We start from the raw sequence: 57671 nt of genomic DNA on the forward strand, positions 1-57671 counted from the left end.
TATTACACGGTAAATCTACCGTTTTTATGTTAAGTAATATTTCGCCAACAGTATCAGCATGGGAGGCGATCGCTCGAAATTTGGAGCGATACTTCACAGCATCAAAGTTAATGTCACGTTTTTGCTGGAGATAGTCACGAGCGATCGCTCTGCTACGACGATTATTGATACTTCTTTTCCGCAACTGTTGCAATACTTCCCAACCTCGTTGTGGTGGTAGGGCTGTTAATGCTGCGGCAATTAATGCACCTTCTTCTTGTCGATGTTCAGGGGGTGTATGTTTTCCTGTTGCTAGTAATTTGAGGATAATCTGCGCTTGGTTGAAGTGGTTAATCCCTGCTGCCAATGTCCGGGTATAGAGTAAGCGGTAATTACCTAAAATATAGTCGTGCAAAAAGTCAATAGATACGCGCTGCCCGTAACCATCACCATAGAACTCACGCTGTCCTGTGCAGGAAAGGCAGGCATTAATGAACATGACTAAATCTTCCCTTGCCACCTGCTGATGTTGGTTAGCCCGATTAATGTCCATTTTTGACCGAAAACAGGGTATGGGGTGTCGGGTGTGGGGGGTAGGGTGTAAGGTGTAAGGTGTAGGGTGTGGGGGATAGGGTGTAGGGTGTAGTGTTTAAGACAATTAAATGCGAGTACGTCAAGGAGTTCAACACATTCTTAATTTCCCACACCCGAACCTGCAACCCTACAACCAAAACCCAGAAATACCAGGAATTTACGCTTATCAAGCGTGCCATTCGTGAAGAATATTGCATCACTTCTTCCCCTACACCCTACCCCCTATCCCCTACACCCCTTTCTTTGGGGGTACTGTTCGGGGAATGACGACACGACAAGCTAGGATAGCGTTACAGGCTAGGTTCGGAAGTCGCACCAAAGTCCCGCAAACAGTATTAACGACTATTTTAAGTTCTAGATTAGAAAATAGCTATAGGAATCTAACTTAAATCTTACTAAGTATACTGAGGCTTTAAACTCTATAAAGTAAGTCTGCAAATTCATGAGACACGTCCTTAATTTCCCCATATACTGCATAGATAACTTTGACGGCGCTAATAGACAGCAAGTGCTATTTCTCAACATTATTTTGCCATACCTCTTTAAGAAACTTTTTGAACTTTTCTAGAATCAGAGGTAAATCATTATCAATTTCTTGGGTTTGTTGCCCATTTGTACTTGAACGAAAAAGACGACGGCCTCGACTATCAAAACCAATTTTATCCGCAACTGCCATAAAGATTGAGTAGTCTTTTGGTACTGGTAAATCTCCACCTTTGCGCTGAAGAATTAAAAAGCTGGTGATAATTCCTAATCCACATTCTACCTGAAAGTTTTCTGTAGGTAACTGAATGGAAGCAATTAGTAAAGCCATGTCTTTTAATAGCCATCGGCGAAAGTATGCTTGGTTAGATGAAGACAGAATTCCATTAGATACCAAGATACAGACTATTTCACCAGGTTGCAATTGATTTAAACACTGTTCTACAAATAAGCACTCTTGTTCTGCTTGGGTTTTCAACTTGGATGTAATCACGTAGCTTCCATCTCCGTGTTTTATCCATTTATAAGCCATCTCAAATCTGGCTAGTTCTGAATCGGAAGTGAGATTAATTTTGCAATAGGGAGGATTGGCAATGGCTACAGTAGGCAAGGAAATTGGCAGAGGAGGATTACTGACACAATTTTGAAATAGTTGTTGCCACTCAGCAATTTTAATTGTCATCAAAATAAACTTCCTTGCAACATATTTTCTGCTTTAGTATTTTCATATTTGATACCATTAATCAGCAAACTATTATTTAGTTTCGGTTTAGGTGTTGATGCAGGAGTTTCATACTTTAAATTTGGTCGAATAAAAGAAATTCCCTTGCCAGTCAAGGTGTCTCCGATAACTAAATCTCCACCCAAACTAGGAATAGGCAATGCCAAGTAGGGAGCGTAAAGCATGAAGTTTAAACTTGCTATTTTTATTAGTAGTGAATCCCACTCCCAGCCTGTCAAACTGATGGCATAATTGGACATTTCCAATGCTAATCTTCCTGTACCAAGTGCTGGTTCATATATATGAAATGGTGCTATTGCAGCAGAACTTTCAACTGCTGCAATAGCCATTGTCCTGGCTGTCCAAGTAGGAGTAGGATAGAATTTAGCTCTCGATTGTCCGTAACGATTAGCAGCCAACAAATGACCGAAGTAATCGAAGGGACAAGAAATCAAAAGCTTCAGTTCCAGTTCTTGAATAAGACGATTGCTCGCACCGTTACATCCCTCTGGCTCATGAGGCAATTTAGCAATGCTGGGATGCCCTAGAGCATAAAGTAACCAATCAGTGAAATAGGGAATAAATCTGGAATGACTGCCACATCCACCTGTAGAAATAGATTGCAGACAGCTTGAGAGCATCTGTAAAACTTGAGGATGTCCTAAGTCTAAAAACTCAGTTTGTGGTATTTCTTTAGGCAGTTCTCCAGTTTCCATTGTCCATCGCCATTGCTCCCACCTACCTTGATATTCATCATCTAATTTCAGTAGCTTTGATAATAGCCATCCATATTCAACAGTTGATTTGAGTACCATTGGTGTTATCTTTAATAAACATTTGCCAATGGCAGAGGCATTAGCCTCTTAAATCTTGACTTCTGGAATAGCTTCTACATTGACCATTGACAATAACTCAGGAATAACTATATTTGATTGTGATTTGTTATCTGGAGATTGAGTCAGTAGTTTAATTAACCATTTTTCAGTCTGCATCTGATCCTTTTTATTCCAGCTTACATTTAATCTTTGGGCTGGTTTAACAGGATGTAATGCTAAAACTACGAGTTGTATTTGGTTAGGAGTAACTGAGTATTGTCTAGCTGTAGTCCACAACTTTACCCGGTCTTGCCAGCTTAAATATGGATGGCGTATAGCCCATTCATAAAGCCTGGGAATACCTTGTTTAAATGCTATATTTGTTAATACTTGAATAAAGTGCTTATCGTCATTAATTACAAGAGGTGCGATAACTGGATTATCGACTAATAACTTTTTCCGAGATTGAAAAATTTCCGGTGCAAGTTCCTGTATTTGATCAACCCACTGAGCAATTTGAGGATAGGCATTTAATAAAGGTTCTATAGTCAGTCCTAAAAATAGTTGTTTCATCACCAAAGAGAAGTTATCTGCAACTATAGAGTCAAAGGCAGAGCGATTTGGATGATATTTTTGACTGGGGAATAGGACTTGTTGCTGTGTTTTAGTAATTTGTTGAATATCGGCAAGATTAATTACTGGCATGGTGGAGAGAATATAACATCTCTCCCATGCAGCGGTAAGCTGCAAATTAATTACTTCGATTAATCATGCTTCAATACAGATATACAGAGTATTGTGGGTTGCTGGAAGTAGAAAATTTAGTTACAAAGCTATGCAACAATCTGGTATTACTGTTGATAGCTGAAGACTGATGTAATTAGGCAAGATAGCCAGGGCAACCGTATGTTTAATAGGAGTAAGTTTTTTGATTGAGATTATTAGAGTTCGTGCTACACCGGAGCAAATTGAACAGATGCTACAAGAGTTAAAGTTTTATATTAAGGTAGCGGTGGATATTGAGCATCGGATTCTGGCTGGGGGAGGTGAAATGCATTTTTACTGTGAACAGGCGTTGCTAGAAGATGGTAGTAAGCAGAGTGATATTTGGGCTACTAGTTTTAGACCTGACACCCAACGGATAATCTATGAGTCTATGGTTAATCTGCGTCCCAGACAGAATCGTTCAATGGAAATTATCGACGTTAAGATTAGAGAACAGGTTGCCGCAATTATTATGGAGTTACTGGGATGAATAGTGGCTTAACTTATGAGCAAGAAACCTTTATGCAAGATAGTATTCCTGTTAGATTGGGAAAATTGGCAACTAATTTAGCACGGATAAGTCAACTTTTCAGTGACTCTACGCATGAGGATATGGTCAAAAGCCTGATTAGAGAGACTATGTATTTTCTTGAGTGGATAGCCCCAGATATAGATATTGACAATGCTTTTGAGTTAGCAAACTTAGGAAGGTTTCTCACACGCTGGCTGTTTAACTGGGAACAAGCTTGGAATAACACAGAAGCTAAAAACCAGATTATTCAAGAACTTGCTATTTGGTCAGACAGTGTTTTGCAAATGTCAAAATTACCTGCTGTACAACAATCCTAATTGATAATGACTCAATCCCAACCTCCATTACCACAACCCAAACTCGAAAGAGCTGGTATTACCTCTGACCAGTATTTTGAATTTACTCCAGAAAAGTTGGAACTTAGTAACGGATATTTGGGTTATGGTGGACAATACCAACTTGGGTTTCACTTGTCTGTTCTCACCAATATGGGATTGTTGACAGCAGCTCGACATACAAATTTGTCGTTGTGGCTAGAAGCACTCAAAAGTGTAGTTAGGGAAAAACTACCGACTGTCAACGCCCAACCAGAAGTAGCAGAAGCAATGCTCAATCGATTTAATCGGGCGATCGCAGACTTGGAGGCAGTGATTGAGTATCTGGAACAATAAAATCTGGAAGTTGAGCGATGTCTACGACGATGCTCGTGTCAAACATCAGGTGTAGCGATGGGCTACGTTTTGTCGGAGGCGATGGTCTCCGACCGACCGGAGGCGATCGCATCTAACAACAATAATCCCATTTGCTTCAATAAAGCAGTGTTACCATCAGGGCAACCATGTTGAATTAGGCACTTGGCACAGCCAGTATCGCAATTACAATCTCGTGCGATCGCTCTAGCAGCACTAGCAAGTTTTGGCAGATGTTTAAACACAGCCTCAGCCGCACCATTACCACCATCACTGGTATCATAGAAATAGCCTGTGTAGTTGTTATTTTCCCCTAACTCCTTCACTACTGTAAAATTCACCTGTTTTGGGTCAACTCTAGCCACCAGCTGCAACGCTCTCATAATTTGATGCCCAAAGCTATGGATAGCAATCAAGGGACTGGAATATTCCCATAACTGTTGATAGCCAGAGGGAATCGGTTCTCCACTGCGGGTTAAATTGGTTCTAGTTTCCAAGGCATTGTGCTGGAGGTATTCCCGCGCACTTGAGTTTATTGCTACTTTGACCATTGGTGCGGAAAATTGAGTACGGAAAGGCTGCTCAAACTTTTCTTCTGATAGGGTTTTCACAATTACAGCTTTGCGTGTGAGTTTGCTACAAAGCGGACAACGACGTTCTTTAGGTAGCGGTTCCTTGTAGTTAAGACACCGCTTGTTCAAACAAGTCTGCTCATAGATTTGGGTCATTAAACTGTAACCACTGGTAATGTGCTTAACCTCACCAAAACTAAGTTCCAGGGTTAAGTATTCCTTACAATCATCAACTTCACTGACTTGAGAAAACAGCAATGGTAACTTCACCGGATCTGTCAGCACTGTTAGGCTGCTGGTTTCTGATTCCGTAACTGCAACTGTAAACAGTGGGCTATCTGCTGTCTGTTTTAAAATTGCTTGCTTGCTGTTCAAGTCAAGGGAGATGCACTGATAAGTCAGCATTCGTCCATTGGCATCTTGTCGTTTGTAGATGGCTTGGGGATGGACTTCCCGGTGAGCAATATCTTCTGAGATTTCCTCTAGTTCTTCGCCAGATTCTGCATCTACTAGCTTGATGGTAGTTTGGGATAAGCCACCCCGAAAGTTAACATCTTTATGGGGATAGCCTTTTGCCCACAGTCCATTACGACCTTTATTTAGATGTCCTTGGGCTAACAGGAGTTTTGCTACCTCGTAAGCTGCCGTGCCAAAGTAGTGCTTGATTTTATTAGTAGGAATACCAGTTTCTGCGGCTGCACACATCAAATGTTTAGCAGCAAAGATGGGATATTCGTCATTAAAGAATACTTCCTCAGCTTCTGGCGATACCAGCATTTCTGGATGTTCTGCTACATAGCAGTCTATGGGATTGAGAGCATTGGGAAGCAGCACTGTCAGTCCTGGTTGTGAACGTCCGGCGCGGCCACTGCGTTGCTGGTATGCCATTTTGGAACCAGGCCAGCCACGCAAAATGCAACATTCTAACTCTGGTAGGTCAATTCCAGCTTCTAATGCTTCTGTGGCAATAATCCACTTGATTGTGCCAGACTGGAGTTGGTCAACTACTTCTGCCCGACGCTCAGAAGTTATGCCACTGTAGAAGGCGGCTACTTGGTTTGATTTGAGTAATTCTGTTAGTTCCCGCACGCTGCGACGGGAGTTACAAAAGGCGATACCTGACTTACCTTGATTGAGCAAAAATTGAATTATTCGAGCGGTATCACCAGTCAGATTGTAACTGGGCTGAGTGATAATTATTTGTCTAGATGGTGAAGCTGCTCCACTTTTGCGAATCCAAATCAGGGGTTTGGGGTTGAGTTTAGTGGGTTTCAAGCCAGAGATTTTCAGAGCCAGTTGTTTAGGATTTCCACAAGTGGCACTCAAGAAGATAAATTGCAGTTTCTTGGAGTCACCACCGTAATGATCTACTGCTAGTTTAATACGACGAATCAGCCAGGACATATTTGCGCCATAGCTGCCTGAGAGGGTGTGAGCTTCGTCAAGCAATATATAGCGCAATCGCTGATAAAAGTTTGCCCAATGCGCGGATTTCCAGGCTTGCTTGAGTTGAAAGTGGATTAATTCTGGTGTGACACCTAAAATATGCGGTTCACTCTTGAGGATTTGTTCTCGTTTTTCTGATTTGACATCTCCAGTGATCATTGCCAGTATAGGTCTGGATTGTGTTGGTATGGTAGAGAGTAGTTCAGAGATTTTGTGGAACTGGTCTAGCGCCAATGCTCGTAGTCCATAAAATGCTAATGCTCGATGTTCTTCATTGATACAACCTTCCAGAATGGCGGGGTATGTGCTGAGAGTTTTGCCACTGGCTGTGGGAGAGGTGAGGATTAAACTTTTACCTTGTCTAATTGCTTGTAAGGCTTGAAGTTGGTGAGAGTAAAGTTGGGTGATTCCTAATGAGTGAAGTGCTTTAATTAATTTATTTGGTAGGTCATTAGGGATATTTTTCAGATTGGGTTCTTTGGCGGGAATAGTTTGCTGCCAGAGTAAATCTTCACCTAGAAATTCAGCAATATCTGTTGGTTCAGTAGGATGGTTATTTGAGTTGGAATTTTCTGTAATGGGTGTACGAGGTGGTGTCCAAAAGCTTTGTAGCAGGGCATTATAGTTGGGCGTGTTCATGGCGGTGTTTTTCGCTCATTGCCCTAAAAAATCCCCCAGTGGGGGAGTGATATTAAATTAGAATAGGTAGTATTTTTTGTATAAAAATATTTAAATATAAATCTATCATTTTTGTAGAGCGAACTCAAACAGATACTTTAGTTATAATTTCGCTAAAATAACTGTTTTGTTAAACTAATTTTCATTCTAAAAGTTTAGCCCTTCTAGTTTTAGCTCTATCGGAGAAATAGATAATTTTTGCATATATCTATTACAAATTTCAACACCTTGAGTTGTTAGTTGATACAAATCACTAAATAGAGGTATATCCTTACCTAAAATTTTATTGTCATGGTCATCGAACACTTTAAAAATTTCCTCGCTTATCTGGTTTAAAATTGCATCTCTTTCCACAGTAGGTAGTTTTTCAATCTGTTCTGTAGTGAGACGACCTTGCTGCCAAACAAATTCATCTCCATGTTTTCTATATACTTTTGCTATGTCATCACCAATTGGTGAAGGAAATTGTCTGTGGTCAGTATGAGCAATAATTTTGTCTCTCAAATGTTTTAGTTTTTTTACTAAAGTATCCTCTGTTACAAATTTTTTATCTCGCTCTAGAATTTGATTATCAAGAGTTTCTGAGCATCCCCAATATCTATAATTAGATCCAATCATATTTAGAATTTTTAAAAGTCCCAGACTATCTTGATCATCATCATAAGCTCTCGTTAGTTTTAATACTCCGGTTTCATAGTGAGCCATGCGTGACAATAAAAAGAAGGGTGGATATTCTTCTAGGCGCTTGTTATTTTCATGGGTCATCCATTCATGAATTTTTAAGTGGAAATGTGATAAATATAAGCTTTCCCCAAGTGCTTGTATTTTTAATTCAAACTTTTCTCTAGTAATAGTCATGGGTTATCATCTGGTATTTTGTTTTTACGCGAGTCCCTTAGTTTGAGATGAATTCAAATTTCGAGAGAACAGACCAAACAACTCGTGCCGAAAAACCTCTAAATTGAGTTACGCATGGAAAAACAGCAGGAAGATGACCTCTAGGTGCATTTAAACTAAAAATTATTTCTTCCTTCGATATCCATTTAAAATTATCCCACTCATCATAATATCCCCATTCCACACAATCACCAAATTCATGCCAATCTTCTTGCACATTTTGCCAAATACTCTTTTGAAGACTAAAGCCAAAACGTCCTTTGCTGTAAGTAACCCAAAGTTTGTCAATAATGTAAAGGTCTCTACAGAGTAAAAAATCAATATCTTTTACTTGAAAATCCCCCTGTTGACTTCGATTAGCTAGCTTCAGCATGACCCTTCTTGTTTCATGATTGGCTTCTCTCCATTTTTCTGCTGCTAGTAAACGTCTCAGTCTTTGATATATTCCCAAATTTTCCAGTCTTGTTAGTGGTTCTACTTTTTCTGCCTCAAATTTCGAGAGAACAGATAAAACCAGCCGAGATGAAAAACCTCGTTCTTCAGTTACGTATGGAAAAACAGCAGGCAGATGACCTTTTGGTGTACTTAAACTGAAAGTTAGTTCATCCTTGGATATCCATTTAAACCTCTTCCTTAGATCATAGTTATACTCACCCCATCCCACAGAAGCACTAAATTTGTGCCAATCTTTCCCCATTTTGTGCCAAACGTCACTCTGTACACTAAAACCAAAATGTCCATCGGTATAATTACTCCAAAGCCTATCTATAGTGTCAAGGTCTTGGTTGGGAAATTGTTCAATATCTTCTTCTCGAAAAAAGCCTTCTTGACTTCGCCCAGCTACCTTGAGCATAACTATCCTAGTTTCTTCGTTAGCTTCTCTCCATTTACTATCTGCTAATAAATGTTGCAGGTTTTCATATTTTATTTGCGTTTCTTCTACTCCCTGTTTAAATTTAGAAAGAAGGGACAAAACCAGATTTGAAGAAAAATCCTCTGATTCCTTTCCACAAGGGAATACAACAGGAAGATGACCATATTCTGCATTCAAACTGAATTGTATTTCATGTTCTGCTCTCCACCCGCTATTATCAAACCTCCTCCACCCCACATCCCTACCAAATTCCTGCCAATCTTCATTCCGAGAAGGATGCAAAAAGCTACCATACCAGATGGTTTTCTGTGCGCTAAAGCCAAAACGTCCTTTGCTGTAAGTAACCCAAAATCTATCAATATTGTAAAGGTCTTGAAAGGTGAAATTTTCAATATCTTCTGTTGTCAAAAAACTCTGTTCACTTGTGCTAGCAATTTTTAGCATGAGAATCGTAGTTTCTTGATTTGCCTGTCTCCATTTTCCAGATGCTAATAAATATTTTATCTCTTCATGTTTTTCTAAAATTTCTTTCTCTGTCTTGTTTTCTTCAGTTTCATGGGTAATTGAGCATAAAAAAATTGCTGCACTCCAACCTTGACCAGCTACTTTTACTGGCAGATGTCCTACTGGTGCGTTTAGAGAGAAGTTAAGGTAAGAGGATAGTAAACAGCCATTAATGACACGCCAGCCTACAGTCTCACAAAAACGGGCATAAATTTTATTACTCTCAAATTCACCTAATTTACTATATTCTTCTTGCCAAATACGCTTTTGAACACTGAAACCAAAACGCCCATTACTATATTCGTTCCAAAGTTGGTCAATAAAATTAAATTCTGTAGCAGGAACAGTTTTTGCATATTCTGAACTCATTTCATATTTTTGTCCAGATAATTTAAAAATGAGATTTGCTGTTTCATCATCGGCTTCTTCCCATTTGCCTGCTGCAAGTAAATAACGTAGTTTTTTATAAATATCTGTATCATCTATGGTTTTTAAAATACGTGCATAGTAGTCATCAGGAACAATAATTAACTCCTCTTTTAATTGGTAGAGAACTTGGTTAGTTTGTTCCACTGCTGTTTGAAATCTATTTAAAGCATCTGCTGTTGATTCTCTATCAATCTCCCACATTAAGGAAATGAGATTTTGTTGCAATCGCACTGCCAAACGCAAACAGTCTTTTTCAACTTCATTTAATGCGTGTTGACGAGTTAAATCATTAATCTGCCTTTTGCTTTCATCAGCAAATTCATAATATTTCTTCTCTAAATTGGCGTATTTGTCCGTTAATTCATTTGCAACTTGTCTGTGATGCTTGGCTGCTTGTCTATCCTTTTCGCCAGCAGCATGAGCAGTAAAAGCACCTGCAACAGCACCAACCGCCGCCCCTAAAGCACCGAACAGAAGAGGAATTATAAAAATCATATAATTTTTGACTAATTATCTAGGAATGAGGAGGAAGGCAAGGAAGTTGAGAATCAGTCAACAACTTACTATCTGCTGATGTGAGTCCTAAAGATTGAGCAATAGCCACTGATTCACGTAATCGTTGCATAGCCCCTTCTACTCCAGATGCAATTGGACGATTTCTAATTTCTTGATTAATGGCTTCGGCTTCGGCCAAAAATTCTAGATTTTTCTGATGTTCATAAATTAGTTCATTTTCAATTGCTTGCAAATTCGCTAGTTCTAGCTGAGTTAAAGACTCGTAATATACTCTTACATCCTGTTTATGGTCATCAAGGATTTTGAAAAACTCGTAAACCATACCCGCAGCACCAACAACAGCTAATGCAGGTGCTACTGTGGTTAATGCGATCGCAATTGGTGGACAAGCTGCTACTACTGCTGTAGTTGCAAATGCCGTTGCACCCCCAACTGCACCACCCATGACGGTATCTTTTAATGTTGCTGTAGTCGCTTCCTGTGCAGAAATTTCGCCTCGGACTACACGCAGTGCATTAGCTAGAAGCGAAAAAGGTGCGGCTGTCACTGCACCAACAGCAGCCCCCAAAGGTGCAGCTTGAAAACCTGCTTTAACAGCACCTGCCAGGTTGTCAAACTGCAATTTGGCATTCAGTCTCATTTGTTCCTGCCAACTCATGGTTTTATCACCACGAGTGATGTTGTCTTTGGCATTCTCCCATTTGATATTGTTGGGGTTATTAGACCCTCCTTTGCTGTGGGGTTTGATATGACTAGCGTGTTTATCAGATAGATATTGTTCGGCATTACTAGCCGCAGATTTGCCGTCAACACCTGCGCGTTGAGATGGGGGAATTTTCTCTAACATTTCTTGGGCTTGCACCCTGCTTCTTGTCGGTTCACCAGGTCGAATCCCACCTTTATATAATCTACGCGCCGCACTTAAAGGTAAATCCTGTAAATTAGCGTGGTGAATGTTGGTTGTAGCAGCAGCGTTGACAGCAGAATTAGGGTGGGAATCGTCAGACATGAGTGATTACCTTTCGTATCTAGTTTATTCTTTGAAATTTGCTAATACGCTTCCATCCAATTTGACAGAAGCGTTTAGTAACATAAATTATACTCAAGACTGAAAGTTTCTACTAATACTGAGAATTGTTGGCAGTAAATTTTTACCTGACGCTCGATTACTTGAAGAGGTTGCGCTATCAACACCTTTCTTGATAGACATCTCTAAATCCAGCACCATAATCACTGCTTTAGCTAAAGCGTTAATGCTTGTATTTGCTACCTCCTGACGCAAGTAGTAAATGCGATTAGGATTGCTGATACTGCACAGTTGAGCTAATTCACTATCTTTCTTAACCCCAGAAACGATCGCAGACTTAACCCATAGCCAAGTTCTAAACTGCGTTAGGAGAGTAGCAATAATCACCATTAATGGTTCCGAGCGTGACAGTAAATCATCCAGCAGGTGCAAAACTTGATTGCTTTCTCCTTGGCGAATAGCAGATGCCAGTTGTAGGCTATTCTGAGTTTGACATGGCACTAACTCTTTTACTTCTGCAAACTCTAGTTTTCTGCCACTACCATAGATATACAGTTTGCGTAACTCTGTGGCTGCACGGGTCATGTCGTTACCAATTGCTTCTGCTAGATATTCCACTGTATCTTTTGACAGCACCAGCTTGATTTTTTTAGCTTGCGTACTGATCGCCTTCTCAATTAAATCAGCACGCCAAGGTGGTATCAATAGAAACTCAAACAACTTGGCATACTTGACAAGATGTTTGTAAATCTTCAGCCGCTTATCTACATTGGTGGCGACAAACACCAGAATTGTGAATTCAGGCACTTGAACAAGCTGCTGCAAAGTTTCTAACTCAGTATCACTCCACTGCTTGAGGTGGCAATTTTCCACAATCACCAGTTTTTTACCACCAGTCAGGGAACGAGTGCGAGCTACGCTAATAGCTCGGTCAAGGCGATCGGCTGGAAATCGGTGATAGCAAAGTGTGAGCCATTGAGCATCAATCTCTGCTTTGTATTGATTTAGCTGTTCCTGGATGGCGTGTTGGTCGTCACCTGTCAGCAAGACAATCATGCTTTTACCCTCCCATTACTGCTCTTGTTGGCAGTTTTAATTAACACAGTCATTGGTTGTTGACTTTGGGTAGCTCGTTGCAGCATTTTAGCGATCGCTTCTTTATTACTCTCAAACTTATTCAGGTAAGCTGGTGTAACCTCTAAAATTGCCTTGTCACCTTCCAATTTAACGAGATGAGCATGAGCCAACAGCTTTTGATTGCTAGGTTTAGCTATATCCATCACAGAAAGCCAAATTTGAGTTAGATTAGTAGTCTGGGCTGCAACTGTTGGTAACAATTTGTCATCTACAGGTTTAGCTGTCACCTTATTTGTGGTGTATACTCCAACTGTTGGTAGCAGCTTGCCGTCATGCACAGGTTTAGCAGTTAGCGTCTTGGTTGCACTGACAGGCAATAAACTGGGTATCAGGTTCAGTAAGCAAACTTCTAGCCACACAGCAGCATTTACTGTGTACCGCAGATAGTTTTCTGCTTTTTGTAACTCTGCTAGAGACAAGTTAAGCGTCTCGAAATTCCAGTGATTTGCTAAAACTTTGAGTTGAGCATAGCTAACACAACCAGTTAGCAGGGATTGCTCTTTGGGTGCAGACTTGATAACCAGTAAATCTCGGTATGTTTGCAGTAAGTTGGAGAGAATCAATTTGGGCGTTTTACCAGAATCTACTAAAACTCTTGCTACTTGCAGCAAGTTAAAGGTGTTGTTGGTGGATATTGCCTGTAAAATTGACATTAATTCTGTTTCTGTCACACCACCAGCGATTTCCATGACATGATTGGCAGTGATATCTTCATCTAAAAGACTCACCTGACCCAGTAATTGCAGTGCATCTCTGAGTCCACCATCGCTGAGTCGAGCGATCGCTGTTAGTGCCTGATCATCAATAGAGATAGATTCTGCATCTGCTACAATACCGAGGTGCTGCACAATTGCCTGAACAGATAAAGTGCGGAAATTAAACACCTGACAACGGCTGACAATGGTAGGTAATACCTTGTGCAATTCTGTTGTGCAGAGAATGAAAACAACATGAGTTGGCGGTTCTTCAATACACTTAAGTAAGGCATTGAAGGCGTTACCGGTTAGACAATGGCACTCATCGAGAATAAAAATTCGGTAACGTCCTGCAACAGGTGCTAAGGTACTGCGCTCAATTAAAGCACGGGCATCATCTACACCATTATTAGAAGCAGCATCAATTTCACTAACATCTAGGCTATTACTGGTTTCAATTGAACGGCAGGATTGACAAATACCACAAGGTTGGTCAGTTGGTTTTTTAGTGTTAAGGCAGTTGAGGGATTTAGCAAATATCCGAGCAGTTGAAGTTTTACCTGTGCCTCTAGAACCTGTGAATAAATAAGCTGGTGCAATTTGCAGGTGTTTGATAGCATTAGTCAGAGTAGTTTTGATGTAGGGCTGTCCAACTAATTCGGCTATTGTCTGGGGTCGATATTTTTGATGTAGGGCGACTGTAGACATAGGATACATTAACCTTAATTTGTCGCCCTTACCCCTGTTAAGGGGGTGTGGGTGTAATTTTGACTCAAAACTAGGCTGATTTGCTCAACCGTTCCCAGCAGGATTTACCGATACTAGAAGTTGAGTACGCCTAATTATTTAAACGTTGAAACAGGTGGAGAAGTTTATGAAATTTACAACCGAGCTATAGCCATTTTAGAATTCATATCCTTGGCGCATAAAACGCTAATTTTATCTTTTTCACCTGCCTCATTAAGCAGTAGCGAATTCTGTTAAACCTCGTTTACTGGGATGATGGAAACCCAAAACAATATCGGCTTGGGGTATTCCAGCTGATAGCAAATCATCAACAACGCATAAATTAGTTGCATCTTCTTCCACCCAAACTTTGCCGTTTTTAATGCAGAGATAGATGATAAGATACTGGATCTGCTTTTTGTCATCCCAGCCGAACCGAAACCAAAGATATTGATCTCTTGTTTCATCAAAAGCCAAGCGATCGCTTACTTCAACTCCCGTATCTTTTATAACTTGAGTATTAGTAGTTTCGTAATACTCACTCAATATTTTCTTGATAGCATTGCGGTATTGCTCTAGCTTATCCATTGCCGAATTTCCTCCTTTTGCGTATTTACAACTATTAACAGCAGGTTATTTTCATTGATGACTGCTTGTACAGATTTACGTTGAAAAAAGTTCTCATAGACAACATCATCAACAGCTAAATAAAGCTTATATTCTGGCTCCGTAAGTTGAATTAGTTTCCGATAGACTATGTATTGTCCCAGGGCATTATGAAAATCATACATCAGCGATTTGCCCACAAAGCTCTTGATTTCTACAACAATCTTCTGTCCTTGGCGTTCTGCGGCGATTGGTTTTTCTGCTGCTAGGTCGGCGTAGAGTTCAGCATCCTCATATTTGATAAAGTAAGGATCATCTGTGATAGTCCAACCGTCTTTTATCAATGCGTTCTTGACTTCATTATGGTATATGTCTTTTGCTGGCATGGCGGAACTATTGAATAATACTCTGATTGTAAAGTGTTTACCATATTGGGTAACGATTAGATTCTAAAACATACTTTTCTCTCTTTCTTGCACCCTGCTTTGCTTCCTTTTTTCTTGATAAAACTGGATAAATTTGGCATTTTGGCGGTAGATATCCGACTATTTGCCGCCAAAATGCACAGTTTCTATTTGTTAAAATCGAGAATTTTCGTTCATATTGTCAGTTTTGTCCAGAGTTCCTCAAATCCCGTCTAAAATAAACACCACTCGTATCCAAAACACTCTACAAAACTTCAAGATTTCTATTAACATTTATTAAACATTTAGAGTGTACAGTGGCAGTAAGAATTGACGCATTTCCATTTGGAGTTCTGGATTTGGTCTATCTCCATAAGGAACCAACATGGCAGGATGATCTGATTGTTGCAAGTGCATTTTGATAGCGGAACTAGGAATTGCTTTGGCTGCTTCTACTAAATACTTGAGGTTAAACTGGATATTCAATGACATTTCTGATGGTAGATGAGCAGCAATAACCTGATCGCCTTTGCCAAACTCCCGTTCAATTGATAATCGTAACTGCTGCAAAGCTCCATCAAACTGTAAGTAAATACCCTTCTCTTTTTTATCTGTTAACACAGCTAACCGTTCCAGTGCTTTGACTAAGAATGCTTTTTCTAGGATTACTTCTCGGTCAAAGCTAAATCTTGCCAATAGCTGTTCGCAGTCAGGGTAAGTTCCTTCCAGACATTGACATCTGAGGATAATATCTTGCCAAGCAAAACCCAAGCGATTACTTTGGGCATCATACAACAAATTAATGAATTCGACAGAATCATCCAAGTTACGCGCTAGTTCTTTGAGGACTCTACCAGGAATAGTAAATTGTATCTCTTCAGATTCTACTTGTTTACGGGGTTTTCTACCAATTCCTTGAGTTGAAAGTTCAGTGGTTGCGACTCGATGCCCATCAGTACCAATAAACTTTAACTTCTCCTGTGTAATTTGGATATGAACTCCGGTCAAGATATATTTATTTTCATCAGTGCTTACAGCATAAATTACACCTTTCAAACCATCTTTGAAAACTGTTGTTGGCAAAGGAATGGGAGTAGCATCAATTGTAGAATTAGGTGGAAATTCTTCAGCACTAATGCCTCTAATTTCATATTTTCCATCAGTATCAGATAAACTGAGAGAGCAGATTTTTGTTTGCTTATCCTCATCAATCAGCTGTAGAATCTGAGTCTGACTACTGAGGCTAATATTACCATTAGGGCAATGCTTAACTATTTCAAATAGCATTTCTACTGGCACAGTAATTTCACCTTTGAGCAACACCTGGGCTTCAAAACTTGCCTGAATTGTTAATGCTAAATCAGTAACAGTTAAATGTATCTGTTGTGTTTCGATATCTGCAATGATTAGAGCATTAGCAAGAATCGGATGGGTAGGTTTAGCTGGGGTAGCACAACTAACTAGAGAGAGCGCATCGTGAAATTTAGTTTGTGAGCAGATTACCTCCATTCCTGATTCTATAAGTGGTTGAGAGTTTAACTCTGATTTGACAGAACGTTTATTAGTACGCTTATTTGAGATAGGCTCAGTTGAAGTATCAGCATCTAGAGATGTACGTTTTTTCTTTTTACCTGTAGATATTTCTGGGATATTTGCTGATACTTCATTTTCGGCTTTAGGAGTAGCTACACTTGTTTGTTTTGTCTGATTGGCAGGCTTTACCCTTTGTTTCGATGCTGTTTGAGCCATGATAATTTATTTCTGGTTACGTCATTGTTAGAAAGGTGACTGCGATAGCAGAAAATAAAGGATGTGAAGTTTTGAATCAGATGCTTTTACTCTGTGAGACATACAGAAGTTTACTGATATATCCCATTTAACCGCTCTCAGGTAAGCCTTTATTCTAATCGTAGCTTTCGGAGTATCAGGCTCCGCTCCTGAATTATTTCTACAAATGCCTCCAAAAGTTCTTTCCAATGCTTTTTAAACTGATAACTTTGCTGTTATTAGCAGATTCTTCTGTAGTGTTATCACCCAGCATAGAATCAGTTTCCAGCAAAGAGTTCAGCAGTGATAGTTGATGTTCAACATCTGCCACATCGCGGTATATTCGAGACGGGTCTATTTTCATTCCTAAAGGTGTAGGAACAATTTTTAAATATTGGTTTAATATCTCTAGATAATTTCTATTGGCAAATTGTCTTTGTGCTACATAAGGGCGCAAAATCTCCAGTAATTGGATAGCTCTTTTGATTTCTAGAGAATCAGAAGTACTATCAATTTGAGGTTGGCTTTCTCGGTAGCCTTTCATTTTCTTTTCAGCCACGAGATTGTGGAATTTAGAAACTGCTTGTTGATAATTACCGAAAGAGTGAACTTTTTGCTGAGATTTGTAGCCGACCCTACCCCACTCAACAGTTAGATTACCTTGCTCAACTTTTGCACTCCAGAATTTGTTACTGTTCTGAGCCGCATTTACAAATATTAAGTAAACTTCCATATTTTTGACATATTTTAGAGTAAAGTATTGCCATGTCAAATGAATATCTCAACAACAGATGTTCATTTGACAAAAGCTTCAAATCATTACTAATTTGGGAATACTTAATTAGTACGGAACCTAGAAGTGCGAAGACCTTTCTTAGAAACCTGAACAGGACTGGAAGCTGGTCGCGCAATCTTTGACCAAGACTGCATCCGCTCAACAGCAGCAGCATCTTGAACAGCTAAAGGGGTGATGTTTTGTTGGCAATTTTCTAAATCAGCCAGTGTGACCTGCTGAGGTCTTCCCTCATCGAAAGCAAGTAGAGCTGCTTCTGATGCCAGGGTTTCCAACTCAGCACCACTAAACTTGTCGGTGCTAGCAGCGATCGCCTCTAAATATTCCTGCGGAACTTCTATACCAAAGCGTTCTAAGTGAATCTTGAGAATCTGGCAACGTTCCAACTCAGTAGGCAGGTCAACGAAGAAATTTTCATCAAACCGCCCTTTCCTTTTGAACTCAATAGGCAGCGCTGTTGGATCATTACAAGTTGCCACCACAAACACCCCCGCCGTACATTCAGACATGAAAGTGAGGATATTTCCCAGAATCCTTTGTGAGACTCCAGAGGTATCGCCATTAGCTGAAAGTGCTTTCTCGACCTCATCAATCCACAAGATACAGGGTGCGATCGCTTCAGCAGTCTTGAGTGCGCGGCGGACATTGCCCTCAGATTCTCCCACCAGGCTACCAAGCATTGATGCAATGTCTAATTGCAGCAGTGGAAGATTGAGTATGGTTGCAATGTTTTTCGCCACTATCGATTTACCTGTTCCTGGTGGCCCCGCCAATAGCACCCCTTTAGGTTGGGGTAGATTTAGCGATCGCGCTTCTTGGGAAAATAACCGGCTGCGGCGTTGCAACCAATCCCGCAATAAATCCAAACCACCAAAGGGTATGGTCGCCAATTTACCCAATTCAATACCCATCTGAGACAGTAGGCGGGTTTTGTATTCCACAACCAAAGGGATAGCCGTAGCATCAATTACTATACCTTTAGAAGTTAATCGCTCCTTGACAGTCAGCCGCAGAAAGTCGCTAATTTCCTCCAAGGTTAGCCCTAATGCTGCTCTTGCTAAGGTTTCTTTATTTTCAGTGGTTAGAGATACGGTAAAAGTTACCTCTTGCTCACTGGCAGATTCTTGCAAATATAGCAAATATGATTCTAAGTGGTCTTGAATTTGCTCAATGCTGGGTAAAGGAACTTCACAGCAAGGAATTAGTCTCAGCAGGGATTCGTGCAGTTGAATGCTTTGACCTAAAAACACAATTCGCTTTTCAGTCGGTTTGAGGCGATGGTACAAGTTTTTTACTCTGGTGAGGATTTCCCAACTCAATTGCAGAGAGTTTTTACCAACAAAAGGGTGAACATCTCCCAGGATAAAAACCCCATTACCGCCGAAATGGTTGATGTACTCGAACACATATATTAAAGGATCTATGTTATGAGGCTTTTTATAAGTTTCGACTGACTTGAACACCAGTCCACCGTCGTCAGCAATCAGACATTGCTCCAAGCCGGAAACTCCCAAATTCCAGAAGTACACAGGACTGTTAAGTTTGTCCATCACTTCAGTAGTTAACCACTGAATGATAGTGGCTTCTTCGGGGGACAGAACATCTATTGCCACGATGGGTATTTGAGAATCAATAGTGGTAATCAGGTTTGATAATTTCATTGTTGCGAATTTTGATCGGGTACGGGAGAAAGTTTTTCGTGAGTGGTAACAAGATGTACGATTACTTCGTAAACTTCGGCATCGCTGTTAAACACTTCAGCAACTCCAGAAGAGTTTGGATGAGCAATGGCGGAAATTAGGGCATTGACTAAAGCGCACAGTCCCTCCGCATTTCCTTTGATAATTACTGGTTCCCGCGCTCCTTTTGAGGGGTAAATATGGAGCATCGGATAATCTTCAGGTAGTTCACTCATAGAAAAATTGTGCAGGGGGATTTTCCTCGTTCCCCCATCGAATGTTTATTGGTGCAGTCGTTGTTGATGAGTAATGATGCTACGAAGCTGTTGTTGAGATTCTGGTTTGTAAGTGCGATCGCCTTGCACTATACCCAAAGCTTCCTCAAAGGGTTGGGTTGCTTCTAGGCACGACAATCCCTCAAATCCCTCGGCTTCTATTTTCACTTCGCCTGTAACAGTGTCAAAATGTATCAAGATTGCCCGTTCCATAAATTACCTCCGAACTTGTTGAGTTTGCTGGTGTGCTGAAAATGCAAGGCGCAGAGTATGTACCTGACCGTTGGTTTCTTCTGTGATGGTGCATTCTCCCAGATGTTCTTGTAACTGGGCTGCTTTAGCGCGAACCATCTCCTGTCCGTAGGCTTGTATTAGGGTGTGCGAAAAGAAGTCTTCTCCTAGTCGGGGTACAGTTTCATAGGCATCATGGATAAGTTGATACACCCCTGCCTCCTGATCCCACCTAAACCCGATATCTGCGCGGACACTTAAACTACGGCCAGGGACAACAATCTCAGCACTTTGTCCTTGGGAGTCGTTGTAATAACCTCTCAGCGATTGTGGTTTTTCATAAACTTGGACAGTAAGCTGCAAATCTTGTAGAGCTTGTACTAAACATTCACGGTTAGTTAGTTTTGTAGTGACAGTTGAAAAGTGCGACATTTCCTACCTCTAAATACTGTGGACTGGTAAATTAATGCGAACAGTGGTGATAGACAAGGAAGCAAAAAGTTCCTTCCCCTCTTAGTTCCGTAGCAAGCTTGGGAAGTGTGGGCGCATTGTCTTCCTCTACAACGCCACTTGACGGCAGTTGCTCCTCCACACCTCGTTTTCGATCAAGGACGATACAGATACATTCTTGATTGTTTTTTCTAGCGAAGTTTGAGGGACATCGCTGTAGCTCTGGTTAAGCCCATACCCTCATCACTTGCTAATCGTTGGAGATGGCGTTGTTCATCCAGAAGCTTGGAGCAAATTTCATCCATTTTTTCCTGCAACTGAGAACGCCCTTGTGAATCCAGCTTTTTGGAATCCACAGAAGCGTTTTCGAGAACATTTTCTAGATGAGCCATCATTTGTTCAAGACTGCTACCTGCTTCAAAACTGGCGTTAGCCAAAAGCATTTGGACTTTCTTGAAATGGCGTTCCATCTTCTTCTTAAAGTTGACTGGCTTGCGTCCTGGTTCCCAATTACTCAAATCTTCGAGCAACTGAGCTGCTAGTTGTTCTCCTCCTGCGATCGCTGATTCCCTCAGTGTTTGTTCTAAATTTCTGTCATACTGTTCGATAAACCGACTTATTTGCCCTAAGCATTCAGCTTGTTTCTCTGACAGTTGTTCACTGATGGCGGGAATAATGACAGGACGACCAATTACTACTTGTAAATAGTCCTCTAGTTCCTCTAAACAGGGAAAAGCTTTGGCTAAGTTCTGCTTAACTTCTTGTTGTTGTTCTACAGATAACTGCCAAGCATTGAGTGAGAGAAATTTGTCAATACGTTCTTGATAGTCTGTGTACCCCTTTTCATACTCTTCTTTCAGTTGAGTGCGTAAAACAGGTGCAAGATTATCTCGAATTCCGATTAGTTGATTCCAGACCAAGGGCGCTAAGTCTATAGAACAAATCCAATCACCATTGTCATAATTCATCCATTCTTGGACTGAAGCAATTTCTTGCCTTAATTGGTTTGCTGCTTCGTCTAAAGCTTTGAAAACTTTGATGCCCTTTAAACCAACTTCTGAGGTTGTAACCTTCACTAAGTCAGATTCTTGTTCATCTTGAGAATATTTGAGAACATCTGTCCATTTGGGAGCATTACTCTTGGTTGTCTTCTTTAACTGAATCTTGAAACGGATGCGAGTTTTATTCAAATTAGAGAGATTATATCTTTCAACAACAGCGTCTTTTAGAAAGGTTGCGCTTGAATTTGTAATCACTGATTGTACCACATTTACTAGGAATAATAATGTTTTTTACCTCAGTAAAATAAAGCGTCAGCTTTACCTTTTCGCCACTAAGTTTGGCTATAACTTTATTCACGCAAATCATTTAAATGGTTACTAAATATAGATAAAGTTGATTGTATGTTAAAAACAATGTGAAACTAAAAAGCTGCTAAGATCAGATTAGTAGCAGAAATATTGTAAAAAAAAAGACAGTCTTTATATAGTTAGTAAGCAGTTCTTAAAGTGAGCAAACGTTTCATAAGACATTATCTATTTCCTAATCTAGCAATCATAAGCTAATCGTCGTTTTTTCTCCAGATTTATTCGCTTTTAGTAAGGGCTGAAACCCTGCTTTCATGCAACTTAAATTTTCATTAGCTTATTTTATTTGTGAAAATTACAAGGCACAGAACCCCGACTTCTCTAATAAATCGGGGTTCTCATTGTTCACGAATGATCAATCGCAATTGTGTGTCAAGATTGCTATACACAATTATCACCGGATAACTAATATCCGTTGTCTAGCCCGTGAGCTAGAAACATAGTACAAACGATTAAACTCTCTAATCTTTGCCAGGACTGCCTTACTGTCATCTCCTCGTTCTGGATAAAGTCGCTTACTCAAATCTTTACCATCAATACCCGCTTCTAAGAAAGTGCTACCTTGGCTATTGTGAACAGTTAATGCAAAGCAGTTTCTGATGTTGGCAAACTGCTCTGAATGTTTGTAGTACTGCTTCCACAGAAAGGGATTACGCTTGGCACTTTTGAGTAAGCGTTTGGTTTCTTGGTCAAATTGTTTTTGCTCATCTTCATGCAAAACATAGATTTGACGCACAATCCCCTCATCTGTCTCTACCTTTAATCTCCAAGTATCATAGTTGTTATAACGATCGCCAAAAACATCTAAAACAGTAAACTCTGTAGATGTAGCAAGAATCGTAGTTTTACCATCAGGAGCCATCACAGGATCTCTGGTGATTAATCTTTCTCCAGGAATAAAGCGATTGATATTTTCACCATATAAATGTGTGCGAATCTGCTGATTGTAAAAGTCAACTTGAGTATTAGTCCAGGACAAAATTCGGAAACAATCTGGGTTTTGAGCAAATTCTCTCTTCATTTTTTTGCAGGCATAACGCAGCAAAGTTTGACGTTTAACCATCAGCGCCCCATTACTTTTATCAGGCAGATATTTGGCATAAGGCTCAAAAGGAAGCTTACTCTTGGTGACTGCATAGCGAGAAGCAGTGACAAACTCTAACAAAGGGCTACCAGTTCCCTGACGCACAACTTGAGTCAATACTGCTTTATCTGGCACTTGAAAACTAGGGGATTTTCCTTCATTAACTGGATTTAACTGTGCTGGGTCGCCCATGAGAATAATTTTGATTTTTGTCCAGGTGGATGATTGGTTAGCAACATCCTCAATCCAGCGCCAGAGTTGTTTGCCAATCATGGAACATTCATCAATAAAGACAACATCAAATAGATTGATGTAAGAAGGCCCAGTTTGGTCAAGTACTTTCTCTTTACCTCTAGTTACCATACCTAGTCCCAACAACTGGTGAATGGTGAAGAATTCTACGCCAGTTACGCCATTTTCTGCCGCCATGCGTTGCAGCACACCTACAGCTTTATTAGTGGGTGCAGTCAGTACAACTCGCTTACCCGTAGCGACAAGAACTTTAACTAGTTGGAAAACAATAGTTGACTTGCCGGTTCCAGCATAGCCAACCAGCAGAAATAAAGCTGCTATCACAGTTGGCTGTATAAATGTCCACATTGCATCTAAAGCTTTTTGCTGCTGCTGGGTTAGTTGAAATGGAAAAGAACCTGTTGCAGCGAAAGTAGGAAGTGTTTGGATCATCATCGCTTCGCTAATTCTATTAATTGATCCACTCAATGCAGCGATAGCTGTTGGTTTTGCTTCTCCGAAAAACAACACTCCTTCTGGTTTGAGGAATATATGTTTCTATATCCATTCGGCATCATCAGAAATCAATATATTAAAAGTTTTGGTGTTGCTGAATCATGGGATAATTCCGGACAATTTGGAACAAATTTTCAATGGTTTAAACCGCCAATTAATGCCGCATTTATGCAACGCCAAAGTTTTTTAAGATTCAGATGATTTAGTTAAATCTGAAATTGCACATATATATTTTTCCATGAAGGTAAACATCTTCAATCTTAAAATTATTGCTACTCGGAAATCCTACTTGAATTCTTGTCATTACAAATTTTCGCGCATGTCACCATACATTAGACCTAATTACGCATTACTACGTATTTAAATATACCAAAATTTTATTACACTGAAAATAGTTTTTAGTGTAGGCCTGGCCTGCCGTAGACATCGCTCGTTTTTTATCCGGCCTTACAAAATCCCATCCCGTTGCTCCCATCTCTATGTTATTTATCAAACAAAAATACCTGCCCTACAGGATTGCATTTTTCAGTGTGGGAGTAACCTTGCTAGTAAAGCTGGGACTAGAGCATCTAACCGGAATTACAAATTCTTTCAGCTTGTGGCTGATTGCGATCGCTATAAGTACTTGGTACGGTAGTATCATTTCAGGATTGACATCAGTGTTTTTGGCTGCTTTAGCTAGTCATTACTTTTTTACAAACCCATCTTCTACTCTCGATAGTCTGGAATTTGTATTATTTGTTATCGAGGGTCTATTAATCAGTGCGCTAACTGCTAACTTCCAGTCAAGTAAACAGCAGTCAGATACTGATAAAACAGAAGCCCAAATCAATCTAAAAGATTTATTACAGAGTCAGCGTTCACTTCGCCAAGGTGAAGAACTATACCGAACATTAACCCAAAATCTACCCAATGGAGTAGTTTTTCTCTTTGATCGAGATATGCGCTTTATGGGTGCTGAGGGTACAGAACTGCAAATCTTTGGTTTACCAAAAGAAGAGTTCCAAGGTAAAACGCTGCACGAAACTGTTCTCCCTGAGACTTACGATCTGATAGAACCAGCTTACCGTAGTACCTTACAGGGTACTCCAATGTGTATTGAAATCCCTTATAACAATCAAGTTTATCTAGTACAAACTTTTCCAGTTAAAGATGAAAATAGCAAAATTCTGACTGGCTTGGCAATCTTCCAAAACGTCACGAACCGCAAACAAGCAGAAGCAAAAATTATCAAGTTAAACCAAGCTTTAAATCGACGAGTTAAAGAACTACAAACTTTGTTAGAGGTGATTCCAACTGGCATTGGCATTGCAGAAGATCCAGAATGCCGAACTATTAAAGTTAATCCGGCTCTTGCTAAACTGCTTGGCATACCTGTTGACGCAAATGCCTCTCTCAGCGCTCCTAATGATGAACGTCCAACTAACTTTAAAGTTTACCAGGATGGTAGAGAACTAGCTCCAGAAGAACTGGCTATGCAATATGCTACCACTCATGGTGTGGAAATACTGGATTCTGAGATTGAGGTGGTTCGTAATGATGGTGTGAGAATTAATCTGTCGCAGTATGCTGCCCCTTTATTTGATGAAGATGGAAAAGTGCGGGGGTGTGTAAGTATATTTCTAGATATTACCCAGCGCAACCAAGCAGAAAGAAAATTGCAAGCTGCTAGAGATCAGTTGCAGACTGTACTGGAGGCTGTACCTGGAATTGTATCTTGGGTCAGTTCCGATTTGTGCTATCTAGGTGTCAACAAGCACTTAGCTAATAGTTTTAATTTGCCTCCTGAAGCTTTTGTTGGTCAGGATATTGGTTTTTTAGCTAGTGGTAATGGGTTTCGTGAGTTCGTACAAAATTTCTTTGCTGGAAATCAATCTGAAGCATTATATGAGTTGAAATCCATAAGCGCAGATCGTAGCTATTTAATTGTGGCTCAAAAATATGACCAGAACAAAGCCGCATTTTTAATCGGCATTGATATCACTGAACAAAAGCGTGTAGAGGAAGAACTGAGACAAAAGACTGAGGAACTGGCAGAAATAAATCGAGTAAAGGATGAATTCGTCGCTGTCTTGTCTCATGAGTTACGTACTCCCATGCATAATCTTCACGGCTGGGCGCAACTATTGCTAACTGAATCTGAGATGGATGAAGCACTGAAAATTGAGGGACTGGAAACGATTGAGCGGAATGCCCGTCTCCAAGTTCGCTTAATTGACGATTTGTTGGATCTGGCTAGGATGCAGAAGGGCGAGATGAATTTGGAAATCGAACCTGTTGACCTAGCAAGTGTAATTCGGTCAGCAGTAGATACTATTCGATTGTCAGCCGAAACAAAGGGCATTCAAATTCAGTTACATCTTGATGCTGTGTCCAACGTTTTAGGTGATGCCATTCGTTTACAACAAGTGGTTTGGAATTTACTTTCAAATGCAATCAAGTTTAGTTCCAAGAATGAAAGTGTAGAGGTTAGGTTGGAACAAGTTGAGTCTCAGGCTCAGATTACTGTTATTGATCGAGGGAGAGGCATAGAAACAGAATTTATACCATTCGTCTTTGAACGGTTTAGTCAGCGTGATGCTTCCACTACTCGCTCTGCTGGTGGATTAGGGTTAGGACTTGCGATCGCTCTCACAATTGTAGAACTCCACAATGGCAATATCACAGCAGCCAGTGCAGGATTCGGCAAGGGTTCGACATTCACGGTGAGACTACCTATCGTGACAATGACAAAGCAGTTGAGTAATGATGAACTAGTACTAGGAGAATTGCTGCATGGGAATAAGGAAATTGCCCAATTGCAGAACTTGTGCATTCTGGTTGTGGATGACGATGCAGATGCTCGGATGTTAATGCAGACTGTTCTTCAGAGCGCCGGGGCAGATGTATTAGTGGCAGCATCAGTAAAAGAAGCGTTGGCACTTTTAGAACAGCAATCGCCTGCTCTACTGATTAGTGATATCAGTATGCCAGATGAGGATGGCTTTACCTTGATTCGTCAGGTTCGCTCCCGCACCATAAAGCAAGGGGGACAAATTCCAGCGATCGCTCTCACCGCATTTGCTGAAGCCAAAAATGAGCAACGTATTTTAAAAGCAGGGTTTCAACTTTTTATTGCCAAGCCAATTAAGCCAATGGAACTTGTGGACAAGATCATTGAGGTGTTAAAAACTTGATTAAATGTCAATTCCTTTCTATTTTAACCAGTGCATCACCTCTAGCGTTGCTGTCCTAGTCTGAGTAGGCGGTCATTTAAAGCGATTCTTCCTAATTCAGAAATAACCTCAACTGGAACACCAACAGATGTAGCTGCTTCTGGGATTGTTACTCTGCTATTTCGCAACAGAGATAAAATTTGCTGCACTTTAGGAACAACTGGATCGCTTTTGTTGGTGTAACCCCGATTAATAGCAATTCTCAGCCCAGTTTCAATATCATCTACTCTCGCTCTGCGATTTTTATCTATTAATAGTGTCTGTTGTCCAGCGATTGCGCTACTTTCAGAAGCTGTTCGGCGTCTACGTGCAGTGCCGAAGCCTATCGGAGACGCTGCGCGTAGCTTGCTTCCCCGTAGGGGTACGGCAACGTCTTCTGGTGCGTCCGCTACGCGTAGCTTGCTTCCCTGTAGGGGTATGACGAACGCATTTGCAATCTGAATACCAACATACCCAGTGTTTCTACGCACTGGAACGATATCGAAGTTGTAGAGTCGTTTTTGTCCCGTTTTGTCTACAGTTTGGACAAGTAAGTTAGTAATAGCAGTAGTAGTAGCCCCTGGAAACTTTAGCGGTTGGATTGCCCTCAGAAAAATGGTTGTAGCGCGTCCGCTTTTTAAATCTGTATCTGTGGTGTAGACGAGTCGTGAAGGGTCTGCTACCAAAATGTAGGCGATCGCCTCGTCGGTTTGAGTGAAGCTAATAGGCGTGGCACGTCCTGGAGTAATTTGAACCTGAATTCTGTTGTTTGCAGCCATATCCCGTTCAATCAAGCGATATGCAGGAGTTTGTGCTTGTGCCTGTACAACAGGTGCTGTCACACTGAGCAGTAATGTGCTAGTGCCGATGATAAGAGTAGCAAATTGTTTCATCGTTCAACTTTCAAAAAACTATTGACGACAACCGAGACTTCTGTACCTTCAGGTAAAAACAGGATATTTGGACGTTGAAGTAATTCCTGCACTGCTTGGTCAGAGCGTCTAGACAGACGTTCACTGACTGGACTAAAAAAGCCTTCTAGCGCCGCAGCCCAAATCTGAGGATTAGAGTTACTAGTAATAGTACTTTGATTAAAAGTGCCACTAGAAACAACAGTGCTAGATTGAGTGCGGGGCTGATTCACTATGCTTCCCACCTTACCCAAACTACTGAGTAATCCAACTAATAAATCTTGTTGGGCAATATCTGTCCCCACATCATTCAGCTTTTTAGCAATTAACGGTTGCTGTCCTCGACCGCGAATTAACAGAGTCTCAGCCGGAATGCTTTCCTGTTTGACTGTGCCTTGGGAGTCAGGGTAAATAAGCGCGATCGCACTAGCAGATACCAAGTTATTCTTTTTACCTACTGCCACTGTTTTCGTTACTAAAACAGTACCAGCCGGGAGTGCCACCGTGCCGTCTGTGGCTGTGAGAGGTTTGGTTAACTCGATGGCAAAGCGATCGCTGGGATTATTCCCTCCCTGATCCCAAATCATCGGCATGATAATTCTACCTGGGGCAGATGTAGCCAGTGCTACTTCTTTAGTTTCATCTACATTGAGATTGGCTGGAGCTACAGGGGTGCGATTGAGGATACCTACCATTCCTGGAGTTAAGTTATCAGTTTTACTGTCAGTGCTTTTGGAGCCAATTAAAACTGTTTGAATACCAGGGTCTTCGGGAGTGGAAATGGATGGCCTAGCTGTTGGTTTCAAGCTTGTTGGAGTTTGAGTGTTAACAGCAACTTCTGACTGAGTTTCAGCTGCTTTAGAGTTACCGATTTGCGACTGTCCCAGGCTAGCTAGTTGGCTCCACTGCTGGAAAGGATCGACATTACTTTCAGGCTGTCGTATTGGTGTTGAAGCTTGATAACTTACAGGATTTGGAGAAATATACCGCACTACTGGGGGCGCAGGTTGAGAAATTCTTACAGGAGTTATTGGTGTTATGCGTGATGTAGGAGTTGTGCGCGGTGAAAAAGTCTCTTGAGGTTGAGATGGCCTTGGTTTGGGTTTATTTTGTAGGGTTGGACTTGGGGATTTAGCCGCAACAGGTTCCACTTTAAGTTGTTGCCGTTGGTCTTGAAACGCTAATCTGCTTTTGAGTTCGGCAGATTCATCTAAAACTGGTTCGCCTTTTGGAGATGTAGTAGGAGTCTGAACTACTTGTTTGACAGGAGGTTTTGGTTGGAGAAATCCAAACCAGATCAGTGCTACAGAGCCAATAACGATTCCCACTAAGCCAACTACCGAACCTAGTCGCACACTAGGTTTTTCTGCTAACGGTCGCTCTACTGCTCCTTCTGCATCTTGTTTCAAGCGATATTCTTCGGAAATGAGGTGATTTGCGGTAGGGTTATAACCTGCCAACAACTGCTCCTCTTCAGGGCTGATATCATCATCAGCAACCAAAGTGGCTTGGGTAGAGCGATGATTGCCGTTAGTACTGTTGAATTCCGACGAAAAATCAGCAGAGTTCTCGTTTAGGTAGTCAAATTCATGGTTTTGATTTGAATTGGTCATAATTCTACCTTTTTCCTTTAGCGTCGTTGCTGAGAATTGAACTCAACCATCTTGGTAATTTGCAGTCCAGACGATCGCACTTCATAAATTTTCTGTTCTACCAGGGGGGCATCTTTACCTAAAGGAGAGCGGGGAATCTCTACTGCTTGGACGGTAAAGGTGCGGTTAAAAGGAATACGCTCATCTCTACCAGTAGTGCGGTCAACTAAAATGCGGGTAGCAATCATGTCTATTTCCCATTCCCCAGGTCGTACTGCTCTCGGTTCTGACAGATAGGAAATAATAGTGGTGCTACGCAGCTGACCTGAAAAGAAGCTAGTAGGAACTAATTCGGCTATCTTCGGTAAAGAAGCTTTGGCAAATTCCGGTTCTAGCAGCAGGGAAGCAAACCAAGTATTTGTGGGAATGCGCCCATTTCTACCAACTTGAATGCCTTGGTCTGGTTGATTAGTGCCAGTGAGTTTGTCATCCCAGTTAAATGTTAGGGTTGTCCAATCACTAACTAGCTTTTGAATTACAGCTGGATAGCGCCAGTTGCGGTCTTGCTCGGAAATGTAGATTGTCTCGCCATTTACTAACTGGGCAAAAGTCGTCTTGCGATCGGCAATTTTATTGACCCTGAAAGCGGTGAATAGAGTCAACAAAAATATCAGACCGTTAAATGCAGTTAGGCAGATAAAGCAAACAGCTAGGAGGTTTTTGGCTTCTGGAAGCAATGGAGCTTGAAGTCGTTTAATTTGCAGAGTCATACCAAATTGGCATAAGTAGTATTGTTTGAAAATCCACCGAACAGCCTGGTGTTAAAGGTTTTTAATTCGTCTTGGAAAGTTATGATGCCTGTCTTGAAAATAGGGACTGGGGACTGGGAACTGGGGACTGGGGACGAGGGTAGGTTAATTTTCATGCCCTCGTTGTGTGATTCATCACATGACCGTTTAGCTTGAAAATAGGGAATAGGGAATAGGGGAATAAGGATTTTCATCCATTGATTGTGGAATTTTCCCGTGATTGACTGTCTTGAAAAGTGACGCTCCTCCGTCGCTCTAAGCGTACCCCTGCTGCTAGCGTCTCGTAGAGAAGTTAGTTATGCCGTAGGCTTTACGCTGTGCTAACGGAGAGGCGGAAGTCGGCGCACCCTGCGGGATCTTGCTACAGACTTTCCGCAAGATCCAAAATCTAAAATCCAAAACTGGTAAGTAGTAAGACAAAATTAATTACACAAATTTCGACCTGAAACCCTTATGTAGCCTAAAACCTAATGTGTAAATATTTCTGTCCGATTACTTATTACCCCCTACGGAGTAGAGCAATACTGGTAGCAGTTCCAATGGCACTGCTAAAAATATCGATTAAGCCTTTGACATTGGCAGAAATGCCGTTATAAATCGCCATTCCCCCACCTCCAGCTATCAATACCGCCAAAACTGGTGCAAAGATGCTCAGGAAACATAAAAATGCTACATCAGATGCTAATTCAGCACCCGACTTCACCAGCACGACGGCTGCTAAACCTACTAAAATGTTGTAACCAAGTTGAACACCAAACAAGGAAATAAACCCTGTTAGCCACGCCCAAATAGGACGACCTTGTAATGGCAGTAAAGATAAACCAACTGCGATCGGTGCAAATAATGCCGTTAGCAACAGAGCAGCTTCCAAGATGTTTACAAAGCCCCATTGCAGGGCATAGAGGATAAAGCGAATAATGGGGATGGCAGTATCTCGAAACACACTACCTGGATCGTTGGCAAACTGAACAGCAGTACCGATTTGACCAGGTAAAGTTCTATTCCAGAGAAAACTAGCAAAATCTCGTAGTGGTTGGAGTGGAGATTTAGCTTGCTCTTCAGCTTTGGTAACAATTGCCTGGGCCTGGGCTTGCTTTGAGTTCCAGCATTCAATTAACTCTGTACCGACTTTTCCTTGACATTCGCTATAGAGGTTTTCTAGCTGTTGTCTAGCGATACTGCTAATTGCCACATTGGTAATAGCATCTCGAAATGTTAGTTCACCAACTTGAAGCTGAAGAACGCTTTGCACTTGGTTGTAAGCGAAGCCTCGGATAACAGTAATTGTCTTCGCCAGCATATTGCCGTTAGCCCCCAAGAAAATCATAATTACGATGGGCCAAACAAAGATTGATGCCAGTTCTGACCATGATTGCTTTTCAATGATTTCCTTGCCAGTGGTTAGCGCCACAAATAATATGCTGGCGGCTCCCAAGGTAATGCCCAATTTAATCAAGCCAATCCATAATGCTGAACCGAGCGGATCTAAAGTAACTAGCCAGACGGTATTCCACGACTCAACTGTGGCACGAGAAAGTTCTAAAGAACTGGAGATAATTTCTAGGGCATCGGATTCTCCGCCTGTTACTGGAAATGATTGAGCAATAATGTGGATCATGAGTGTCGAAAGCGTTAGCGATCGCAGCTAAAATTGACAGGACTTACGGAAATAGCTAAAAAGGTTGATTAATCAGCTTTTCGACTTTTGAATTCACGGCGGTACTAGCTCTAAGATTCCAATTCCTAGCTACTGCTTGTCAGAACCAAGGGTAATGCCACCAGGCATGATCAATAACCCCGCCTGTTGAGTGGCAGCATTACCTGCGGCAACACTCTTACGGCGATCGGCAGTATTGATGGCTGAAAGTTCCTTGGCTGTTTGAGCGGTTAAGGTGTTACTTAATGCCCGGTCAATTCGTGCTTGCTGGGCTTCAATAAGCATCCGCTCGTTGACGCGACTGCTAAGGGCAGCCTGTTGGGATAGGTTTTGCAAAATCTGTTGGGTGACATCTAAACTTTGGGATTCCTCACCCAAGCTGACGTTTTCTTGAGTATCTTGTTGAGTAGCTTGCTTAATTTGAGCCATCTGACTTTGGGCTGTTTGGCTCAAAGTAGCCTGGTTAGCGATCTCTGTGGCAACTGTTCTAGTAGCATATTTACCAAGGTCTTCACGGATACCATAAGAGCTTTGACCATTGGTTTTGTTCTCCAAAGTTTCAGACAGCACCGCACCAGGGTCGTTGTTGGCTGAACCGTTCATGATTCCTGCCAAAACTTTGTTTAAATCTGGAATTTGAATTGCACCCAAGGCAGAATTGAGCAGATTGCCAAGAGGATTAAATAGGTCATTTTGAGCGAAATTTTTGACATCTCCCACAAAATCATTGATTTGAGATGCTGTGTCTGCGGTGAACATACTACTACCAGTAGTTTTGTTACTAACAGCAGCTACTGGATCTCGACCGTTGTCTTGAGTGCGAGCAAGGGCTGGACTGGCGATAGAACCAAGTTCAAAAATTAGAATTGGTACCATCAATCTGATAAAGGTAAGTTTAGATTTCATGATTCACCTTCCTTAATGCAGTTTTTAGATATATCAACTTGCAATCAGGCTACTTTCAGCCTGTTGGCCATCGTTATTCTCTCGGCGATCGCCTTCTCCTTGCAGAGATGCTCTGTTTTGGTGGGGCCTGTCCGCAGGACTTACGGCTGGGCGTACCCAATCGCGCAATGCTCCGGTTTGATGTATCTCTTGACCAATATGCTTAAAGCCTTTGTTTTCCTTCAAAGCAGGAATGTAAACATCTGTAAATGCTCTCAGTCCTAACAGATTGCCTTTAGCGGTATCTGGATACTGAGCCATCACCCGTTCTCGTGCTTCCCGTTCATCCTGGTTATTGGCAACACTGGCCAGCATCATTTCCCCTGGGTAAAAGCGGGTACGCCAGAATCTACCACCTGTTTCTACTAGCCAGCAGGAATAAAGGTCGCTGGTACGGGGCAAAAATGCTTCAGTCGCATTTTGACTGATAATATTGACGGGATAGCCCAGATACTGTTGGAAAGAAGCAATACCGCTACTGGTAATACGTCCGGTAATCCGGTAGGTCATGTTCTGCATAATTTGAGCGCCTGTTGAACACTCGCAAATGGTATCCGGGTCTTGGGACAACAGCAGAACAGCAATGCCTTCTTTCCTTCCCGTGGCACAGGTTTCGCCTATAATCTGGGCAAAGCCATCTTTACGTAACAATACGGAAAGCTCATCGCCAATAAACAAACTCTTAGGATGGGATAAGGCATTACGGATACAGGCACTATGGGCGTTAATTGCCATCAAGTAAGCATCCTGTTCGTTACTCAATCCACTGAGGGCAAAGAATTTAATCGCCGGTAATGGGGAAAAAGTGCTGGGACGAGCGATCGCTTTCCCCAACCTAGATGCCAGTAAAGCGCTAACCTGATTTTGGATTTGGTTAAGTGCCTGTCGGTCAATTTCTTCAAACGACCTGAGATTAAGGCGTTCTCTAGTGCAGAACTTGACGAAATCTGGTAGCGTGGGTATCTGCTGCCATTCTGGTGAAAGCCAGCCCATCTCAAAGGCTTGGTTGTAGCGAGTAATAATTTCTGAGTCTTTTAAAAATACGTCCAAAGCTTTGACTAGCAAGGCATCAACCCGTTGAGCTAGATGAGGATTTTTGACTTTACCCATTGCGATCGCTGTTAGTGCTTTGCGAATAAACTCCTTCCAAGATTCCATGCGTCGTTCCCGTTCTGGCTTGTCGAACCGTCGCAAATCTGGCGGTTCCAGTAGGTTACTGCTGCCACTAGAAATATCGTAATATGCTCCTTGTTCGCCCAAAAGCTCAATCGCCGTTTTGAAAGTGCTGTTACCACTGGCAGAGATGTCCATACCAACAACGGGAATATTGTTAGCTAATGCCTCTAGAGCAAAGCGCCATCCCAAAACGCTCTTTCCTGAGCCGGAAGTACCTGTAATTAGAGCGCGTCCAATCTGCTGGTGAAATAAGTCAACATAAATAGGCTTGCCACCACGGCTGGTAAGGAATTCTACACCCTGTTTATCGATGTCTTTGGGGACAGTTAGGGGCATGATTCCAGCCACAGTATGGGTATCTAAAGTTATTCTGCGTTCGCTGAGATTGCCTCCGTGCAGCAACCATTTGCAGGTAATCGGCAGGGTTTGCAGCCAAATTTCCCAAGCAATATTACGCTCTCGAATTACTTTGGCAGTCTCAAAACTGTTAGCCAACAAGTTGCAAGCGTGGGTTAACTCTTGGGCGCTGTGACGATAAACTAGAAATACAGGCGCACAGTGCAACGCTTTCGTGCCTTCGTAAAGTCGTCGCTGGGCTTCAAAGGATTCCTCCTGTTTAATTTCCGCTCCAACGTCCCGTCCTTGTCCTTTGGTGATGGCTAAAGTGCGGGCTGTTTTGGATTGTTTTGCCTGACGCGCCAGGTTGTCTTGGATGAAGAAGTCATTGCTGCGGCTGATTTCAATCCAAGCTTCTGTATCGTGGACGTAGCTGGAAGCAAGGATTTTCCAGACCCATTTTAGCTGCTCTTGGGCATTAGACCAACCGACGGGGGGATCTGTTACGACCATGACTCCACAAACCTTGCTTTTACCTGTCAGGTAAACTCGGTCATTATCTCCCCGATGTTCGGGACAAGCAGAACGTCCCTGTTGTCCTTCAATCAGTAATGTACAAATGTGCTTGTCGGTGGTTAGGGTTTCTGTTAACTCCAGTCCCGTCTCAGTCTCCTTCAATGTGATGACTTGGGGAATAGGAGGTGCTGCACCCTCATTAAATCGATTCCAAAGCCACTGCCACAAATCTGTAGCATTGCAAGGTGTTACTTCTAAGCCAATTTTGGTATTGAGCAGCAATTCCCACTGAATGAATCCTTGCTGAAACCCTTGCAGTAAGAGCTTTTTGAAAAACTCCTCTTGGTAAATGCGTTTGTTCCCTGTAATCAATTCAACTGCCCAAGAGCCAAATTTTCTGCATTTTTCAATCAGTCCACCCACAAAATCCTTGTGCTGTGAACCAGCCTCATCATCGCTTGTCCAAGTACAGAAGGCAATTTGGTTCCAGATTTGGCGAGAACCTGCTTCCTTGAGTTGTTCCACCCGCAATTGCTCGTTGCGAAGCAGCACAGAAACTGGTTTCAAGTGGCAATCGTCTGCTAAGGCAGTTAGTGGGGTTTGGCGTTTCTGGGGTACTTCCTTGGCAGAGCCTGTCCGTAGGGGATACGACTCAGTATCATCACTATAACAGCCTGTACAAAAGGTAATTTTTTCACCAGGGGGTAGTTCTTTCAAACCCTCTTCGATAGAGCGGGTAAATTCGCTGACCTCATTTTCATGTAGTATGTCATGCAGTCCAGCGATGCGAAACCCAAACACGAGTTGATACTGAGAGTTGCCTTTATCTAATAACAAGGCAGCCACTTGACGATCATCCTTCTTAATTTCTGCAATACAGCAAATGTTTACCTCATTTTGGAAGGGCATGAGCTTACTTTTGCCTCCATATTGATTCGGTACAATCAGCGGCTTGAATCGAATTTGCACTTGCGAGTCTGCGTAACGCCGACGCACCCACCAGGGTCGATATTCGGGGATCGGTGAGATATAAATGCTGTTACTATTGCACCACTCTGTTCCCGGTGGATTACGCCATCGATCTAAAAACTGATGGGGCTGTTTGCCTGTGAGAATCCACCAGCTGATAATTAGCCAGAATGAGGTGGCAAAGAACCAACCCATACCCAAACTGAGTAAACCATTGGTGAGAACATAGCAAACTACAATGATGGCAATCCAAGGAAGTAGCTGTTCAGCCGGAATTGGCCCAATGCTGGCTTGCTTGCCTAGAATCCGATTGACTTTGATGAATTCTCGATTGTCTTGTGCCATATTTGTGTAATTCTCTGGTGCTGCCTTAGTAGTCAGTCAACCAAGCAGTGACAAGTGAAGAATATGCATAAGCTGTCGCGTCTTTACTTTTCCAAAACATTCTCAATCTATCAAGGGTTACGGTTTCCAAAAAGTGCAAATCGTAGACGCGACAGCATATTGAGTGGTCAACTTTCGTAGGGTGATTCTAAGAGGAAAGTGACGCTACTGAGTAGTTAACCGATACCAACGGCAGAAGCTGTCGCTCCGACTTTCCGCGCTCATCCCCCACTGATGAATTCTGACGAATATTTTCTGACTTTTGATTTCTTATTTAGTGGGTATAAAATTCAAGTTGGGTTTAGTTTATGGCTGTTGTTCCTGTGCCATTACCGACAAATATGAAAGTGATGACATCAATGGCAATTACGATGGAGAACGCTAGACCGACTTGAGTAACAATCGGCCGCCAGTCGTTACCTTGCTGTGCTTGGTTATAGGCAAATAGAGAAGCAGCAGCAACGAGCAGCAAGAATGCACCTCGGATAAGGTTAAATGTCAAACCAACAACGTTGGCATCCAAAGTGCCAGTAGAACCGCCTCCTGCTTGGGAACTTTGTTGAGCTAGATTGTTGAAGAAGCTCTCCAACCCGCTTAAGAAAATAGCTTGGGCTGGAGTTGTAAAGGTATCGAGTAAAGCGGTAACAGTTATAATGGCGGCAACAATATGCCAGAAGCGAATTTTTCTACCTAAATACTTTTCTAAAATTGGTACTGTCCGAATTACGTATCCAATACTCAAGAAAACAATGGTGGCACATCCCAAAATAGTGACGAATATGGGTTTGGTAGCTAATAAATAAATTCCAATCGCAAGACATAGTAAAATGAAAAGTAAGTCAGTGCGGTTGATTTTCAGGTTTCTCAAGTTGGTTGAAAATTTCCGAGATGGCAGCAGTTTTAACTGAGAAATGTGAGATTTTGTGTTGTTCATTTTTCTCTTCTCGTTTGTAGAATTAAACTTGCATTTCTGGTTTGCTGGTTTTTCTTTGAGTTTGTTTCTGGTGTTGCCTTGCAGTATCTTTATCAGTCTGGGCTAGGGTAGAGCGAGTTGATTGTTGATTGTCCAGTAGGGCTTCTATCTCACGCAGGGGGATGCTACACTGCAAAACCTCCGGGGGCTGCCCTGGTACTAAAACGGCATCAAGCACTTGTTCATCGTTACGATTAGGGTTAAATCCTTGAAGTAGCCGTGTACCATTGGGCAGTTTCACTACTTCAAACTCGTATTTGACTTTGCCCTTTTCAGTCCAGGTGAATGTCGGTTCATCGTTGCTGTTAAATCGGTTAGGTAGTTGTTCTTGAAATTTTTGAATTAATGCTTGGGTACTGGCTTTGAGGGCGTATTCTTCTTTCGACTGTGGCAGTTTGCAGATGCCCGTTTTTTCATCAGGGCTGAGATTGTCTTGTGCGATCGCCCACTGTCCCTGAGTGCGAGTACCAGCAAAGAGTGTTTCACCTTGGGTATTTTCTAAAGCGATGGCTACGCCCGCCGCAGGCATCGCTACCTGCTTGTCCTGTGGTTCTACCCATAAAGTTTTGTTACTAGAAATGGCGATACCTGCTTGGGGTGATTGGTCAAATAATTCACCAGCAACTTTGGCAAATCCCACTAAAGCATCGGCACAAGCAGCTTGTTGTTGCTGTGCTTGGCGTTTCGTCAGATGTTCTAAAATGTCAACGTCTGCTGGTGGCTGGTTAGCAGAGTTAGGTGGGACAATATCTGCATCAGTTTCTGACTCGACAGCAGTAGAATTATTTTGTGGTGCTGCCATCTGTTTTTCCAATCGGCTAACTACCATTTCTAAATGGTCAAGTCGTTTGGAAAGAACTTTCAGGTAGGCTTCAATTTGGTCAAGCTGTTCGCTGACGCTGGCATCCTTATTTAATTCAAATGGTTGTGATTGGTATTTGGGGTCTAGTTTGTCACCAAGATTGTCTACTTTCGAGCCGATTTTGGTAGCAGCTACAGCCAGTGGATTGTCTGCGGCTGATTCTTCAGATACAGTTTGAAAATCTTGAGACTTTTGAGACTCTGGTAAGTCCGGCTTTGCCTCTTGCAAGCGACTGGCTATGTTATCTACGCGGTCATTCTGCTGTTGCAGTTCTTTGAGAATTCGTTCAAGCCGCTTTTCATCAGCCTCGGCTGCTAGCTGTTCCAAAACACCTTGTCCTACCGCAATTCCCAGAGATGCCAGTTGTCCTGTTAAGCCTGCTAAATTCACCCCATTTACTTCTCGTCCATTGGTGGCAGCTGTGGCACTTAAACGCGAAGCTTCGTCTAGAGGTTCTCTGGATTTGGAGTTTTTAGCAGCAGTTTTATTGGTATTAGCTCTGTTCTGAGTTTTAGAGGATGTTTTAGGCTGAGAATTATTTTGGGTTTTAGTTGAAGTTTTGGCTTGAGTTTTAGTTTGGGCTGCGCTAATAGGACTAACAGATGGTTCGTCTTCTTCACCTAAGTCATCTAAGTCGTCAAGTTTAGTGTTTAAATCATCATTTAACAGGTCGTCTAGTTCGTCGTTTATATCATCTTTTTCTTCATCTAAATCGAGTAGGTCATCTTCTAATTCATCATCGAGATCGTCTAGTTCTGTTTCTGCAAAACCGCAAATTTCAGCAATGTTAGAAGGGGTGAAGTAGTTTTCATCTTTGCTGGTAATTCCTTCGAGGTTTTTAATCAGGTACTTACCACTGGTTCTGTGGTTGGGATCGCTGGTGAGGTAGAAGCGATAGCCTCTAATCTCGTCATCATCGCTACCTCCAACGCAGAGTTCTACTGTGATGGGGGCTTTACCTGATTCCTGGCTGTAATTTTCTACATAAGCTTTAAAGTCTTCGTGGGACTGGATAGAATCATCTTGAATTGAGGATGCGATCGCTTTATCCAGTGTGTTTTCAATATGGCGCAGTTTGCGGCGATCTGTCAGGTTTTCCCATGAGCGATTTTGAGAATTTTGTCTTTGCTTAGGTTTGGTCAGTGTTTTGGTAGCCATAGGTACTCAAAGCTGATTGCCTTAAGAGTTAACCTAACAAGGCTTGATCTGGAAACAGCTAGACCAAATGGCGATTTATAAGTTGTCCAGTTGGCTAATATTGCTGTTTTTACCTTCTCTATTAAATCTAGTAACGATTCTAGAGTTAAGCGTTGCTTTCGGGGGATACTAATTCTAAAATTTGGGTTAGCTTCACTTGCATAGTTAACTAACCCCAACAAGGTTAGTGTCAAATTCATTCCGATAGTTTATTTAACATCTCACATAGTTCTTCCTTTTTCTGTTTAGTATGTTGAACGCTGGCTAAAGTTGTCAATACTCCACCTGATGCTGTGAGACTGGCTTCAGATACTTTTTTGAAATAGAAAAGTCCAACACCAAATAGAGTCATCAAGGCAGATGCAGCAGTAATACCTAACGCGAGGTTATAGCTTTTACGTGTCATGTGCAGTAATTCGCGGATGATTTCTTCTTTGATATCGCTGTTGTGATTGTTATTTTGGGGTTTAGTAAAAAATTTAAACTGCATTGTGACTCTCCGAAAAGCTGTATTGTTGGTTTGTAATATTGATATCCTATTTAGGCGAATACGTACCAGGGCAAATGGGTTTTACTTGTGTTGAGTGTTTGCCCTGTGGCTATGTAGTAATTTAGGGCAGATAGGGAAGTAAAGAAAATCTATCTGCCCTAGTTCGGGAAACAACTATTCGCTATTGTTTATATACAAGTATCAATACTCAGTTACGGCAATGCGTGAATCTGATAAAGTGCGATCGAGTGAGGAAGGTAAAGCCAGACTCAAACAAGCTTATAAAGAAGCTGGGCTGACTCAAGAGGAGTTAGCAAGCAAGGCAAATGTATCTGTGGATACAGTTAAACGCCTAATTGGTACTAAGGATTGTCCAAACGGGGTTGAAAGACAAGCAGTTAAGAATATTGCAAAAGTTCTCAATATCAAACCTACAGATATAGTTGATGTTAAAGACTGGTATCCTCAACGGCAGTTAGCAACAGAGTTTGAACGACTAATTGATGAAAAAACACAATTATTTTGCGGACGTGGATTTGTATTTAATGCGATTGAAGATTTCTTACAAAAGAATCCAAATGGCTATTTTACGATTATTGGTGATGCGGGGATGGGGAAAAGCGCCATTTCTGCAAAGTATGTATTAGATAATCCAGAAACTATTTGCTTTTTTAATATTCGTGCAGAGGGGATGAACCGTCCCGAATTATTTCTCAAGAAAATTCGCCAGCAATTAATTGCTCGTTTTCAGTTACAAAACCTAGATGATGGTGATTTATCAACATTATTGACGAAAGTAAAGGAAAAATTATCCACTGGGGAACGCTTAATTATTGTTGTTGATGCGTTGGATGAAGTTGACCAGGAAGGAACAGCAAATATATTATATTTACCAACGATTATCCCCGACGGTGTTTACTTTCTCCTCACCAGAAGACCCTATAATCAAAATGAAAAAAGGTTGAATCTTTCCCCCAGTATTCCCACTCAAGAATTAGATTTGAGAGAGAAAATCCAAGAAAGTGTGCAGGATGTCAAGGAGTATATTCGGGAATTATTAACCGATGGCAAATATCAGCAGGGTTTAGCTCAATGGATTCAACAGCAAAATCATATTTCCCATGATAATTTTGTCGAGACAATCGCTGTTAAGAGTGAAAACAATTTTATGTATTTGCGGTGTATTTTACCTGCAATTGCTGATGGTTTTTATAAAGATAAGCCTTTGGATGAATTGCCTGTGGGTTTAGAAGGATATTATGAAAATCACTGGCATATTATGGGTATGACAGCTAAACCTTTGCCGAAAAATAAAATCAAAATTGTTTATGTGATGTGTGCTTTGCGTAGTGCTGCTTCGCGTGAAGTGATTGCTAAATATTCCAAGCAGAATGCATTGACTGTGCAAGAAGTTATGGATGGATGGGCGCAATTTTTACAGAAACAGGAAAGCTATCAACCACCACGTTATCGGTTTTATCACGAGAGTTTTCGGGATTTTTTGCACCGTCGGGATATTGTCCAAGCTGCGGGGGTAAATTTACCAGACATTAGCACTGAAGTTGCTAAAAATATGACTGAGGGGCTGATTTTATGAGCAACCTTCGTGCTTGGTTAACAGAAAAATCATCGGAACAAACAGAGCATTTTCTCGGTGAAATTCCGCGTTTGTGGTTGGAAAGTGGACAAATTAATAAGTTATATTCTTTATTGAGTAATTATGACTTTATTGAAGCGAAGATTAATCATCCTTATTTTGGGGTACAAGCACTGATTGAAGATTATGAATTAATAAAATCTATAGAGATATCAAATTATTCAGAAGATCATACTGAATTCGTAAAAGTCTTGAGATTAATTCAAAAAACTTTACGATTATCAGCATATATTTTATTAGAAGATAAAAGTCAACTTGCAGCACAATTATTAGGACGTTTACTAGATTTTGATCTACCAAAAATTATTACTTTGCTAGAACAAGCAAAGCAGTGCAGAAACAATACATGGCTACGTCCATTGAGAAGTAGCTTAACTCCTCCTGGTGAAAATTTATTAATGACACTAACTGGTCATAAAAATAAAGTAACGGCTGTAACGGTGACAAGTGATAATAAGTTATTAATTTCTGGTTCCTGTGATGGAATATTAAAAATTTGGAATTTATCAACAGGCAAATTATTAAAAAGTATTAATGCTCATAATGATACTATCACTTCCATAGCTGTTACAGAGGATAACAAACAGATTATTTCCGTTTTTAACGATCTAACTGTCAAGGTATGGAATTTAACAACCAGTAATTTACTATTAAACTTTACAATTGATGATGGAAGCCGGATAACCGCAGTTTTAGTTATGCCAAGTAGTCAATACATTGTTTCAGCTTCTTCTAATTTCTATAGCAAGTTAAATATATGGGATTTAGCAACTGGAGATAAAATCTTTACTTTAGATGCTCATATCGCTGATGTAGTAGCAATGGGAGGAACAAGCGATGGTAAGCAACTTTTTTCTGCTTTTGAAGATGGAACTTTTAAATTATGGGATTTAGAAACAGGAAAATTATTATCAACTTTTAATCAGTATAATGGTGTACCTATAATAGTTGGAATAACTCCAGACAAGAAAAAAATGATTACGATTAATAGTAATGGTCAAGTATATTTGTATAATTATAACACTCAACAAATATTTTTTTCCTTTTCTCTTAATTCTCACAATCATGTAATAAATGATTTTTCAATTGATATGAATAGCAAGCATATCATTTCTGCTTCAAAAGACAAAACTATTAAAATATGGGAGTTAGAAACAGGTAAAAATAAATTTACAATTACTGACCATAAAAATGAAGTAAATGCTATGACAATTACTCCAAATAGTAATTTTTTAATTTCCAGCTATCCTGATAATAGTATTAAAATTTTTGACATTAATCGAAAGGCGAAACAAAATAGTATTTTTAACGATAAATTATCTAAAAATTTAATTTTTAAATCTCAAACAAATATATCTACTGTAATATTGAAAATACTATTAAATTATATAACTTTATCATCTAGATTATTTTCTTTTATAGGATGCTTTGTTTATTGGATATTATATTGTCCATTACTTGCTATACTATTCTCTATTTCTTGGACACGAATTCTATTAGTAATATTTTCTCATGTATTGCTTTTGTTTCATCTAGCATATTTGCTCTACTATATATACTCTTTAATTAAAAATTTACTAGGTTTCACCTCAAAAAGCTCTATTGAAACTATTACTGATTATGAAGATTTAGAGTGTTTTTATAATAAAAATAAACAGATGTTCATAGAAGATCAAATATTACCATTAGAGCATAATACAAAATCAATAAATTCAATAAGTATATTACTTAATAGTAAAAAAATAGTATCTGCATCAAATAATGGAAACCTGAAAATTTGGGATATTAACAATAGTAAATTTCTTCTAAATATTACAAAAAAAACTAATTTTCTATTTACAAGTCTTACGGTTTTACATGAACAAATTTTCATATTTCACTCAGGCGATGGTAATTTGAATATTTGTGATTTAGAAATTCCCAATAAAGTTTATATACTAAAATCTAAATATTGGCTTTTACATCAAACTATCCGATTAGGCATATCTAGTCTTTTTATGTTTTTTATAATTTTACTATACGCGATTATTTATAACAATGAAAAAGAAATATTAAATTCATCATCAATCTTGGCATACTTTCTTTTTTTATTTTTTCCTTTTTATCAAAAATTTTTGAACTTAATCGATAATATACTGGGAGTGAAAAACCTTTATATTAATACTATAGTTGTTGAACCAATTAGTAATCAAGCATTTTCTGGCTCAAAAGATAAAAATATCAGAGCATGGAATTTAAGAAATCGAAAGCAAACATTTACCTTCAAGGGTCATTCTGATTGGGTAACTGCAATTGCTCTTACGCCAGATGGTACACACTTGATTTCCGGTTCTAGAGATAAAACTATAAAAGTCTGGAATTTAAGAAATCGAAAGCAAATATTTACCCTCAAGGGTCACCAAGAATGTATTAATGCTATAGTTGTTACTCCGGATGGGAAACGAGTTATTTCTAGCTCAAGAGATACAAAAATTAAAATATGGGATTTAGAAACTCGCCAAAAAATACACACTATTGAGGGTCATAGGAAATCAGTAGAGTCTATAGTGCTTACTTTAGATGGCAAATACTTGATTTCCGCATCTTCTGATACTAACCTCAAAGTCTGGAATTTGGAAAATTGGGAGTTAATTACTAGCTTTACTGCCGAAAAGGCCTTGACTTGCTGTGCAGTAGATTTAGATGGTGTAACAATAGTAGTAGGTGACACATCGGGAAATGTGCATTTTCTCCGCTTAGAAAATATTGAGGTACAGCGATGAACACCCCACCTCAATTACAGTCGCAATTCCAACAAATAATCTTGAAAAAAAGTCAAAATTTTACCAACTGCGAATTGATCTTTACCGCGATTAACGATTTCCTCCACAAGTGCGATCGAGGTTACTTCACCATTGTTGGTTCTCCCGGTAGCGGAAAAAGTGCCATCCTCGCTCAATTTTTTGCTAGTTATAATTCTAATCCAGATATTAAAATTATTTATTACAATGCCCAAATAGAAGGCAAAAACACAGCAGAAGATTTTCTCAAATATGTTTGTAGTCAATTAATTAGAAAAACAGAGGAAATTCCCGATAATGCAACGGAGGAAAGTTGGTTTTTATCGTTATTACTCCAACGAATTAGCGACGAACTCGTACCCAACCAAAAGCTAATAATTGCCATTGATGCACTAGATACAATTAACCCTAAAAATCAACCATTAGGTACAAACCTGTTATATCTTCCCCGATATCTTCCCCAAGGTATTTATTTTCTCCTCACCCGTCGTCCCTTCAAAAAAGAAAAATCTGGTTTATTAATCGAAGCACCATCCCAAATTCTCGATTTATCCCAACATGACTTAAAAAACTGGGATACTGACTCAGCGTTCACCCAACATTGGCAGAAAATGCAAGGTGAGGGTTTCTCAGATATTGCCATGAAAATATTGCAGATTCTCGCTACTGCTGAAAATGAAGGTATATCGGTAAGTACAATACTTCAAAGGATTTACCGAACAAACCCACCAACTATTGATGCAGATATATTCGATATCGAAGAAGTTTTGGAAAATTGGTTTGAGTTTTTACAACAGCATCAAGTAAACAACCAAATCCGATACAGCTTGTATCATCCTAACTTCCGTGACTGGTTGGCAGAACAATTGAGTTAGGATAAATCTTTCCCTGTTGATTCAATCCCGTTACCAAAATAAATTTAAATAATCTCTTTTACCACTTTAGTTCAACTCTATATCCTGACTGCTAACATGGTGTCCATTATGTGATAACTCATGTTTTCTGTGAAGTAATCGTTCCCTCTCTAAAATCATCACTTGTAGCTCACTGGCACGTTCTTCTGAAAGTGGAAATATCTCCTCACCCGTCTGTAGATTACCTCGACAAATCGTCCGCTTACCTTCATTTCGCACAATAAAATCACCACTGGGTTGCACATAAGCAGTCCAATGGCTACCAATTTTAAACTGCTCAATTTCATTACTTGCAGATTGATTGGCTTGTCGCTGTTCGTAGGTAGTAGCGATCGCTCTTACCAAATTATCAAACATTTCTTTACGCCAGAGTTCACGGTGAATGGCTCGGAATTGCCCAGCAGTATCTAACGTTGGTTCTGATTCCGGTAATGGAACTACTGGCAGATTGATTGACTCAGGATTAACCTTGAGGATAATACTAGAGCCATCTGGTTGCAAAGTAGCTGCAAATGTAGCACCAATCGGCAGTTTCGGACTGTCAGGAGCAAAAGTGCCTAAATTCTTGCCATCAATCTGTAATATCGGTGTACCGTTGTAACGATAAAACTCTGGATGAGATTCAGGTAACTCAAAAACTCCTACTTCCAAAGTAACGCTGCGCCTTTTCCATTGCTTACTAGCAAAGTTTTCATTGGCGAAGTGATTGTATTTGATACCCAACACTTTAATTTCATCAAACTGAAAATCCTGAAGCTGCTGACATACTTCCTCTGTAAATAGGTTATATGCCAAAGCACCAACACCTGAATCCTGACGTGATGTTGCCCAACTATGATCTGCTGGAGGAATAATTCTCAAATCCTTCGGGATATTAAGTTCATCTAAATCGTTAATGTTTTCGCCAAATTTAGCTGCTAATTTATCAACTACTTTGGGTGATAAGTCTTTCAAAGCAAATTCAATCAGAGGTAATTGAGGATGAATAGTGGCATCAAATTTAATTCCCTTTTGTTCTAAAGATTCTTTCCATTTAATAGCACCTGCACCGAAAGGAACACTCAAAACATAAATATCCTGTGGTAATGCAACGCTTAGCAGTTCATAATCGTGCTCAAAGGAAAACGTAATTTTCATCTGTTCTGCCAGCTTTAAACAGTCTTTGCGATGCCGATCTAATTCTGGACGGGTGTGTTGTGTGTGCCACAATGCCGCCGCCCCTTCTCTGCGAGACGCTACGCATTGGCGAAGCTTGTCCGCACGACTTACAAATCGTTCCTCTGAAGTGGAGAATAATTCATCAATTTCCGCCCGATAGCTTTCGTAGAGCTTTCCTAGTTCCTCATTAAAGGCTTCCCTATCATCTTCCACCCGTTCTTTAATTTCGTCTCTAGCTTCCTGAAACCTTGTTTTCAGTTCTTCTGCCCATTCTAAGGCATCTACAGATAGCGTCTCTTTGGGAAACAGGTAGCGAAACTCATGTCTATCTCTGCTGCGAATGCGTGTTGGTTCCCACAAAGGATTGACTATTTCTCTGGCAATAACGTTAATTGAGCCAGGAGCATTCGCAGGCATGGCAAAGGAGCGATAAAGCCGTTCATCTTTTTTAAAGTCAAAAAAGTAACTAGGATGAGACTCTGACCATTTTTTGGCATCGGTGAGTAAATTTTCCCCACCTATTTCTTTGATATCTTCCAATCTTTCTGCACTTTTGGGCGAATCTACCTCAACCTGAAGTGCTTGAAATAGACGGTTTAGTAGCTTCCTTTGTCGTCTGCCAAATCGCTCCACATTCTCACCGTCTTTGGGCATCGATGATTGTACACGCCCAATGTTTGTTGCTACTAGCCCAACTTTATTTTGACTGCTGGCAGCAGCAATCTCTGCTAAACTTTTGTATTTTAAGTTGCCTTGTTCATCTGTGATTTCCGTATACGCCAGCTTAGGACGTTGTTTAACTGGCTCAAATCGTCCCGGTTCACCTGCGCGGAGAGTTTCTTGAGCAATATTAGGTAGTTTACTGGCAGGGCTGACCATTAATTGGTCGCCGTCAAAATCGGCTTGGTGGTATTCCTCGGCATCCTTGGGGTGAATCCAAACTAGATTGCGAGTTTTCCTCAATTCTGGATCGTGGATATTTTGGTAGAGGCGGATGTTGTCTGAGTTGACAATGGGGTAACGGGTGAGAATGACATCTCCTTCCGGTAGATGGGGTACACAGATTGTGCCACGAGTTAGGCGATCGCATGGCATTGCCATACCCGAATTATGGTTGTATCCTCCCTTAATCGCTAAGTCACGCCATTGATTGGCTATGTAATCGGTAGCAAACTTGCGAAATTTGGGTGTTTCAATCAATTGACCATATTTATCGCTGCGTAATAGGGAAATCCAGCGAGATTCCTGTGCTTGATTGTTGGCATTACCCTCAATTTCGTTAAAAGCTTCTTCAGATTGCTCTTGCTGTGATCGCTGTTGTTTGTCATATTGTTGAATGATATATTTTGCTAACACCAAGGGATTGCACTGTAACTCGGCAAGTTCTCTAGCTTTTTCTTCGGTGGGTTTGCTCAAATCTTGTTTGACTGCTTCTTCTGAGTACCAAATGGTAAACTGCCAACTATTATCGTAGCTAGTAGCTTTGGCGTTACCTCGATTACCTATTACCGCTTGGGGAAACTCATAGTCACCGCAGGTGATTAAGTTTTTGAGTTCCGACTTTTTAATGCCTTTAATTGAGGAACGATCCATAATAATGTCGTAGCCTTTAGCATCGGTCAAATTGGCATCGGGCAGGAAAGTACCTTTGGATAAGAAGCTGGTTTTTGGGCACTGAGAATTATCTGATTCAGCCCAATTACTCCTCCAGGCAAACCGAAATTGGAATGGACAATTGCCTTCTCCTCCCAATTGTTTGGCAAGTTGGGGCGAAATCTTGCCGTGACAGTCTCCTGTTTTATAATGAGCATACTGTGGATCTTCAAAGTCCACAATTTTAACTCGCAGCCCTGTAAAAGTTTCTGATCCTTTGTAGCAATTGCTAACTAGTAAAGAACCATAGCGACAAGCAGTATCAGGTTCTGTAGCGAATAAGCGTCTAATTTTTTTATGCAGTGAATCATCAGCAAAGTAATAACTATTGCCAGAACTGAAAGCTAACTTGCGTCGGATTCCATCACTAAAGGTTCTTTGTCTTAAATGGTTCGCATCTGGATTTTTACTGTCAATTTTAACCAGTAGTAGAGATTGTAAATCTTCTGCTTCAAACATCTGTTCGAGCAGAGAATTTTTAATGATTTCTGGTTCAGATAAATATCTCCCCTTACCATTGTTATGCGACCCATCAAAGATAGGTATGCTCAGACCAGAACCTTCTAAGACTCTAGTGGTTAAATCCATTACCAATAATCTATTAGATAGCCTATCTAGCAAGCATGAGACTCCAATATTCACCTTGGCACGAAATTACACTCGATAAAATCATCCAAGTGGATAATTTACTGATTTCATGGCAGACGGTATTTTATACGGTATTAGCTCTGCTAGCAGACTTCCAAGAAAGTTAAATAGCTGAATAGGGCTTTTAATCGTATTATCATTTTTCCACTGTGTTACTTAAGCTACACAACTTTGAAGCTACCACTAGATTTTATGAATAAAAGAATTCAACGGCTAGAAGATGGTTTATTAGTAATGCTTTATGACGATGACCCAGATTCACCAGGAGATGAGTTGATCGTTCCTTCTGATGATATATCCCAAGATGAGCATTACCCCGAATATGCTCATCTCAAACCTGGTGAAAGCATAATAATTAAGGAAAATCCTATCAAACCTACATCAGGTTATTATTATCCAAGTGGATATGAAGATTTAGATGAATTTCTCAATAGCGATCCTGGGGCAATTGATAGACTAGGTGATGAAAGTTCAACTACTCGTGGTTGGCGTCCACCTGAACCAGATGAATCTTGGTAAAACTTCCTTTAAGAGGCACGCATTAATAAGTTACCTTTTTGAAGAACTGAAAGCCTTAGCTCTCATTTTTTTGATAACGTAGGTAAATTATTTTGGTGCAAATACTTACAGCACTTCCGGCGGCTATGAGGTACATCCTCAAAGCTGAAAGCTATGATAGGAGAGGGGTAAGAGGAAAACTGTATTGCATAATAGCCGGAAGTGCTGTAAGCTCGATTTCCCAAATTTTTTATGCTGATAACATTTCTGAATAAGCTGTTTGCACAGGTAAATAAACTGTGAAGATACTGCCTTTTCCAACAGTCGATAAAACAGAAATATTTCCCTGATGGGCTTCAACAATTTGATGGGATAAATATAATCCTAAACCGTTCCCACGACGTTGATGCTTGCCCTGTCGAAAGCGATCAAATAAGAGTAATTGTTCTTCTGGATTCATGCCAATACCTGTATCCTCTACTTCAATCGTTACCCCTTGAATAGTGGAATTGAGGCGAACTTCTACTGACCCAGCATCACTGAAGCGAATGGCGTTCCCAACTAAGTTAGTGAGTAGTCGGCGTAGTTCCAGGCGATCGCCTCTAACCCTAGCTAAAGAAGCTTCAGTACCCTCTGTCAAGACAGCTTTGAGAGTTAAATGTTTAGCATTAGCCAAAGGCATTAGTTCTTGCACTACTTGCTGACATAATTCCCACAGGTCAACTATAAAGAAATCCAAAGTTTTGCCTCCAGCTTCATACTGGTAAACTTCTAACAAGGTATCGACCATTGACAACAAATTTTGGTTACTCTGAGCCATTTGTTCTAAAGATTCACGCATTGCTGATAAGGTATTGCCAAAAACACCTCTTTGCAGCAACTTCAGAAATTGGTCAGCAGCTATCAACGGAGTTCGCAGGTCGTGAGTGAGGCGGGTCACAAAATCTTCCCGTCGCTGAATGAGGAACAGTTGTTCGTCCATACTGTGTTTCAGTCTCAACAAAGCCCGCACCCTGGCCAGTAATTCCTTCTTATCTACCGGCTTGCAAATAAATTCATCTGCACCTGCATCTAAACCTTTGACGACACTTGATTTTTCAGAACCTGTCACCAGCAAAATTGGGATAAAAGGTAAGTTTGAATTGTGCTTAATTTGCCGAGTAACTTCATAGCCATCCATATCCGGCATCACTACATCAAGCAGTACCAAATCGGGAGGAGATTCAGCAATTTTTACCAATGCTTCAGCACCACTGTCGGCTATGATCACGTTGTATCCCTTCAGCTTTAAGGTGACTTGCAGCAAGCGGAGGCTGTCAGCTGAGTCATCCACCAGCAGAATTCTTTGGTTTCTTTGTTCTGAAGTTATATTCCAAGATAAAGTGTTCTTCATAAAACGCCTTTAATAAACCTAATCCCTTCCGAGTAGAGAAATAGAGTAGTCAAGCTAAATTTCGTTGGTAAAAGTGTAATTTCAACCGCCATGCTGACCACTACACGGCGATGAGCATTCATCAGAATTTTTTGAAATTCAAGGCATTGGTCAATATAATTACTAATTCGTAATACTCGCTTCTAACAAGAAGCAAGCTACGTAATTGGTAATTAATAAACTGGTTATAGTCTCCCATCTCTACAGGTCACAACCTTATGATTGAGGTCTAAATTTCCATGCATAACGTAATTACGAATTGTTAATCTGGCTATGTTATGTGTAAGAGCCAAGGTTCTCGCTTAGAAATAAGCTACATCCTCCTCTAAGTGTGATGTGGACACAAGTCAGAATAAACTGTATTGGTTTCAGTTTAACTTCAGTGCTTTTATATTTTTTTATACTTTAGGAAGATTTTTTCAGAGAATTTTCAGATTAAACGATGTCTATTTTGAACACTGGAGCTTTTTCAACAGCCAGTTGAGATATGTAGCCTTTGATATATGAACTTTTCAACCAATACTGTAAAAACTACTGGTTTCAACCTGAATGAGGTTTAATAACATTGAAATGCCGCTTTCCATCTCAATAGCCACATTTTGGCTGAATAGCTAAAATTTTTCGTCCAATGGAGTAATCCTTTCCTTGAAACCATATTCGACAGTTAAAAAAGTATAGTTACCAAGCTGCTGAGGTAAATGATGGTAGATATTCGAGTAGCAATTATTGAAGACCATAGCTTAACGCGGATTGGTATGCGTAGTTCTCTCAACGAGCAAGAAGGTATTCAAGTCGTGGGTGATGAAGCTACAGCCTCCAATGGGTTGAAACTGCTCCAAAGTACAAAACCAGACATAGCGATCGTCGATATTGGCTTGCCGGATAGAGACGGAATATGGCTGGTGCAGCAGTTTCGGGAATCTCTAGTGTCGGAAACTGCTGCACAGACTAAAGTAATAATGCTTACTTCGTTTGCCAAAGAGCAGATGGTACTGGCAGCGTTTGCAGCTGGGGCAGACTCTTACTGTGTGAAGACAATTAAGTTCGAGTTGTTGCTGGAAGCGCTGCATATCACCCATGAAGGTCAGTCGTGGATTGATCCAGCGATCGCTCGTATTGTTCTCAAGCATACTCGTACTGGAGCGGCGGCGGCGGTAAAACCAAATGCTACTCAAACGGTGACGATCTCTGCAATTGACCCAGAACAAGCAAGCATTCTGGAAGCAGATCCATTGACAAATCGGGAACTGCAAGTCTTGGAGTTAATTGTCCAAGGCTATAGCAATAACGAGATTGCCCAGAAACTCTATCTCAGCTTGGGAAGTGTAAAAGTATATGTGCGTGGGGTTTTGAACAAGCTTTGTGCAAGCGATCGCACCCAAGCAGCTGTATTAGCGTTGCGGGCTGGTTTGCTTAATTGAAGTCACTGTACAGTGCTTGGTTGTTAACTTGAGAGGGGAGCGATGTCTACAACGGGCTATGACGCTCGATGACTCGCTACCGCTTCGCTATCGGCATCGCACAGGAGTGACTCAGGAGAATTGCCTGCATAATACTGACTTGCGTTGTATACAGGGATTTTCCGCTACCACTTTCTAAGTCGAAATAAGTAGCAAATCGTCGTAGTTTCCCCGCCGTCAGTTGTAATAAATAATCAAAGGCTTCCGCAGCAACTCGCTGGTTAATGCTCAAGGACTGGCTATTGAGCAAGGCCATTTGTTCACAGGACAAGTTGTTGTCTGCCAATTCTTCTGGTTGTGAAACCAGTAAGTCAGGTTGCTGTATAGTTGGCGCAGGTAAGCGAAAGCAGCCTAAAACTTCAAAATCATAGTCATTGGGGTTAGTAGACAGATGGGAACCTAATAGTATCTGACCACTACGTTTGGAGTTACCGCAATCCAAATGCCAAATGTGAGGCGCTCTGCGATGAGTGTTGTGCTGAAGTACTTGGGTAATTGACTCTCTGGCTTTGGCATTATCTACACAAGCAGTGACAACAATCAGGGTATTGTAACTGGGGACAATCCATTTGGGTTGGAAAGGTTGAGCGATCGCTGTAACTTGCATCTTCCAGGCCAGGGAGTAGCGCACCGCCAACGTTTTGGCTTTGTTGAGTCCGATTTCTGCATCACAGAAGCACTGGCGGAAAACGTTAGCTGACTCAACATGATCCGGGTCAACAAAGTAGAGTTTCACCTGTTTACCTTGCTGAGAAAGAACTCTACCTAACCGAACCAAAGAAGGAGCCAACCAAGAACCAGTACCGCCGCACCCAACTAGCCACAGTTCTATCTTCGAGTAGTTGACAGTCACGACAGGAGAAGCATTTGCCAAATCAAGATTTAGCTCCATAGTACAGTTGGTTAAAGTTGATATAGGTATTGGCGAGGGGACAGGCATTTGCTAAATTGAAATTCACCTCCATAGCTTCTCCATCACATTTACAGGCGGTACATCGGTACTGTAAAATTTGCAGCCAGATGAAAGTGAGACATCAACCATAAAAAAGTCTCGGTCAATGTCAAACACTGCTCTAGCAGGTACATCCCAACAGTGGCGAAACAGTCCAACCCGTAATTTAATCTCTGGTTTCAGGGTATTAACTCTACCTAGTACTCCATAAATGCGAAAGCCAGATTCATCAGCATTATCGGTGGTAGAGAAAAAGGCAGGTAAGGAACCGTGGGAATGGATGTCTACAGCCGCTTTCTGGTGGGAAGAGTCACTGCCAGAATGAGTTGGCTGGCAGCTAGTTGGAGTTTGAATTTGCTCTGGGACTTGTAAATCCCAGCCTGTATCAGTATTGTGGAGGTGAAAGAGAATTTCATGAAATTGATTGCCAGCTTGATAACTCGACCGCCACATTTCCAGTAGTAGCGGTTTGGGAATTAAGGGAGTGACTTTGAGATAAGGTGTTAGGTGAGGTAGCCCTTTGATAGTTTGGGAACACAAGCAAATGGGCATTAATACCTCTATGCCGGGACGAATGGCTCTAGCAAAGATGCCATTTCCGGCATAAAGGTACTCTAGTCCACTGGTAGTGTGTGTTGGCAGAGATGAAGTTGTGACAATTTTGTAATCAATAATACCTTCAAGCAATGGGTTCATCGAGGATTTCCTGTACAAGCATAGCGACACTTTTTTGATTGCCGATAGGCACAAGGTCAGATACAGGATAGGTTACACGTCTACATCTTTTGTGCAGTTTTAGAAGTTGCTGGCGAACATCGTTGCGGTATTTTTGTGATTTACTTATTGTTAGATGGTTAGTGAAAATACTGGAAATAAACAAATTCCAAGCATGGTTAATTGATAGACCATTAGCAGGAGGTGGTTCGTTCACTCCCCAACACACCTGTCCAGAACTGTAGACATTGGGTAGTGGCACATGAAAAGCTGGTGCTTGAGGAGTAAACTCCTGTTCTTGAATTGCCAAAACCCAATACTTTAATCCCTTGCCCACAAACACCATTGCAGGTAGCGGAACGGTTAAAGATCCAAGTTCATCGCAATTGATTGTATGAGTGGCTGGTGAGATAAATTTTACCAAATATGTATCTGTACTGCCCGTACCCCAGCGCACAATTCCTGGTTCCATCCAACCAGTATCAATTGGTTCATTGCTGAAAGCAGTTCTCAGGGCTGCGGGTGAGATACATTTGTAAATATGAGCATCGGCAATTTCTTTGTCTCGGTGGTGGAAGATGTAAATGCCATCCAAAAACAGCAATTCTGCTTGAATTACTGGAGATTTTCGGGGAGGGTCTGCCAAAATTGCTCGTAGAATTTCGCTGGATAGAATTGGTGTTGATGTAACGTCGATTAATGTGGTTTCAATGCTTGTTTCCATAGTTTTAGTAGGATTTGAGCATGAGGTTTTAAGTCTGCTTCTAGCCAATCAATTAAGTTGGCTGCACAGTTCAGCATTCGGTTTGCTTGCTGCCATTTTCTGGTGAGCAAATCAATAGATGCTTTTGACCAAGGTAAAAAGGTGCGGTCAGGTTGGTAGTAATAATCGTCTGCGTACTCGTCCAACCAAAGGTTTTTAGTTTCATGGTCTAGCAGCTTTAAAGTTAAAGGCAGAAACTTTAAAGGATTATCTAAGTGATGACACTGCTGTTTCAGTTTTTTGTGGTCAATTTTGTCTGGGTGGTCGATATCACTGTACGTAATTTCGTAAATAGCAAATTCACTATCAAACCAATCGCTACCTTCTGGGTGTATGTCATCAAGCCAACGGCGACTGTCATGGCTAAAAGGTAAAAGTAGTTGCCAACCATCTTTGAGATGTTCAATTTCTCCATCCATTGTCCAGTCAATACCCATTGGGGTAATAGGAATGCTGTGCAATCTTTGTTCATAGGCTGTTTCTACAGTCCAGTGGGATAACGGAAACAGATGAGTGTAAATCAGTACAATGAATTCCAGTTCTCTGGGACTATGGCAATCTACATCTGTAGGTGGGTAAATAGTGGCTTGGCTGGCTTTCCATTCGGTGGGAAAGTAGTGCTGATACAGTGCTAGTAAGGAGTAAATGTTGAGTTGGGTTTCCAGATAATCGAGTGATTCTGTGGCATCTAAGGTAAATTGGCACTGATAAAGACTATAAATTGCCTCTGCCATACTGAGGGGTACGAGGTGAGACATACTTTGTACAACTCGTTATTATGGGGGTTGGAATTAAAGAAGAGATGCAGGTAAGGTGTGGGGTCTACTTCAGTCGAAATGCAAACTGCTGTAATTTGGACAATAATTTATTCCTCAAGTCAATTTCCAACTCCTTTTGTCAGCATTCAAAAACCTTCAAGGATAACGCTAGATGTGGGAGTGCAGGCTATTAGGGATTTTATGGTTTGGTTGAGTGACTCAGAAAATTCTGTTCCATCTGCGATCGCTTCTTCAATTTGGACTGATAGCTGTCCTGCATTTTCCCAGTCAATTCCGGTGATGACCTGACGTTTACGCATTTGGTGGCACATTTGGACTGCGGGGTTGATTTCTTCAGGAGCCATTATCAAGCAATCTAGAGAAGAAGTACCTTTTTTACCGGGCTTCTTGATGATGCGAATGGGTTCTCCTGGTTTACGCTCAATGTCTGCGTTTGCCAGTTCAGCGCAAAGAGGAGTAAAGGCATCCCGTAGTAATTGGTCATTAATGGCGATCGCTTCTGGAATCCAGTGCTGTTGACCTTCGTAGATAACAAGTAATTTGTTACTATTTGTAGTAGTCATGGCATTTAAAACAGGGAAATTTGCGTAGTATTACTGGCTGGTTTAGTAGTATCTGAGCTAGTAGTTTCAGTGCGAACTGGAGTTTGGATAGTGGGCGGTTTATTGGTTTTAACAGCTTTAGTCTGGGCTATATTCCGGCGAATTTGGCGATTAGGAAAATCGGTTTTCAGTTCGTCCAGTAGTTGAACAATTGCAGGTGGTAAATCACCCAGCTCGTCTTGATTGAGCATGGCAACCATAGGGAAATCACCGTGACTGCTGGCAGCAATCATTACAGGTCTATCTCCTGTTTGTTGTGTAGGTAGTAAAGTGATAACGATTTGAACTTTGCATTGCTCAAAAATAAATGGTTCTAGTTGATTTCCCTTGTTGGTAGCAGATGTTTCTATGTCATCGTCGTCTAACTGATCAGAGTCGATTTCATCTTCGCCGTAGCTATTTTCATCACTTACTGGTTCTAAAAGTTGCAAAAAGTTAGGTTTACCTGCACGCAAGCGTTCCCTGTCAAATAGCAATCCTAAAGCTTGGAACTGTTCTTGGGCAGTGGTTTTTCCCTGTTGTTCTGAAATGTAAGATTTTAAGGTTTCAGATGTAACAGTGAGGTTGGCTTTGACAATGGCCTGTTCTGGTGTTAGCCATTTTGTGGTCATAGCTTTTTTGGCCTTGTTAACTGGTGTGCAAGCGGTTGTGGCGGTAGCCAGAAGTAGAAACTGTTTTTGAGACTACGGTACTGCTAGACTAAAAGATATCCCCTTTGCTTTTCTTCGGGAGCCATGTCTACGGTAATTACCCAATCCCTGACTCTGGAGGAGTTTCTCAAGCTACCAGAAACAAAGCCTGCAAGCGTTTACATTAATGGTGAGATTATTCAAAAACCAATGCCAAAAGGGAAGCATAGCCGATTACAGTTAAGGCTGTGCAACAGTATCAACGATGTTGCCGAAAGCCTTCATGTTGCTTATGCCTTTCCAGAACTGCGCTGTAGTTTTGGTATCCGTTCAATAGTACCTGATGTAGCGGTTTTCAACTGGTCGCGTATTCCCTTTGCTGCTGATGGCGAAGCACCCAACGATTTTCTGCTTCCTCCAGACTGGACAATTGAAATTCTTTCTCCTGAACAAAGTTCAAATCGAGTTACAGGCAATATTCTCTATTGCTTAGATCATGGTTGCCAATTAGGTTGGTTGATAGATCCAGAAGATCGTTCCATTTTGGTTTTCCGTCCAAATCAACAACCAGAATTTTTACAGGGTGATGAGCGTTTGCCAGTGTTAGCCGGGATAGACTTGGAGTTAACTGTTACTCAGGTGTTTGGTTGGCTAAAAATGAGCAGTTAGAGAAACAGATGAAACACTATTTATTTTAGAAGCCAGGCTTAATTCAGTTACGTTTGAACATATTTCACTTTCATAGTACCAACCTACTTAAGTATCAAAAAAGAGTTATAAGTAGTAGCCAACAAAACAGTGACATTCCTGCTGTTGGCTGATAAATTAGTTAAAGCTATTGTTAAGTTAAAAGAGAGTCTTTGAAGTCATGAATTGCTGTTGCTGTCAAAGCATAAATAACTCGGCGCTTGCGCTGGATGTGAGTGCCATCGACAGGAATACCTTTCTTCCAAGCAGCAATAATAGCTTTCTTGTCTGCTGAGTAAACAGTCTTTTCTCTGCGGTATTTTGGAGACAATTGTTCTGCATCTATCAGCACCTCACAACTTGGCGGATTTTCTTGAATTGTGATGCGAAGTGAATTACCAATCATTTGCTCAGGTAGAATTCCTGCGGCGGTTTGTTCTAAAATAGTTTCATCTAATTTTTGTCGCCAGCGCTCTAGTCTTAATAGTGCTGATTGATGTACAGCTTTTAGATGTTCTAGTCGTTGCTTAATAGCCGTTATTTCAGCATCCAGTTGCAATGCTAATTCTGCTTGGATATCAACAACTTCTTCCTGAACTTCCTGAGTTTCCCAAATAGCGGTGATGATAGCAGCTTCTTCTTCAGGAGTCTGGCAATTAGTTAGCTGTTCCCAGAGGTGAGCAGCAGTTTGGGAAAGTCCTGCTAAGGATTGTTGAGCGAGTGCTAAATTCATGGCTACCACTCCTCACAAGCTTGGTAGTATTCATATTCAGCTTCAATCTGTTCTAAGATAGCTATAGTGCCTGAATCTAAATTAGTATTGAAAGATAAATTGGAAGTGACCTTTTGTGG

General features: G+C 40.9%; 49 protein-coding genes and 1 pseudogene (1 of these 50 running past the window's edge). 10 read left to right on the plus strand and 40 right to left on the minus strand.

The features are described 5' to 3' along the window. The 4 genes and pseudogenes from HWQ39_RS22615 to HWQ39_RS22630 form a co-directional block, all read right to left on the minus strand. Positions 1–532: pseudogene (locus HWQ39_RS22615) on the minus strand (hypothetical protein); the annotation flags it as partial. A 552-nt stretch (positions 533–1084) separates the two neighbouring features. Then, positions 1085–1738 (minus strand): N-6 DNA methylase, encoded by a 654-nt coding sequence (locus HWQ39_RS22620; protein ID WP_292849789.1) that lies wholly within the window; start codon positions 1736–1738, stop codon positions 1085–1087. Continuing rightward, positions 1738–2592 carry a hypothetical protein gene (locus HWQ39_RS22625; RefSeq protein ID WP_292849791.1) on the minus strand — a complete coding sequence of 285 codons (855 nt, stop codon included), beginning with the start codon at positions 2590–2592 and terminating at the stop codon, positions 1738–1740. The genes HWQ39_RS22620 and HWQ39_RS22625 overlap by 1 nt, the downstream gene beginning before the upstream one ends. A gap of 48 nt (positions 2593–2640) precedes the next feature. Further along, positions 2641–3342, minus strand: a complete 702-nt coding sequence (locus HWQ39_RS22630; protein WP_292849794.1) for a hypothetical protein — start codon at positions 3340–3342, stop codon at positions 2641–2643. A 178-nt stretch (positions 3343–3520) separates the two neighbouring features. On the opposite strand from HWQ39_RS22630, the gene HWQ39_RS22635 reads away from it, so the two are divergent. Genes HWQ39_RS22635 through HWQ39_RS22645 form a run of 3 tightly spaced genes read left to right on the plus strand, consistent with a single transcriptional unit; the run spans position 3521 to position 4560 of the window. Then, positions 3521–3847 (plus strand): DUF5674 family protein, encoded by a 327-nt coding sequence (locus HWQ39_RS22635; protein ID WP_292849797.1) that lies wholly within the window; start codon positions 3521–3523, stop codon positions 3845–3847. After that, positions 3844–4206 (plus strand): hypothetical protein, encoded by a 363-nt coding sequence (locus tag HWQ39_RS22640; RefSeq protein WP_292849800.1) that lies wholly within the window; start codon positions 3844–3846, stop codon positions 4204–4206. Before HWQ39_RS22635 ends, HWQ39_RS22640 begins: the two co-directional genes overlap by 4 nt. Before the next feature lie 6 nt (positions 4207–4212). Then, on the plus strand, positions 4213–4560 hold the full coding sequence (locus tag HWQ39_RS22645; RefSeq protein WP_292849803.1) for a hypothetical protein: 348 nt from the start codon (positions 4213–4215) through the stop codon (positions 4558–4560). A gap of 62 nt (positions 4561–4622) precedes the next feature. Here the strand turns inward: HWQ39_RS22645 and HWQ39_RS22650 are convergent, their stop codons facing one another. From HWQ39_RS22650 to HWQ39_RS22725, 16 genes are all read right to left on the minus strand, one after another. Then, positions 4623–7235 (minus strand): DEAD/DEAH box helicase, encoded by a 2613-nt coding sequence (locus HWQ39_RS22650; protein WP_292849806.1) that lies wholly within the window; start codon positions 7233–7235, stop codon positions 4623–4625. Positions 7236–7421: 186 nt separating this feature from the next. After that, entirely contained in the window at positions 7422–8132 is a 711-nt protein-coding gene (locus HWQ39_RS22655) for a hypothetical protein (protein WP_292849809.1), read from the minus strand. Positions 8133–8169: 37 nt separating this feature from the next. Then, entirely contained in the window at positions 8170–10473 is a 2304-nt protein-coding gene (locus HWQ39_RS22660; protein ID WP_292849812.1) for a GUN4 domain-containing protein, read from the minus strand. A gap of 19 nt (positions 10474–10492) precedes the next feature. Beyond that, a complete protein-coding gene (locus HWQ39_RS22665) occupies positions 10493–11503 on the minus strand; it encodes a hypothetical protein (RefSeq protein ID WP_292849814.1) in 1011 nt (336 codons plus the stop codon). A 93-nt stretch (positions 11504–11596) separates the two neighbouring features. Then, positions 11597–12577: a DNA polymerase III subunit delta gene (gene holA / locus HWQ39_RS22670; RefSeq protein WP_292849817.1), complete on the minus strand. Its 981-nt coding sequence runs from the start codon at positions 12575–12577 to the stop codon at positions 11597–11599. Further along, positions 12574–14061 (minus strand): DNA polymerase III subunit gamma/tau, encoded by a 1488-nt coding sequence (gene dnaX / locus HWQ39_RS22675; RefSeq protein WP_292849820.1) that lies wholly within the window; start codon positions 14059–14061, stop codon positions 12574–12576. The genes holA and dnaX overlap by 4 nt, the downstream gene beginning before the upstream one ends. A gap of 252 nt (positions 14062–14313) precedes the next feature. Then, the gene (locus HWQ39_RS22680) at positions 14314–14667 is read right to left on the minus strand and encodes a XisI protein (RefSeq protein WP_292849823.1); all 354 of its coding nucleotides are present in this window, start codon (positions 14665–14667) and stop codon (positions 14314–14316) included. Then, on the minus strand, positions 14655–15071 hold the full coding sequence (locus HWQ39_RS22685) for a XisH family protein (RefSeq protein ID WP_179075911.1): 417 nt from the start codon (positions 15069–15071) through the stop codon (positions 14655–14657). Before HWQ39_RS22685 ends, HWQ39_RS22680 begins: the two co-directional genes overlap by 13 nt. A 315-nt stretch (positions 15072–15386) precedes the next feature. After that, a complete protein-coding gene (gene dnaN, locus HWQ39_RS22690) occupies positions 15387–16838 on the minus strand; it encodes a DNA polymerase III subunit beta (RefSeq protein ID WP_292849829.1) in 1452 nt (483 codons plus the stop codon). Between the two features lie 199 nt (positions 16839–17037). Next, the gene (locus tag HWQ39_RS22695) at positions 17038–17589 is read right to left on the minus strand and encodes a WGR domain-containing protein (protein ID WP_292849832.1); all 552 of its coding nucleotides are present in this window, start codon (positions 17587–17589) and stop codon (positions 17038–17040) included. 104 nt (positions 17590–17693) lie between these two features. Then, positions 17694–19310 carry an AAA family ATPase gene (locus HWQ39_RS22700; protein ID WP_292849835.1) on the minus strand — a complete coding sequence of 539 codons (1617 nt, stop codon included), beginning with the start codon at positions 19308–19310 and terminating at the stop codon, positions 17694–17696. Beyond that, positions 19307–19564 (minus strand): hypothetical protein, encoded by a 258-nt coding sequence (locus HWQ39_RS22705; RefSeq protein WP_292849838.1) that lies wholly within the window; start codon positions 19562–19564, stop codon positions 19307–19309. Before HWQ39_RS22705 ends, HWQ39_RS22700 begins: the two co-directional genes overlap by 4 nt. 45 nt (positions 19565–19609) lie before the next feature. Next, positions 19610–19816, minus strand: a complete 207-nt coding sequence (locus HWQ39_RS22710; RefSeq protein ID WP_228674997.1) for a DUF2997 domain-containing protein — start codon at positions 19814–19816, stop codon at positions 19610–19612. A gap of 3 nt (positions 19817–19819) precedes the next feature. Beyond that, positions 19820–20266 carry a DUF1257 domain-containing protein gene (locus tag HWQ39_RS22715; protein ID WP_292849845.1) on the minus strand — a complete coding sequence of 149 codons (447 nt, stop codon included), beginning with the start codon at positions 20264–20266 and terminating at the stop codon, positions 19820–19822. A gap of 209 nt (positions 20267–20475) precedes the next feature. Then, positions 20476–21552, minus strand: a complete 1077-nt coding sequence (locus tag HWQ39_RS22720) for a hypothetical protein (RefSeq protein ID WP_292849848.1) — start codon at positions 21550–21552, stop codon at positions 20476–20478. Between the two features lie 493 nt (positions 21553–22045). Then, positions 22046–23497 carry an AAA family ATPase gene (locus tag HWQ39_RS22725; protein ID WP_292849851.1) on the minus strand — a complete coding sequence of 484 codons (1452 nt, stop codon included), beginning with the start codon at positions 23495–23497 and terminating at the stop codon, positions 22046–22048. A gap of 464 nt (positions 23498–23961) precedes the next feature. Between HWQ39_RS22725 and HWQ39_RS22730 the strand changes: the two genes are divergently transcribed. Next, entirely contained in the window at positions 23962–26658 is a 2697-nt protein-coding gene (locus tag HWQ39_RS22730) for an ATP-binding protein (protein WP_292849854.1), read from the plus strand. A 41-nt stretch (positions 26659–26699) separates the two neighbouring features. Here the strand turns inward: HWQ39_RS22730 and HWQ39_RS22735 are convergent, their stop codons facing one another. The 10 genes from HWQ39_RS22735 to HWQ39_RS22780 form a co-directional block, all read right to left on the minus strand. Beyond that, positions 26700–27569: a hypothetical protein gene (locus HWQ39_RS22735; RefSeq protein WP_292849856.1), complete on the minus strand. Its 870-nt coding sequence runs from the start codon at positions 27567–27569 to the stop codon at positions 26700–26702. Further along, the gene (locus tag HWQ39_RS22740; protein WP_292849859.1) at positions 27566–29200 is read right to left on the minus strand and encodes a TrbI/VirB10 family protein; all 1635 of its coding nucleotides are present in this window, start codon (positions 29198–29200) and stop codon (positions 27566–27568) included. Before HWQ39_RS22740 ends, HWQ39_RS22735 begins: the two co-directional genes overlap by 4 nt. Before the next feature lie 17 nt (positions 29201–29217). Beyond that, the gene (locus tag HWQ39_RS22745) at positions 29218–29949 is read right to left on the minus strand and encodes a hypothetical protein (RefSeq protein ID WP_292849862.1); all 732 of its coding nucleotides are present in this window, start codon (positions 29947–29949) and stop codon (positions 29218–29220) included. A gap of 538 nt (positions 29950–30487) precedes the next feature. Next, positions 30488–31606 (minus strand): hypothetical protein, encoded by a 1119-nt coding sequence (locus HWQ39_RS22750; RefSeq protein WP_292849866.1) that lies wholly within the window; start codon positions 31604–31606, stop codon positions 30488–30490. Positions 31607–31735: 129 nt separating this feature from the next. Beyond that, on the minus strand, positions 31736–32551 hold the full coding sequence (locus HWQ39_RS22755; RefSeq protein WP_292849869.1) for a hypothetical protein: 816 nt from the start codon (positions 32549–32551) through the stop codon (positions 31736–31738). 33 nt (positions 32552–32584) lie between these two features. Next, entirely contained in the window at positions 32585–35932 is a 3348-nt protein-coding gene (locus HWQ39_RS22760) for a hypothetical protein (protein ID WP_292849872.1), read from the minus strand. A gap of 340 nt (positions 35933–36272) precedes the next feature. Then, complete coding sequence (locus HWQ39_RS22765) at positions 36273–36905, minus strand: hypothetical protein (RefSeq protein ID WP_292849876.1); 633 nt, start codon at positions 36903–36905, stop codon at positions 36273–36275. 22 nt (positions 36906–36927) lie between these two features. Then, positions 36928–38964, minus strand: coding sequence for a hypothetical protein (locus tag HWQ39_RS22770; protein ID WP_292849879.1), 2037 nt, complete (start codon positions 38962–38964; stop codon positions 36928–36930). After that, positions 38946–39203, minus strand: a complete 258-nt coding sequence (locus HWQ39_RS22775) for a hypothetical protein (RefSeq protein WP_292849882.1) — start codon at positions 39201–39203, stop codon at positions 38946–38948. The genes HWQ39_RS22770 and HWQ39_RS22775 overlap by 19 nt, the downstream gene beginning before the upstream one ends. Continuing rightward, positions 39200–39493, minus strand: a complete 294-nt coding sequence (locus HWQ39_RS22780) for a hypothetical protein (RefSeq protein ID WP_292849885.1) — start codon at positions 39491–39493, stop codon at positions 39200–39202. The genes HWQ39_RS22775 and HWQ39_RS22780 overlap by 4 nt, the downstream gene beginning before the upstream one ends. A gap of 220 nt (positions 39494–39713) precedes the next feature. Here HWQ39_RS22780 and HWQ39_RS22785 point away from each other — a divergent pair, with 220 nt between their 5' ends. Genes HWQ39_RS22785 through HWQ39_RS22795 form a run of 3 tightly spaced genes read left to right on the plus strand, consistent with a single transcriptional unit; the run spans position 39714 to position 44805 of the window. Further along, on the plus strand, positions 39714–41090 hold the full coding sequence (locus HWQ39_RS22785) for a helix-turn-helix domain-containing protein (RefSeq protein ID WP_292849888.1): 1377 nt from the start codon (positions 39714–39716) through the stop codon (positions 41088–41090). After that, complete coding sequence (locus HWQ39_RS22790) at positions 41087–43912, plus strand: hypothetical protein (RefSeq protein ID WP_292849891.1); 2826 nt, start codon at positions 41087–41089, stop codon at positions 43910–43912. The genes HWQ39_RS22785 and HWQ39_RS22790 overlap by 4 nt, the downstream gene beginning before the upstream one ends. After that, positions 43909–44805: an AAA family ATPase gene (locus HWQ39_RS22795; RefSeq protein ID WP_292849894.1), complete on the plus strand. Its 897-nt coding sequence runs from the start codon at positions 43909–43911 to the stop codon at positions 44803–44805. The genes HWQ39_RS22790 and HWQ39_RS22795 overlap by 4 nt, the downstream gene beginning before the upstream one ends. 66 nt (positions 44806–44871) lie before the next feature. Here the strand turns inward: HWQ39_RS22795 and HWQ39_RS22800 are convergent, their stop codons facing one another. Then, positions 44872–48243: a hypothetical protein gene (locus HWQ39_RS22800; RefSeq protein WP_292849897.1), complete on the minus strand. Its 3372-nt coding sequence runs from the start codon at positions 48241–48243 to the stop codon at positions 44872–44874. A 252-nt stretch (positions 48244–48495) separates the two neighbouring features. On the opposite strand from HWQ39_RS22800, the gene HWQ39_RS22805 reads away from it, so the two are divergent. Further along, entirely contained in the window at positions 48496–48822 is a 327-nt protein-coding gene (locus HWQ39_RS22805) for a hypothetical protein (RefSeq protein WP_292849900.1), read from the plus strand. Between the two features lie 229 nt (positions 48823–49051). Here HWQ39_RS22805 and HWQ39_RS22810 read toward each other — a convergent pair whose 3' ends face one another. Continuing rightward, entirely contained in the window at positions 49052–50194 is a 1143-nt protein-coding gene (locus HWQ39_RS22810; RefSeq protein WP_292849903.1) for a hybrid sensor histidine kinase/response regulator, read from the minus strand. A gap of 740 nt (positions 50195–50934) precedes the next feature. Here HWQ39_RS22810 and HWQ39_RS22815 point away from each other — a divergent pair. Then, a complete protein-coding gene (locus HWQ39_RS22815) occupies positions 50935–51654 on the plus strand; it encodes a response regulator transcription factor (protein WP_292849958.1) in 720 nt (239 codons plus the stop codon). A gap of 76 nt (positions 51655–51730) precedes the next feature. Here HWQ39_RS22815 and HWQ39_RS22820 read toward each other — a convergent pair whose 3' ends face one another. From HWQ39_RS22820 to HWQ39_RS22845, 6 genes are all read right to left on the minus strand, one after another. Beyond that, on the minus strand, positions 51731–52585 hold the full coding sequence (locus HWQ39_RS22820) for a ThiF family adenylyltransferase (RefSeq protein WP_292849905.1): 855 nt from the start codon (positions 52583–52585) through the stop codon (positions 51731–51733). Between the two features lie 63 nt (positions 52586–52648). Continuing rightward, entirely contained in the window at positions 52649–53341 is a 693-nt protein-coding gene (locus HWQ39_RS22825; RefSeq protein WP_292849909.1) for a hypothetical protein, read from the minus strand. Next, positions 53325–54083, minus strand: coding sequence for a hypothetical protein (locus tag HWQ39_RS22830; protein WP_292849912.1), 759 nt, complete (start codon positions 54081–54083; stop codon positions 53325–53327). The genes HWQ39_RS22825 and HWQ39_RS22830 overlap by 17 nt, the downstream gene beginning before the upstream one ends. Further along, entirely contained in the window at positions 54056–54880 is an 825-nt protein-coding gene (locus HWQ39_RS22835) for a hypothetical protein (RefSeq protein WP_292849915.1), read from the minus strand. Before HWQ39_RS22835 ends, HWQ39_RS22830 begins: the two co-directional genes overlap by 28 nt. 146 nt (positions 54881–55026) lie before the next feature. Further along, positions 55027–55464 (minus strand): hypothetical protein, encoded by a 438-nt coding sequence (locus tag HWQ39_RS22840; RefSeq protein ID WP_292849917.1) that lies wholly within the window; start codon positions 55462–55464, stop codon positions 55027–55029. Between the two features lie 5 nt (positions 55465–55469). Next, complete coding sequence (locus HWQ39_RS22845) at positions 55470–56114, minus strand: hypothetical protein (RefSeq protein ID WP_292849919.1); 645 nt, start codon at positions 56112–56114, stop codon at positions 55470–55472. Between the two features lie 123 nt (positions 56115–56237). Here HWQ39_RS22845 and HWQ39_RS22850 point away from each other — a divergent pair, with 123 nt between their 5' ends. Then, positions 56238–56801 carry a Uma2 family endonuclease gene (locus tag HWQ39_RS22850; protein ID WP_292849922.1) on the plus strand — a complete coding sequence of 188 codons (564 nt, stop codon included), beginning with the start codon at positions 56238–56240 and terminating at the stop codon, positions 56799–56801. Positions 56802–56973: 172 nt separating this feature from the next. Here the strand turns inward: HWQ39_RS22850 and HWQ39_RS22855 are convergent, their stop codons facing one another. Next, complete coding sequence (locus HWQ39_RS22855) at positions 56974–57552, minus strand: siphovirus Gp157 family protein (protein WP_292849925.1); 579 nt, start codon at positions 57550–57552, stop codon at positions 56974–56976. 2 nt (positions 57553–57554) lie between these two features. Beyond that, positions 57555–57671, minus strand: partial view of a hypothetical protein gene (locus HWQ39_RS22860; protein WP_292849928.1) — the final stretch only. Its footprint extends 135 nt past the window's final position; 117 of the gene's 252 nt are visible here — the last part of the coding sequence; the start codon falls outside the window, past its right edge; the stop codon is at positions 57555–57557.

Source organism: Nostoc sp. NMS8 (assembly GCF_017115045.1).
Classification (GTDB): domain Bacteria; phylum Cyanobacteriota; class Cyanobacteriia; order Cyanobacteriales; family Nostocaceae; genus Nostoc.

Coding starts and splice junctions, on each gene's coding strand:
- HWQ39_RS22620 (WP_292849789.1), bottom strand. CDS start 1,738: ATGACAATTAAAATTGCTGAGTGGCAACAACTATTTCAAAATTGTGTC.
- HWQ39_RS22625 (WP_292849791.1), bottom strand. CDS start 2,592: ATGGTACTCAAATCAACTGTTGAATATGGATGGCTATTATCAAAGCTA.
- HWQ39_RS22640 (WP_292849800.1), top strand. CDS start 3,844: ATGAATAGTGGCTTAACTTATGAGCAAGAAACCTTTATGCAAGATAGT.
- HWQ39_RS22645 (WP_292849803.1), top strand. CDS start 4,213: ATGACTCAATCCCAACCTCCATTACCACAACCCAAACTCGAAAGAGCT.
- HWQ39_RS22650 (WP_292849806.1), bottom strand. CDS start 7,235: ATGAACACGCCCAACTATAATGCCCTGCTACAAAGCTTTTGGACACCA.
- HWQ39_RS22655 (WP_292849809.1), bottom strand. CDS start 8,132: ATGACTATTACTAGAGAAAAGTTTGAATTAAAAATACAAGCACTTGGG.
- HWQ39_RS22660 (WP_292849812.1), bottom strand. CDS start 10,473: ATGATTTTTATAATTCCTCTTCTGTTCGGTGCTTTAGGGGCGGCGGTT.
- HWQ39_RS22665 (WP_292849814.1), bottom strand. CDS start 11,503: ATGTCTGACGATTCCCACCCTAATTCTGCTGTCAACGCTGCTGCTACA.
- holA (WP_292849817.1), bottom strand. CDS start 12,577: ATGATTGTCTTGCTGACAGGTGACGACCAACACGCCATCCAGGAACAG.
- dnaX (WP_292849820.1), bottom strand. CDS start 14,061: ATGTCTACAGTCGCCCTACATCAAAAATATCGACCCCAGACAATAGCC.
- HWQ39_RS22680 (WP_292849823.1), bottom strand. CDS start 14,667: ATGGATAAGCTAGAGCAATACCGCAATGCTATCAAGAAAATATTGAGT.
- HWQ39_RS22685 (WP_179075911.1), bottom strand. CDS start 15,071: ATGCCAGCAAAAGACATATACCATAATGAAGTCAAGAACGCATTGATA.
- dnaN (WP_292849829.1), bottom strand. CDS start 16,838: ATGGCTCAAACAGCATCGAAACAAAGGGTAAAGCCTGCCAATCAGACA.
- HWQ39_RS22695 (WP_292849832.1), bottom strand. CDS start 17,589: ATGGAAGTTTACTTAATATTTGTAAATGCGGCTCAGAACAGTAACAAA.
- HWQ39_RS22700 (WP_292849835.1), bottom strand. CDS start 19,310: ATGAAATTATCAAACCTGATTACCACTATTGATTCTCAAATACCCATC.
- HWQ39_RS22705 (WP_292849838.1), bottom strand. CDS start 19,564: ATGAGTGAACTACCTGAAGATTATCCGATGCTCCATATTTACCCCTCA.
- HWQ39_RS22710 (WP_228674997.1), bottom strand. CDS start 19,816: ATGGAACGGGCAATCTTGATACATTTTGACACTGTTACAGGCGAAGTG.
- HWQ39_RS22715 (WP_292849845.1), bottom strand. CDS start 20,266: ATGTCGCACTTTTCAACTGTCACTACAAAACTAACTAACCGTGAATGT.
- HWQ39_RS22730 (WP_292849854.1), top strand. CDS start 23,962: ATGTTATTTATCAAACAAAAATACCTGCCCTACAGGATTGCATTTTTC.
- HWQ39_RS22735 (WP_292849856.1), bottom strand. CDS start 27,569: ATGAAACAATTTGCTACTCTTATCATCGGCACTAGCACATTACTGCTC.
- HWQ39_RS22740 (WP_292849859.1), bottom strand. CDS start 29,200: ATGACCAATTCAAATCAAAACCATGAATTTGACTACCTAAACGAGAAC.
- HWQ39_RS22745 (WP_292849862.1), bottom strand. CDS start 29,949: ATGACTCTGCAAATTAAACGACTTCAAGCTCCATTGCTTCCAGAAGCC.
- HWQ39_RS22750 (WP_292849866.1), bottom strand. CDS start 31,606: ATGATCCACATTATTGCTCAATCATTTCCAGTAACAGGCGGAGAATCC.
- HWQ39_RS22755 (WP_292849869.1), bottom strand. CDS start 32,551: ATGAAATCTAAACTTACCTTTATCAGATTGATGGTACCAATTCTAATT.
- HWQ39_RS22760 (WP_292849872.1), bottom strand. CDS start 35,932: ATGGCACAAGACAATCGAGAATTCATCAAAGTCAATCGGATTCTAGGC.
- HWQ39_RS22765 (WP_292849876.1), bottom strand. CDS start 36,905: ATGAACAACACAAAATCTCACATTTCTCAGTTAAAACTGCTGCCATCT.
- HWQ39_RS22770 (WP_292849879.1), bottom strand. CDS start 38,964: ATGGCTACCAAAACACTGACCAAACCTAAGCAAAGACAAAATTCTCAA.
- HWQ39_RS22775 (WP_292849882.1), bottom strand. CDS start 39,203: ATGAATTTGACACTAACCTTGTTGGGGTTAGTTAACTATGCAAGTGAA.
- HWQ39_RS22780 (WP_292849885.1), bottom strand. CDS start 39,493: ATGCAGTTTAAATTTTTTACTAAACCCCAAAATAACAATCACAACAGC.
- HWQ39_RS22785 (WP_292849888.1), top strand. CDS start 39,714: ATGCGTGAATCTGATAAAGTGCGATCGAGTGAGGAAGGTAAAGCCAGA.
- HWQ39_RS22790 (WP_292849891.1), top strand. CDS start 41,087: ATGAGCAACCTTCGTGCTTGGTTAACAGAAAAATCATCGGAACAAACA.
- HWQ39_RS22795 (WP_292849894.1), top strand. CDS start 43,909: ATGAACACCCCACCTCAATTACAGTCGCAATTCCAACAAATAATCTTG.
- HWQ39_RS22800 (WP_292849897.1), bottom strand. CDS start 48,243: ATGGATTTAACCACTAGAGTCTTAGAAGGTTCTGGTCTGAGCATACCT.
- HWQ39_RS22805 (WP_292849900.1), top strand. CDS start 48,496: ATGAATAAAAGAATTCAACGGCTAGAAGATGGTTTATTAGTAATGCTT.
- HWQ39_RS22810 (WP_292849903.1), bottom strand. CDS start 50,194: ATGAAGAACACTTTATCTTGGAATATAACTTCAGAACAAAGAAACCAA.
- HWQ39_RS22815 (WP_292849958.1), top strand. CDS start 50,935: ATGGTAGATATTCGAGTAGCAATTATTGAAGACCATAGCTTAACGCGG.
- HWQ39_RS22820 (WP_292849905.1), bottom strand. CDS start 52,585: ATGGAGCTAAATCTTGATTTGGCAAATGCTTCTCCTGTCGTGACTGTC.
- HWQ39_RS22825 (WP_292849909.1), bottom strand. CDS start 53,341: ATGAACCCATTGCTTGAAGGTATTATTGATTACAAAATTGTCACAACT.
- HWQ39_RS22830 (WP_292849912.1), bottom strand. CDS start 54,083: ATGGAAACAAGCATTGAAACCACATTAATCGACGTTACATCAACACCA.
- HWQ39_RS22835 (WP_292849915.1), bottom strand. CDS start 54,880: ATGTCTCACCTCGTACCCCTCAGTATGGCAGAGGCAATTTATAGTCTT.
- HWQ39_RS22840 (WP_292849917.1), bottom strand. CDS start 55,464: ATGACTACTACAAATAGTAACAAATTACTTGTTATCTACGAAGGTCAA.
- HWQ39_RS22845 (WP_292849919.1), bottom strand. CDS start 56,114: ATGACCACAAAATGGCTAACACCAGAACAGGCCATTGTCAAAGCCAAC.
- HWQ39_RS22850 (WP_292849922.1), top strand. CDS start 56,238: ATGTCTACGGTAATTACCCAATCCCTGACTCTGGAGGAGTTTCTCAAG.
- HWQ39_RS22855 (WP_292849925.1), bottom strand. CDS start 57,552: ATGAATTTAGCACTCGCTCAACAATCCTTAGCAGGACTTTCCCAAACT.